Origin of the sequence: Rhizobium sp. BK181, from assembly GCF_014193305.1 — a bacterium.
Classification (GTDB): domain Bacteria; phylum Pseudomonadota; class Alphaproteobacteria; order Rhizobiales; family Rhizobiaceae; genus Rhizobium.
Window position 1 is genome coordinate 1,066,157 of the sequence record NZ_JACHZA010000001.1, and the last position, 55,913, is coordinate 1,122,069.

A 55,913-nucleotide genomic window follows, 5' to 3' on the forward strand; every position below is an offset into this window, starting at 1 on the left:
TGTCGTTTCCTGCTTTGAATTGGGAGAGTTACCACGCCCCGAAAAATCATTCCATTTTACCCCTGCATGGGATAGAGCAGATCGCATCCCGCCAATCACAATTCCGGAGGCTTCGGTCTCCACGATAGAGATCGAAGTTTAAGGAATTCCCATGAGCGCCAGCGACCTTTCTTCCCTTGAAAAGACAATCGAAGCTGCCTTCGATAACCGTGACAACGTCAATACGTCCACGAAGGGCGAAGTTCGCGACGCCGTCGAGGCAGCGCTCGAACTGCTCGATGGCGGCAAGGCGCGTGTTGCCGAGCGCGGCAGCGACGGCGCCTGGAAGGTCAATCAGTGGCTGAAGAAGGCCGTGCTTCTCTCCTTCCGCTTGAACGATATGGAAGTCGTCAAGGGCGGCTCGGGCAACTCGACCTGGTGGGACAAGGTGCCTTCCAAGTTCGAAGGCTGGGGTGAAAACCAGTATCGCGCCGCCGGCTTCCGCGCCGTGCCGAACTGCGTCGTGCGTCGCTCGGCCTATATCGCCAAGAACGTCGTGTTGATGCCGTCCTTCGTCAATCTCGGCGCCTTCGTCGATGAAGGCACGATGGTCGATACCTGGGCGACAGTCGGTTCCTGCGCGCAGATCGGCAAGCATGTGCATCTCTCTGGCGGCGTCGGCATTGGCGGCGTTCTTGAGCCGATGCAGGCCGGCCCGACGATCATCGAGGACAACTGCTTCATCGGCGCGCGTTCGGAAGTCGTCGAAGGCTGCATCATCCGCGAGGGCTCGGTCCTCGGCATGGGCGTCTATATCGGCAAGTCGACCAAGATCGTCGATCGCGCCACGGGCGAAGTGATGTACGGCGAAGTGCCGCCCTACTCCGTCGTCGTTGCAGGCTCCATGCCTTCGGGCAACGCCACCATGGCGAACGGCTTGCCGGCACCACACCTTTACTGCGCCGTCATCGTCAAGCGCGTCGACGAAAAGACCCGCTCGAAGACGGGCATCAACGAACTGCTGCGCGACTGATCAAGTCTTGGCGTTCCGGCGGTCCGCATCTGGAAAGACGCGCGCCGCCCGAACGCTGACGGTCGGACTTGATCCGGCAAAATGAACGGCACAATTCAACAAGGCGGCATCGCCGGCTTGCCTTTTCTTTGCCATTACAGCTGGATAGTTCCACTCCCATGACCGCTACCGATCCCGTCGCCAATCTTCAGACCCTGATTCGCTGCCCGTCCGTCACGCCTGCCGAGGGCGGTGCGCTTTCGGCACTCGAAGCAATGCTGTCACCGATCGGCTTCAAGGTCGACAAGGTGACGGCGACGGAACCGGGAACGCCCGACATCGAGAACCTCTATGCGCGGCTCGGCACCGAGGGCCCGCACCTGATGTTTGCCGGGCATACGGATGTGGTGCCGGTTGGCGACGAAGCCGCCTGGACGCATCCGCCCTTTGCCGCCGAGATCGCCGACGGCGAACTCTTTGGCCGTGGCGCGGTCGACATGAAGGGCGGCGTTGCCTGCTTCGTTGCGGCCATTGCCCGCCATGTCGAAAAGCATGGAGCGCCGAAGGGCTCGGTCTCGTTCCTGATCACCGGCGACGAAGAGGGCCCGGCGGTTAACGGCACGATCAAGCTGCTCAAGTGGGCGGCCGAGCGCGGCGAGCGATGGGATGCCTGCCTTGTTGGCGAACCGACCAATCCGGACCAGCTCGGCGACATGATCAAGATCGGTCGTCGCGGTTCGCTGTCCGGCAAGATCACCGTGCACGGCGTCCAAGGCCATGCCGCCTATCCGCATCTGGCCGACAACGCGGTGCGCGGCATCCTGCAACTGACGCAGGCCCTGATGCACCCGCCATTCGATGCCGGCACCGACAACTTCCAGCCGTCGAACCTCGAAGTGACGACCATCGACGTCGGCAATCCGGCGACGAACGTCGTGCCGGCCAAGGCGACAGCGAGCTTCAACATCCGCTTCAACGACACGTGGACAGCGGAAAGCCTGCAACAGGAGATCCTGCGCCGGCTCGATGCCGCCGCCGCGGACGGTGCGCTGCGCCCCGGCCGTCCGCCGCTCAAATACGACATCATGTGGGCTGAGCGTCCGAGCCACGTCTTCCTGACGCGCAACAATGCGCTGATCGCCTCGCTGTCCTCCGCCGTCGAGAGCGTAACCGCCCAGTCGCCGAAGCTTTCCACCACGGGCGGCACGTCCGACGCCCGCTTCATCAAGGATTATTGCCCGGTCGTCGAGTTCGGCCTCGTTGGTCAGACAATGCATATGGTCGATGAGCGCGTTGCCGTTTCCGACCTCGAGCGACTCACGGTAATCTATGAAACCTTCATCGAGCGCTGGTTCGCGAATGCCGGGCTTTAGGGAAGTTCAATATTATCTTGCCGGAATCTGGCTGCTGATCCGCATGGACCCGCGCGGCTTCCGTTTTCTCGACATGTCGGAGCGCGGCGTCAACCGCTCGTTCTGGGCGATCTTCTGGTGCCTGCCGCCGATGGGCATCTCGTGGCTGTGGTGGCGCCAGGCCTTCCTGCAAACTATGCCGCCGCACACCAATGTCGGCGCGCTCTTCTATTTCCGCCTCGGACTCGTCGAAGCCGCCAACTGGTTCGTGCCGCTGGTTTTTGCGGGCTTGCTGCTACTCGCCTTCAAGAAGGGCGAGCGTTTCGCGCCCGTCATCGTCAGTGTCAATTGGCTGGGTGTGCCGCTTTCCTATATCAACGGGCTGCTGCTGGCGCTGGTCTTCTTCCTGCCGCAACTGATGGGCTTCGTGTCTCTGCTGCTTTTGGCCTTCATGCTGGCGCAGGTCTTCGCCATCGCCCGCATTCTCAGGATGATCTTCCACGGCCAAGGGCTGATGGTTGGCGCGATGACGCTGGTGCTGCTGGTCCCGTCGCTGATGCTGTCGGAATACCTGCAACGCTTTCTCGGCATCTATCCCGTCTAGCAGCTATTTGCCGCGAACGACTTCGCCGTCTTCCTTCGTGAAGGTCCCGATGGAGGCATTCGGCAGGATATCCAACACCGTCTCCGAGGGGCGGCAGAGCCGCACACCCTTTTCCGTGACGACTATCGGGCGATTGATCAGGATCGGATGCGCGATCATCGCGTCGAGCAACTGGTCGTCGCTCAGCGAGGGATCCTCCAATCCAAGCTCGTCATAGGGCGTGCCCTTTTGACGTAGCAGCGCGCGGATTGGAATACCCATCGCAACGATCAGTTCCACCAATCGCTCGCGGGTCGGCGGCGTTTTCAGATAGTCGATCACTACCGGCTCCTCGCCGGATTGTCGGATCATCGCAAGCGTGTTGCGCGAGGTGCCACAAGCGGGATTATGATAGATCGTCGTCGTCATCGTGTGCCTCCTTTTCCCGGCGGCGATCGCTGATCACCTCGGGATAATCGACCTGCATGAAATAAAGTCCGTCGGGCGGCGCCACCGGGCCGCAAGCCTTGCGGTCGCGGGCATCCAAAGCGGCGCGCACATCGTCCGGCGTCCACTTGCTTTCTCCCGCAAGCTTCAACGTTCCCGCGAAGGAGCGGATCTGGTTGTGCAGGAAGCTCTGTGCGGTCGCGCGGATTTCGATTAGCTCGCCGCTTCTTGTGACGTCCAGCCGATCCAGCGTACGGACAGGACTATTCGCCTGGCAATGGGCGGAACGGAAGGTGGAGAAATCGTGCTTGCCGACAAGGGTCTGCGCGGCCGCGTGCATAGCATCGTGATCGAGAGGTTTCGGCACCCACCAGGCCTTGCCAGCCTCGAGTGCCAGCGGCGCCCGGCGGCTGATGATGCGGTAGAGATAATGGCGCCGCAGCGCCGAGAAGCGGGCATCGAAAAACTCGCTGGCCGCTTCCACGTTGATGATCGCGACCCGTTCGCCTGCCATCTTGAGGTGGGCGTTCAGCGCATTCTGCAGCTTGAAGGGAGACCATTCCCTGGCAAGATCGGCATGGATGACCTGGCCTGTCGCATGGACGCCGGAATCGGTGCGGCCGGCCCCGCGGATCGACACCGTTTCGCCGCTTGCCGAAAGAATCGCCTTCTCAATCGCGCCCTGGACGGAAGGTCCGTTGTCCTGCCGCTGCCAGCCGACATAAGGACCACCGTCATATTCGACGATCATGCGGTAGCGATGCATCAGGTGAGCCTCGTACCTGATGCAAGCGGCGTTCCGCGAAGGAAATCGGCAGCCTGTAGCGGCTTGCCGCCAGCCTTCTGCAATTTAGTGAGACGCACGGCGTCGGTTCCGCAGGCGACAACCAGATCGTCGGTCAGCAGGTCACCCGCAACCCCTTGACCTTGTGCTAGCTCGGACGCCAGCACCTTCACACGTTCCGGCTTGCCGCCGATCGCAACCTCGAACCATGCGCCGGGAAACGGCGCCAGGCCGCGAATGTGATTGTGGACGTCGGTAGCGTTCTTCGAAAAGTCGATCCGCGTCTCGCCTTTGTCGATCTTGGCGGCGTAGAGCACACCCTCCGACGGCTGGGGCGTCAGGGGCAGCTCGCCCATCTCGAGCTTGACCATCGCCTCCGCCATCGCCTTGGCCCCGACATGCATCAATTTGTCGTGCAACTCGCCGGCCGTGGTGTTCGCGCCGATCTCCACTTCGCTGGTGAGGGCCACCGGGCCGGTATCCAGCCCCTTGTCCATCTTCATCACCATCATGCCGCTCTTTTCGTCGCCGGCCATGATCGCTCGCTGGATCGGGGCGGCACCGCGCCAGCGCGGCAAGAGCGAGGCGTGACCATTGTAGCAGCCAAGGCGGGTACCGTTCAGGATCGCCTCCGGCAGCAGCAGGCCATAGGCCACGACAACGGCAACGTCGCCGTCGTGCGCCTTGAAGCGCTCCCGTTCTTCCGGATCCTTGAAATTCACTGGCGTAAAGACGGGAATGCCAAGCAGTTCAGCGGCTTGATGCACCGGCGACTTCTGCAGATCGAGACCGCGCCGCCCACCCGGCCGCGGAGGCTGCGTGTAGACACCGATGATTTCATGCCCGCCATCGACCAGCGCGCGCAAGGTCGGAACAGAGAATTCGGGCGTACCCATGAAGATGATGCGAAGCGACATTGTATCTCGCCATGTTGCAGATCGTCACCCGTCTTCAAACGGGCTTACGAGCCTAAGATCAAGTCCATTGGCTTGTCCGGCGACATTGCCGCCGGAGTTCCAGGTGCTTGGGGTCGTCGTCGGATCGTAATCGACTCCCGGCAAACCCGGCTTAAAGCGCCTTCGCCGACTTCGCTGCCTTCGTGAACTTCTTGATCACCATGTCGCGCTTCAGGCGCGAGATGTGGTCGATGAAAAGCACGCCGTTCAGGTGGTCGATCTCGTGCTGCAAGCAGGTCGCGAGCAAGCCGTCGGCCTGCACCGTCTGCTCCTTGCCGTCGCGGTCGAGATAGTTGACGGTGACGGTCGCCGGCCGTTCGACTTCGGCGTAGTAGTCAGGGATGGATAGGCAGCCCTCTTCGTACACCGAGCGCTCGTCTGAGGATGCGACGATCTCCGGGTTGACGAATACCAGCGGCTGCTTCTCTTCGCCCTCGCGGGAAACGTCAATCACCAGCATGCGGCGCGGCACGCCGATCTGGATGGCAGCAAGGCCGATGCCTGGCGCGTCATACATGGTTTCAAGCATGTCGTCGGCGAGACGCTGAAAATCGGCATCGACGCGCTCGATCGGCTTGGAAACCTGACGAAGCAGCGGATCGGGGAGAATGATGAGTGGCTTGATGGTCATGGCGTTCCCATAACGCATCTTTTTCCAGGATGGAATTATCCGGCACGCGGGCGGGACGCTTTTTTACGTCCCAGCCCGGATTTTCGCCGCATTCCTTTAAGCGGCGCGGCGTGGCGCGGCCATCGAGCGATGCTCACCGCCGGTACGGAACCGCTGCAGCAGCGCCACAAGATTGTCGACCTCGCCGCGCAGATGCCGGGTTTCGGCAGAAGTGTTCTCGACCATGCCCGAGTTTTGCTGGGTAATCGAATCCATGTTGCGGATAGCGATGCTGACCTCATTGACGCCGGTTGCCTGATCGCGCGCGGCGGCGGCGATATCGGCAACAAAGCGGTTGATGATGTCGATGCGGTTGATCATGTCGTTGAGCGCCTCACCGGTGCTGCTGACGATGTCGACGCCTTCGTTGACCTGAGTCGAGCTCTCCGAAATCAGGTTCTTGATTTCCTTGGCGGCATCAGCCGTGCGTTGAGCAAGCTGGCGGACTTCCTGCGCGACGACCGCAAAACCCTTGCCCGCATCGCCGGCACGCGCCGCTTCGACGCCGGCGTTCAGTGCCAAAAGGTTTGTCTGAAAGGCGATCTCATCGATCACGCCGATGATCTTGGAGATCTCCGTGGAAGATTTTTCGATGCCGGCCATGGCGGAAACTGCGCTGGTCACAAGCTCGCCGGAGCTCTTCGCCTTCTGCTGCGTTTCGCGAACGGCGCCAGATGCCTTTTCGGCATTTGCCGCCGTCTGGCCGACGCTGACCGAGAGCTGCTGCAGCGCCGCCGAACTTTCTTCGACGCCGGCCGCCTGCTGAGCGGTGCGCAGAGCAAGGTCATCGGACGCCTTGGCGATTACATCCGTACCCCGGAGAATCTCACCCGAGGTTGCCCGCACAGAGGCGAAGGAGGTGCGAAGTGCGGCAACGGCACGATTGTAGTCGTCAGCCATGGCTTTGAAGTTGCCCGGAAGATCGGGTGGCAGCGTCGCCTCGAGATCGCCGTTGGAGAGTGCCTCAAGCCCGCGGCGAAGATGATCGAGTGCGATCGCCTGATCCTGTTCGGCCTTTGCGCGTTCCGCTTCGAGCGTCCGCCGCTTTTCTTCAAGAGTTTCCAGGTAGACCGAGATCGAGTAATCCATGTCGAGCATCGCGGCCTTGATGACAGCTGCCAGTTTCTCGGCCAGGACCTTGCCCTGCTGCCTGCCAAACATAGAAGGCCACTGCTTGGCCATGAGGCCCTTCACGAGTTCGCTCATCAGCAAGGCATAGCCGCCGATGTACCAGCGTGGCTCGAGCCCGATGCGGGCGTGCGTCTTGCCGACCGCAACCACCCCCTTCACATAGGACTCGTCGAAGTTGCCGCCCGCTAGGTTCGCCCAGTGGTCTTCCTGGCGCTTTTTGGCATGGCCCATGTGCGCCTTGTCGGCGAAGAAGCTTGCGACATCAGAGGTCTTCGCCAGTTTCGCATAGAACTTGTCCAGTGCGCCACCGAGCAGCTCGGAGATCGCCGGGCGCATCTCCCGCAGGGCCGTGCGCGATGCATCATCCAGCTCAATGAAATCGAGGCGGTGCTTGAGCGCGCTGTCGGACTGCTGGCTGGTCATGATGTCTCTGCTTTGTGATTGATACGGAAGGGAAAAATTGAGCAGAGCTTTTGCGCAATATGGTTGAGTAATGGTTAAATGAGCTTGTCATTTATCAGTACTCGTTTCTTCCGGCATTGCGAGCGTTTCGAAGTGACTGTGAGTTGTTCACGTTTTGATCTAGTCATCTCATCCCGATTTGCTATGGTTGCGCCATGAACACCAGCTCTGAGTCGCTCCTCCTCGCCCTGTCGCAAATTAGCCCCGCAATGCTGGCGCTCGCCGGCGGCGGAATTGCCGCAATGATCTTGCTCCTGGTCGTCCTCCTTATCCGCAGTGGGCAGGTGCGGCGCGAGCAGGCAGAGGTTGCGAGCCTGCGCGCGGCAGAGGCGGATGCCCGCATGGCGGAACTTCTGAAGATCCAGTCCGAGATGCACGGGCGGATGTCGACGATGGCGGAAGTGTTCGGCTCGAGACAATCCGAATTGAACCAGGCGATCAACCAGCGGCTGGACGGAATGTCGCAGCGCGTCAGTACGACGATCAGCGAACAGACGAAGTCGACACACGAAAACCTGCAGCGGTTGCAGGAACGTCTCGCCGTCATAGATGCCGCACAGAACAATATCCAAACTTTGGCAAAGGACGTCGTCGGCCTGCAGGCGATCCTCTCCAACAAGCAGACGCGCGGAGCCTTCGGCCAATCGCGCATGGAGACGATTGTCGCGGATGGCTTGCCGATGGGCGCCTATGCCTTCCAGCAGACGCTGTCGAATGGCTCGCGCCCGGACTGCACGATCCGCATGCCGAACGGCGCGCCGCCGCTGGTGATCGATGCCAAGTTTCCGCTTGAGGCGTGGAACGCGATACGCGATGCCGGCGGACCTGACGGAGCCAAGGTCGCCTCGCAGCAGTTTCGCCGCGACATGGAGACGCATATACGCGATATCTCCGACAAATATCTGATCCAGGGGGAGACGCAGGACACCGCCTTCATGTTCGTGCCGTCGGAATCGATCTTCGCGGAGATCCACGAGAATTTCGAAGCGATCGTCCAGAAGGCGCATCGGTCGCGCATTGTCATCGTGTCGCCGTCACTGCTGATGCTCTCCATCCAGGTCATCCAGGCGGTGCTGAAGGATCAGCGCATGCGGGCCCAAGCGCATGTAATCCAGGGCGAGGTGGCGAACCTGATGGATGACCTCGGCCGGCTCGACGAGCGCGTCCGCAAGCTGCAGAGCCATTTTTCCATGGCTCAGAGGGACGTCGACCAGATTCTCACCTCCACCGATAAGCTCACCAAGCGCGGCGCAAAGATCGAGGCCCTGGAGTTCGAGGGCAGCGACAATGGCAAGGCCGCGTCGCGCGACAACGACTCCTCGCCGAAATCCGTCGATAGCCGCAGCGGGCTTCTGAAGCTCAGAGTGGTTGACGACGAGTAAGCCCTTCGGGCAGTGTCGCGCCCAAGAAAAGCACGGGACGGGACACTCATGATCACAGTTTTCGGCTCCATCAACATGGACCTCATCGCCACCACCGCGCGGTTGCCGAAGCCCGGCGAGACCGTCGCCGGCAACGGCTTCTCGACGGCTGCTGGCGGCAAGGGCGCCAACCAGGCGCTTGCTGCGCGACGGGCGGGACGAACCGTTCACATGGCAGGTGCAGTCGGGCGAGATGGCTTTGCCGAGCCAGCGCTCGCGCTGTTGAAGGAAGCCGGCACCGAGCTTCAGGCGGTCAAACGGGTCGACGAGCCGACTGGCACCGCGTTGATCCTCGTCGGCGGTGACGGCGAGAACATGATTGCCGTGGTGCCAGGGGCAAACGGCACGATAACGCCAACCGATGCCGACGCTGCGGTCCGTGCCATGAGCAGGGGCGACATCCTGATGCTGCAACTCGAAGTTCCGGTCCCGGCGGTCGAGCAGGCCCTGGCCAACGCCCGCGCCAAGGGCGTGACGACCGTGCTCAACCTTGCGCCACTGATCGAAGACGCCGCCCGCCTCGGCCGCCTCGCGGACATCGTGATTGCGAACGAGACGGAATTCGAGCGGCTTGCCGGCCAGGAGAACATGGGCGCAGGCGACCGCGAGGCCGCATTGAAGCGCCTCAATGCGGAGACCGGGCAGACCCTGATCGTGACGCTTGGCGCGGACGGCGTCATTGCCATTCGCGACGGTGTCGTTTCTCGGGCCAAGGGACTGAAGATCGAGCCCGTCGATACGGTCGGCGCCGGCGACACTTTCTGTGGCTACTTCGCCGCGAGCCTCGATGAGGGACTGGATTTCGAAGCATCCTTGCGCCGCGCGGCGGTGGCCGGCTCGCTCGCTTGCCTCAAGCAGGGGGCCCAGCCATCGATCCCATCGAGCTCGGACGTCGCAAACGCGCTATAAGACAGCCTCACCCGCGACACATTGAACCGTTCGCTGCAGATCCAGTCGATTTTTATAGGATTTCATTCAAATTTAAGAGGTTTTCGGTGATGTTCCAGCCATCACCGGGCCTCCCTAGGGGGCCGGTTTCTGTAACGGCTGCTCCATGAGGGGGCGACGCCTCCGTCCCCTGTGCCGATGAATGCCCCGTCCGGCACATCCTTGCTCCCCGAGGACTCCATGTTCATCTTTCGCATGAAATCGCTTGCAGCCAAGCTTATCCTCATTACCGGCATCGCCATCGCATTCGTCCTCCTCGTCTCCAATTTCTTCCTCATCGGCGAGACGCGCGACCGCGTCCAGACGCTGACGATGGATCAAGCCAATCTCGAAGCGAAGGCGATCGCCAACGAGGTTGCTTCCTCCGTTGGAGAGTTGGCGGGCGCGGCCCGCTCGATGGCCGGCACGATCGGCCGTGGTCAGGAAGGCAAATATCTCGACCGCAAGGCCGTTCTCGACATGTTGAAGGCAAACGTCGAACGCAACCAGTTCGCCTTCGGAAGCTGGTTCGCCGAAGAGCCGAACGCCTTTGACGGCCAGTCGCCGACGATGGCAGGCAAGGTCGAATTCGGCGCCGGCAAGGATGGCACGTTCAACCCCTACTGGACGAAGAGCAAGGATGGTGGCTTCACCTTCTCGACCTTTGATTCCGACTACAAGGCTGCCTGGTACGCGCTCGCTGCGGAGAGCAAGAAGGGCGCACTGTCGCCGCCTTACGCGGAAACGACCACCGGTGAAAACACCGCGATGACCTCGATTGCCTATCCGGTCATGTCTGGTGGCAAGCTGATCGGTGTCAGCGGCGTCGACATCTCGCTTAAGTCGCTCCGCGACAAGCTCTCGACGCTGCATCCCTTCGGTTCCGGCCGCGTCACGCTGCTCTCGCAGACCGGCAAATGGATTGTCTCGCCGATCCCCGAACTCGCCATGAAGGACTACGACGGCGAAGGCACCGACGCCGTAAAGAGCGCGCTCTCGACACTGCAGCCCGCCGTTGTCAAGAACCTCGCCTATGACGGTTACGAACCCTTCGATCGCGTCGTTTACCCCTTCGCCTTACCCGACGTGAACACGACTTGGGTCGTCCTCGTCGACGTCCCGCACACCGCCATCAACGCGCCTGTTCAAGATCAGACCTTCATGATGGTCGCAGCCGGCATTCTCGTGCTCGCCGCGGTCATGATTGCCCTCTACCTAGCCGTCCGTTCCCTCGTCCAGCGCCCGATCGGCGGCCTCGTCGCCAGCGTCAAGGCACTTAGTGACGGCAAGTACGAGCAGCCGGTTGCCGGTCAGGAGCGGGCCGACGAGATCGGTTCGGTCGCGAAGGCGCTGGAAGGCTTCCGCTTTGCGCTTGCCGACACGCAGCGCCTTGAAGCTGAAGCGAACAACCAGAGAGACGCAGCCGAGGCCGAGCGCGGCCGGTCGGAGGCCGAGCGGCAGCAGTCCGTCACGCTGCAGCGTCACATCGTCTCGATCGTCGGTTCCGGCCTGTCCGAATTGTCTCAGGGCAATCTCGGTCACCGCATCACCGAGGAGTTCCCGGGCGAATATGCCAAGCTGAAGCAGGATTTCAACGCGGCGCTCGAAAGCCTCGAGGAAACCATCAAGACGATGAACCTCAGCGTCGTGAACATCGGTTCCGGCACGAGCGAAATCAGTGGCAGTGCCTCTGACCTCGCCAAGCGCACCGAACAGCAGGCAGCAAGCCTCGAAGAGACGGCGGCGGCACTGAACGAGCTTACCGCCCAGGTCAACTCGAGCGCCGAGAATGCCCGCACCGCCGCTGATAACGTCAACCTCGCCTGCGAGGATGCCGAAAAGTCAGGTGAAGTCGTGCGCAAGGCGATCGCTTCGATGCAGGGCATCGAGCAGTCCTCGACAGAGGTCTCGCGTATCATCAGCGTCATCGACGAGATCGCGTTCCAGACCAACCTGCTGGCACTGAACGCCGGCGTCGAAGCCGCCCGCGCTGGGGAAGCCGGCAAGGGCTTCGCTGTCGTCGCGCAGGAAGTCCGCGAGCTAGCTCAGCGTTCGGCAAATGCCGCCAAGGAGATCAAGACGCTCATCAACACCTCGGCCGTACAGGTCAAGGAAGGCGTCGATCTCGTCGGTCGCGCGGGCGACACGCTCCACAAGATCTCCGAGCAGGTCATGGGTATCAACGGTCTCATCCGCCAGATCTCGGCATCGGCCAGCGAACAGGCGATCGGCCTAAAAGAGATCAACCAGGCCATGAACCAGATGGACCAGGTGACCCAGCAGAACGCCGCCATGGTCGAGGAGACGACGGCCGCCAGCGTCACGCTCAACGATGAGGCGCAAACGCTGAAGCAGCTCGTCACGCGCTTCCGCGTATCCGGCATGAGCCACGCTTCGGCGCTGCGCTCGACGGCTCAGCAGATGCGTGCGCCGACCGCCGCCGCGACCTATCGCCAGGCCGCAGCTCCGGCACCGCGCCGGGCCGTCCCGCAGACACACGGTTCGGCAGCACTGGCCCAGGACAATTGGGAAGAATTCTAAGCCGAGCCCAGTCGCTCAAAACAAGAAAGGCGCCTGAGCAATCAGGCGCCTTTTCTAATGGAATGTCTAATGCTCAGGCAGCGTTCGAGGTCTGCTCTTCATTGAGGAATGCATAGATCGCCGACGCGGAGTCGGTCGCGCGCAGCTTGGCGACAAGATCGTGGTCACGCAGCACGCGGGCGATGCGAGACAGGGCCTTGAGGTGATCCGCACCGGCGCCTTCGGGCGCGAGAAGCAGGAACACAAGGTCAACAGGCTGATCGTCCAGAGCCTCGAAATCGACCGGCTGCTCAAGGCGCGCGAAGATGCCGACGATGGAGTGGACGCTTGCGAGCTTCCCGTGCGGTATGGCGATGCCGTTGCCGACGCCGGTGGAGCCGAGGCGCTCGCGCTGCAGGACAACATCGAAAACTTCCCGCTCCGAAAGTCCTGTGACTTTCGACGCCTTTGCAGCCAATTCCTGGAGGAGCTGTTTCTTGGAATTTACCCTGAGGGCGGGAATTATCGCATTTTGCTGCAGCAAATCTGCCAATGCCATTTTATTTTCCTTCTGCGCCGAGAGAGCGATGGCGGCAGCCTAACTGCCGCCCTTCGCCTTAACCTCAGCTTTTGATGCTGGCTGCATCGATCCAGCCAATGTTACCGTCATGCCGACGATAAACGATGTTCAATTGTTCCTTGCCGGGGCTGCGAAACAGCAGCAGCGGCTCATCCGTCATGTCGAGCGCCATCACGGCGGTCGCGACCGACATTGTTTTCAGTTGCTTGGTGCTTTCGGCGACGATCGCCGGCGCGAAATCATCCGGGATCTCGTCTTCGTTATCCGACATGCCATCCATGACGGTATAGGCAACTTCCGCTGAACCATTCTGGTGATTTCCAGAGTAGTGATCCTTCAGCTTGCGCTTGTAGCGGCGAAGACGTTTTTCGATCCGCTCGGAAGCGGCATCGAACGCCAACTGCGGATCCATCGCCTCTCCGGCGGCATGCAATACAACTCCGCTATCGAGATGAAGCTTGCAGTCCGCGGAAAACCGGGCGTTGGCCTTATGTACGATCACTTGACCGGAATACCCTCCGTCGAAGTATTTCGTGACGGCTACACCGATTTGGTCCTCGATCCGCTGACGAAACGAGTCACCAATTTCCATATGTTTACCGGATACACGCACACTCATGGAGTTTCCCTTCTTATGGTAGTTTGCGAGTACCAGTTTACGCCAAGGCTCCCGCTCATCCAAGCACTTCGCACGATCCCAAGCAAGATCGGCCGAAGTTGCCGGCTTCAGGCGCCCTGAGGATGATGGGGATAACTTCCTAGCGCTGTCCACAGCGCCAATTGCGGCGGGCTTCTAGCCAGAAGTTACCAAAATGTCAACAGACTTTTATTAGCACCTTGAAATACACGCACTGATGGCTGCGAAATCGCTCTTAAAAGCCCGCGACCTTGGCCAGGGCCTTCTTTTCCCGCCTGCGCTGGACGGAGGAAGCAATGCTCATTGCTTCACGGTATTTTGCCACTGTGCGACGAGCGAGATCGACGCCGCCCTTCTTGAGGATATCCGCTATATCGTCATCCGAAAGCACGGCCTCCGGGGTTTCCTGCATGATCAGCGTCCGGATCTTGTGGCGTACGGCCTCGGCCGAATGGCTATCGCCGCCTTCAACGGCACTGATCGAAACGCTGAAGAAATACTTGAGCTCGAAGAGGCCGCGTGGTGTCAGCATGTACTTGTTTGACGTCACGCGGCTGACCGTGGATTCATGCATCTTGATGGCATCCGCCACCGTCTTAAGGTTGAGCGGTCGCAGGTGATCGACGCCATGCATCAGGAAGGCATCCTGCTGCCGGACGATCTCGCTTGCCACCTTCATGATCGTCTTAGCCCGCTGATCGAGGCTCCGGGTCAACCAGTTGGCAGTCTGCAGACATTCCGACAGAAAGGCGTAGTCATCGCCACTTTTCGTAACTTTTGAAAAATACGCCTGATTGACCAGAACGCGCGGCAGCGTGTCCGGATTGAGCTCGATCAGCCAGCCACCATCGGCGCTTGCGCGCACGACGACGTCGGGCATGATCGCCTCGGACATCCCTGCTTCGAAGCCGGTGCCAGGCTTCGGGTTGAGCTGGCGGATCTCGCTCAGCATGTCGAGCAGATCTTCCTCGTCAACGCCGCAAAGCCGTTTCAGTGTCGCGAAGTCACGCCGCGCCAGAAGCTCGAGATTGCCAACCAACGCTTGCATAGCAGGATCAAAGCGATCCTTCTGGCGAAGCTGGATCGCCAGGCACTCCGCCAGATTGCGGGCGAAAACACCGGGCGGATCGAGGGTCTGCAGGGCTGCGATCACCCGCTCGACATCGTCGGGGTCGGCGCCCAGGCGATCGGCCGCCTCGGTCGCATCGCCGTGAAGGTAGCCGGCCTCGTCGAGTTGGTCGACGAGATGCTGGGCAATCATCCGGTCGGCCATGTCGGGCAGAACAAAGGGCAGTTGCTGGGCCAGGTGGTCGCGCAGCGAGGTCTGGCCGGCAACGAAATCATCGAGATCGTAACTCTCTGCCCCATCGCCACCGCCGGGCATCGATTTCCACTGGCTGATCAGCTCCGGCGCATCGGCGCGCTGCGGGGCACCGTCATCGGGAAAGACATTGGCGTAGTTGGCGTCGAGTTCATCGCTGAGGCGGTTTGCGCCCCCGGCGTTGCCACTCTCGTACCAGTCGCCCGACAAAACTTCAGTCCGGCTGTCGTAGCCGTCTTCGAAGGTCTCGTCCGGCTGCGATGCGTAAGCCTCGTCTTCCGCGCCGCCGCGCTCGGGAGCTGCGTCTGCCTCAGCCGACGGAATCTCGAGCAGTGGATTTTTCTCAACTTCCTGGGCAATGAACTGGGTCAGCTCAAAATGCGTCATCTGCAGCAACTGGATGGACTGCATCAGCTGCGGTGTCATCACCAGCGACTGGTTCTGGCGCAGAAAAAGGTTGGCCGACAATGCCATAGCGGACGCGAAACTCCCGTTCGTCTCCTCTGGGAAACCGCGTCCTGCCACGGGCTCAGGCCACGGATATCCAAGTTGGCCCAAAAATTGCTTTTTTATTCTATTTGGTCAAGCGGAACTGTCACGGAAGGTGAATTTCCGGGCTGGCCTGCACGCGTCAGAGGCTGAAATTGTCGCCGAGATACAGGCGGCGCACTTCCGGATTGTTGACGATGTCGTTGGCGCGACCATGCGTCAGCACTTCGCCTGCATGGATGATGTAGGCGCGGTCGATCAGGCCGAGCGTCTCGCGCACATTGTGGTCGGTGATCAGCACACCGATACCGCGCCCTGTCAGGTGATGCACGAGGTGCTGGATGTCGGCGACGGAAATCGGATCGACGCCGGCGAACGGCTCGTCCAACAGCATGAAGGTCGGATCGGTTGCCAGCGCGCGGGCAATTTCCAGACGCCGCCTCTCGCCACCGGAGAGCGACACCGCGGCGCTCTTGCGCAGCTTGCGAATATGGAATTCGTCGAGCAGTTCGTCGAGTTTCTTCTCGCGTGCAGCCTTGTCGTTGATGTGCACTTCAAGAACCGCGCGAATATTTTCTTCGACGGTCAACCCACGGAAGATCGACGCTTCCTGCGGCAGGTAGCCGACACCTAGCCTCGAGCGACGGTACATCGGCATCGTCGTGACGTCGTTGCCGTCGATCTCGATCGTACCCTCGTCAACGGGTACGAGCCCGGTGATCATGTAGAAGCAGGTAGTCTTGCCGGCACCGTTCGGGCCGAGCAGCCCGACGGCTTCGCCACGTCGAACGACCAGCGACACGCCGTTCACCACGCGCCGCGTGCTGTAGGTCTTTGTCAGACCGCGCGCGATTAGCGTGCCCTGATAGCGGCTCTTGTCACCGGCGGGGGTCTCAGCAGCTTGCTGCCCGGACCTGCCGAACATGGTCGATAGCGAGAATAACTTCACGTGGTAAGGCCGGGGTCAGTTCTGTTTCTGTGACTTCGGATCAAGCTGGATCTGGACGCGCCCCCCGCAGCTGTCCAACTGTGCCTGACCTGTTTCCATGTGGACCGTCAACTGGCAGCCCGTAAAGACGTTCGGTCCATCGGTCAAGACAACCTTGTCCCCCTTGAGGATGAACAGCTGCTTGGCCATATCGAACGAACCGTTGTCGGCGGTCGCTGTCTGAGTGCCGGAGGTCAGGTACACCTTATCCGTGACCACGATGTGATCGATATCCGTGTTTCCCGATGAAATCGACGCCGAGGTGTTCTGGGCGGGTGCAGCCTTCTTGGCGCCAGCGGCCGGCGCCGCGTTGGGATCGGCCTTCGGCTTGTAATAGACCGTCATGTGGCCGGCCTGCAGCGTTGTCTTGCCTTGTACGACCTTCACATTGCCCGTGAAATCGGCCGTGTGCTCCTGATCGTGGATCTCCAGCTTGTCGCTCTCGATCTGAATCGGTTCGTCCCTGTTCAGCTTCAGGCCGTCCATTTGGCTGGTCGTTGCCTGCGCCAGGGCGCCTCCGGCCAACAGCAGCAGCGCGACCGCGCCATTGAAAAATACTGCTCCCGCCTTGCGGGTAGAAATGCGACAATCGTTTGTCATGGTGACCCGGCTGTTAAGTGCCCTGTTTGTGAATAGCGGACGGATCGACATTCATGCGTACATTCCCCTCGAATGTGATCGTCTGCCCCTTATCCGTCATCTTGATCGACTGCGCAACAATAGAGGCGCCATCTTTCTGAATACTTACGGGATCCTCGCTCGTGAGTTTCCCCCCTTTGATATCCACCTTGGCGGTCTGGAACTTGGCCGTAAGGCCGTTGCTCAACAGAATGGCAAAGGGGGATCGAACATCGAGATTGTCGGTCGCGCGATCGTAGTCCGCAGACGTCGCTTCGACGCGAGCGATCAGGTCGTCCTTCATCGGCACCGCAGCCTTGATCTTCTCAAGCGTCATCAGGTTCGGATTCTTGATATCCTGGAGCGCCCGTTCCGCCAGCATCGAATAGTTGATCCCGTCCGAATTGCGGCCCGAGATGGCGGGCTTTTCCATTACGACCTTGCCGTTCTCGATCTTGGCGCCCTCGATCTTTATATTTTCCGGCAGATAGGTGCGGATAACAGACACACCAACAAAGATCAGCGACACCACGACGGCCGCCACCGGCAGAATGACCTTCAGGCGGCGTACACGTGTGGAATGGAAGCGCGCATCGACATAGGCGCCTCGCTTCGGCGCCGCATAGTCGGCCTTTCCGCTGGTGTTCAATGTATTGAGCATAACCTGGTCCATGTCCGTGATCGGGCAGCTTATATAGGCGTTGCCGCGCCCGATCACAGTTCGTTTCGCATTATTACACTGACTTGCCAATATGGATTTTTTTCTGCAACAAGCAACAAAGGCGCCGGAACGTGTAAAATCAACGTGTCCGAACGGCGCAATAGCCCTAAGGTTAGGGGTCGTGCGTGCTCGCCACCCGCTGGAGGAATTAATGGACAGTTCGATGATCGCCGATCGCCGCAGGCTTCGCCGCAAGGTCGGCTTCTGGCGCGTCGTCGCGGTGTTGCTGCTCGTGGCACTGGGCTTTGCCGCCTACAGCGCCTTCATCGGCGACGTCCCACGCAGCCGGCCACACGTCGCTCACGTGACCATTTCCGGACTGATCACCGATGATGACGAGTTGCTGGAGCGACTGAAGAAGATCGAAAAGAGCGATGCGGTAAAGGCCGTCGTCGTCTCCATTTCCTCGCCCGGCGGCACGACCTATGGCGGTGAAAGGGTCTTCAAGGCTATCCGCGCCATCGCCGCCAAGAAACCCGTCGTCTCCGACGTGCGGACGCTAGCCGCTTCCGCCGGCTATATGATCGCGACTGCCGGCGACATGATTATTGCCGGCGACAGCTCGATCACCGGCTCGATCGGCGTGATCTTCCAATATCCGCAGGTCAAGCCGCTGCTGGACAAGATCGGCGTGTCGCTTGAAGAAATCAAATCCTCGCCCCTGAAGGCCGAACCCTCGCCATTCCATCCGGCGAGCGAGGAGGCCAAGGCGATGATCAACAGTATGATCGTCGACAGCTATGGGTGGTTCGTCGATCTCGTCGCCGAGCGGCGCAAGCTGCCGCGTGATGAGGTGCTAAAACTGGCGGATGGCACGATTTTCACCGGGCGTCAGGCCTTGAAAGCCAAGTTGATCGATCAGATCGGCGGAGATGACGAGATCCGCGTCTACCTGGAGACGCGCAAGGTCAGCAAGAGCCTACCGGAGGTCGATTGGGACAAGCGAAGCAGCACCCCCTTCCTGCTCGCGGACAGCGCATCTCAAATCCTGACACTGCTCGGCTACGACAATCTTGCCAAGGCGCGGGACCTTGGTGGAATTCTGCCCCAAAAGTTGCTCCTTGACGGGCTCCTTTCAGTTTGGCAGGTTGGCAATGACCAATAAGAAATCAATAATTTAAGGGGGCAAAAGTGATCAAGTCCGAACTGGTGCAGATTGTTGCAGCTCGCAACCCGCATCTTTACCATCGCGATGTCGAAAATATCGTCAACGCGGTGCTCGACGAGATCACCGATGCGCTCGCGGCGGGTAACCGCGTCGAGCTGCGCGGTTTCGGTGCCTTCTCGGTCAAAAATCGCCCTTCCCGTTCCGGCCGCAATCCGCGCACCGGCGATACCGTTTTCGTCGAGGAGAAGTGGGTTCCCTTCTTCAAGACCGGCAAGGAGCTGCGCGAGCGTCTCAACCCGGGACAGGCCGACGAAGAGGATTGATCCTCGCGATCACGACTGCCTGCGGCAAGCCTGCACTTGAACTTGGCTCTCGGCCCACTATCCTGCTGACCAGATCAAAGCGCTACGCCAAAGGCGCTGGGCGTTGAAATACGGAGGCCGAGCATGGCGAAAAAGATCACCAACCTATTGATTTTGCTGCCACTCGGAATCATCCTCATCGTCTTCTGCGTCGCCAACAGGCAGGTGGTTACGCTCGCATTCAATCCCTTCCTGCCGGAAGACCGCGTGCTCTCGCTGTCGGCGCCATTCTTTGTATTCATCTTTATCGCGCTGATCATCGGCATGGTCGTCGGTTCGGCTGCCACCTGGTTCAACCAGAGCAAATATCGCAAGCGCGCTCGCACCGAGGCTAAGGAAGCGGTTCGCTGGCAGGCAGAGGCGGATCGGCACAAAAACCGCGCCGAGGAAATTGCCGGACAGCTGCCGTCGCGGTGACAGCTCGCCCGAAGCGAGGCTGAAATTCGGCGGGGCAAGCACTTGCAGCCATCGCCCCAGCTTCATAGCTATACAAAGTAGACCCGCTGCACATCTGCTAGGCACAGTCGTTCTACGACACACGCGCGGCGCCTTGCGAGGATGAGACCATGAATATCGACGAAATCCTGCGGTCAGTCGTGGCCGTCCGCTCATCAATTCCCGAAGACGCCTTTACAGCAGGCACACTTGGCACACGCCGCGAGGGCAGCGGCGTCGTGATCAACTCATCCGGGCTGGTCCTCACCATTGGCTACCTGATCACCGAAGCCGAGGAAGTCTGGCTGACGACGCTTGACGGGCGGGTGATCGCAGCCCATCCGCTCGCGTACGATCAGGAGACCGGGTTCGGCCTGCTGCAGGCTCTCGGCGACCTCGGCCTGCCGGCCTTGGAATTCGGAAGCGGGACCGGAGCCGGCCTCGGTGATCCCGTCGTATTGGCGGATGGCATCGGCCAATTCGTGGAGGCGAGGATCGTTGCAAAGCAGGAATTCGCCGGCTACTGGGAATATCTTCTGGATGAGGCAATCTTCACCACGCCTGCGCACCCGTCCTGGGGCGGCGCCGCCCTGATTGATGCCGAGGGCAAGCTGCTTGGGATCGGTTCGCTGCGTTTGCAGATGAGCCAGAACGGCGAGGTCGCCGACATCAACATGATCGTGCCGATCAACCTGCTTCCACCAATTCTGGACGACCTGATGACGCGCGGGCGCGTCAACAAACCGCCGCGGCCGTGGCTTGGAGCCTTCTCGGCGGAAAGCAACGGCGACGTAATCGTGATGAGCGTCGCTGAGGGCAGCCCGGCGGATACTGCCGGCCTGCGACGCGGTGACATCATTTCCGAAATCCGCGATGGCGAAGTCGATGGACTTGCCGATTTCTATCGCAAGGTCTGGAGCAGCGGCCCGGCGGGCGCGGAAATCCCAATGCGGGTGCTGCGTGATGGCCGCGAGGCGTGGCTGCGCATCAGGTCTGCCGACCGCAATCAGTTCCTGAAAAAGCCGCAGTTGCAATAGGGTCGGAGACGCCTAGCGCTACGCGTCCGGATAGAAACTCATCTCCTCGTAGTCGCCTTCCGCCGATGTGCCTGATCCCGTGACGACGAACCCCTTGGAACAATAGAAGGCCTTGGCGCGGCTGTTCTTCACCAGGCATTTCAAGCGATACTTGTTGTGCGGCCAATCGGGGAGCACCGCGAGCAGCGCGGCACCGGCGCCCTGCCCTTGCCAGGATTTGCTGACATAGAGCATGTGAATGAAATCATCCGGCGGCCACAGGGTCATGAAGCCGGCGATTTCGCCGTTTGGCGCCTCAGCGAGCCACAAATGTTCGCCCTGTGTGTGGGCCTTGAAATCATCGTGGCGGAAGCTGGCGGGATCGACCCACGCAAAGGTCTCACGGCGCACGGCGAGATAAATGTCTGCCAGAGTTTCCAGGTCCGATTCCCGTGGCGATCTGATCGTCCACTTGACGGATTGCGGCTGCGTCTGAACGGAGAGATCTGTCAATTCCGACCCTTATTCTGCGGCTTTGGCACTGACGGCGGCGTTGAAACTCGAGAAGAACTGCTGCGCCAGCTTCGTGGAGGTCGAGTCGATCAGTCGTGCGCCGAGCTGCGCGATCTTTCCACCGACCTGGGCTTTTGCTTCGTACTGCAGGACCGTTTCGTTGCCCTCGTCCTTCAGCACCACATCAGCGCCACCCTTGGCAAAGCCGGCGATACCACCTTTGCCTTCGCCTGAGATCGTGTAGCTTTCCGGCGCGTTGATATTGGAAAGCGTGACCTCTCCGTTGAAGGTTGCCGAAACCGGACCGATCTTGATCTTGATCATAGCCGTCAGTTCGGTTGGGGACTTCATTTCCAGGCTCTGACAGCCCGGAATGCACTGCTTCAATATCTCTGGGTCATTGAGCGCTGCCCATACGACATCGCGAGGCGCGGTAATCCGTTCTTCGCCGGTCAAGTCCATCCGAAATCCTCCCATTTCGACCTGCCTCAATTTATCACAGCCCGAAAGCGCTTTGCCAAGGTGAAACAGGATGCTATTTGCACGAGTTCTATCGAATTGAAGCACGCGGAAAATCACGTGAGACAGAAAGAACGCCGGCCTGGCCAGAAATCCGCCGCCGGCCCATCCGGCGGACGCCGCCCTGACGATCGCGGCCAGCGGCCGACAAAGCCGGCAGCGAAGCCGGCGCCAGCGCGTGAGAAGATGCGCGAACCGGCTTCCGTGCCGACGGCAATCGACCGGCCGCTGATGGTGCGCACTGGCGAACGTCCGGCTGAACGCGTGCCCGTTATCCTCGAGTCCCTCGGCGCAGGCGACTTCCATCTGATCGACAGCGGCAATGGCGAGAAACTGGAGCAATACGGCCCCTACCGGATCGTGCGCCCGGAGGGCCAGGCATTGTGGCAGCCGTCCTTGCCGAAACAGGCCTGGGAGAAAGTCGATGCCGTCTTCACCGGCGACACCGACGAGGAAGGCACCGGGCGCTGGCGCTTTCCCAAGGAAGCGCTCGGCGAGACTTGGCCGCTTAATCTGCTCGGCGTCGATTTTCTCGGCCGCTTCACCTCTTTCCGCCACGTCGGCGTCTTTCCCGAGCAGATCGCCCACTGGACCTGGATGAAGCAACAGGTCGAGACCGCCAAGCGGCCATTGAAGGTTCTGAACCTGTTCGGCTACACCGGTGTCGCCTCGCTCGTCGCCGCCGCCGCGGGCGCCGAGGTTACGCATGTCGACGCTTCCAAGAAAGCCATCGGCTGGGCGCGCGAAAACCAGGCGATGAGCGGGCTGGAGAAGGCGCCGATCCGCTGGATCTGCGAAGACGCGATGAAGTTCATCCTGCGGGAAGAACGGCGCGGCAATACCTACGACATCATCCTCACGGATCCGCCGAGCTTCGGGCGTGGCCCGAACGGCGAGGTTTGGCATCTTTTCGCCCACCTGCCGCTGATGCTCGACATCTGCCGTGAAATCCTGTCTCCGAAGGCGGTCGGGCTTGTGCTGACTGCCTATTCGATCCGCGCCAGCTTCTATTCGATCCACGAACTGATGCGCGAGACCATGCGCGGGGCCGGCGGTGTCGTCGAATCCGGCGAGCTTGTCATTCGCGAGGCCGGGCTGGACGGCAATACGCCGGGCCGCGCGCTTTCCACCTCTCTCTTCTCCCGTTGGTACCCAAATGAGCCATGAACACAGGGGCCACGGCCCGCATAAGGTCGGGCACGTGAAAGGGGTCACCTCGCTCGCCAATCCCATCATCAAGGACATCAAGGCGCTAAGCGACAAGAAGAACCGCGAGCAGAGCGGCACCTTCATGGCCGAAGGCCTGAAGCTTGTCATCGATGCGATCGAACTCGGCTGGACAATCCGCACCCTGGTTTACGCCAAGGCAGCCAAGGGCAAGCCGCTGGTCGAGCAGATGGCGGCAAAGACCGTCGCCTCGGGTGGATTGGTGCTCGAGGTCAGCGAGAAAGTGCTTTCCTCGATCACCCGCCGCGACAACCCGCAGATGGTCGTCGGCATCTTCGAGGCCCGCTGGAAGCCGTTACGCGAGATCCACCCGAAGCAGGGCGAAACCTGGATTGCCCTCGACCGCGTGCGCGACCCCGGCAATCTCGGCACCATCATCCGCACCGCGGATGCCGCTGGCGCCTCCGGCGTCATCCTGGTAGGCGAGACGACCGACCCCTTTTCGCTCGAGACGGTGCGCGCCACCATGGGTTCGGTATTTGCCGTTCCCGTCGCCCGCGCGACACCCGAGGAATTTATCGCCTGGAAGAAGCACGCCGGCGTTTCCGTCGTCGCAACGCATCTGGCGGGCTCGGTCGACTACCGCACGATCGACTACAGGAAGAAGCCGGTGGTGATCCTGATGGGCAACGAGCAGTCTGGGCTGCCCGAGCATCTTGCAAAGGAAGCCGATGCGCTTGCCCGTATTCCGCAGCAGGGCCGCGCCGACTCCCTCAATCTTGCCGTCGCCAGCGCCGTCATGCTGTTCGAGGCACGGCGTCACCTTCTCTCACTCGACGAGGCCAAATGACCGAACAGACGCTAGAGCGCCCGACGCTGTTTGCCAGGCCGCTGCCGATCCTGATCTTCATCGTCGTTGCCGTCGTGCTTGACCAGATCGTCAAGATCGTCGTCGACCATACGCTGCCACTTCAGGAGCCGGTGCATATAATCCCGATGCTGGCGCTCTACCGGACGTACAATCTCGGCGTCGCCTTCTCGATGCTCTCTGGCATGGACGGGTGGTTCATCGTCGGCATGCGCCTTGTTATCGTCGCTTTCGTCATCTGGCTCTGGCACCGCACTGGCAAGCAGCGCACCTTTGCTCATCTTGGCTATGCGCTGATCATCGCCGGCGCGCTCGGCAACCTGATCGACCGGTTCCTCTACGGGCATGTGATCGATTACATCCTGTTTCATACCGAGACATGGTCGTTCGCCGTCTTCAACCTAGCCGACAGTTTTATCACGATCGGCGCGGGATGCGTGATTCTTGACGAGCTGATACAACCTAAAAACGCAGACCATTAAAATCCTAGCGATTTGCTGAAGGCATTTGGAACCGCCGTTGTGCTATCCCGCGACCATGCAAAGTCTCGGTCAATTGCACGAAAGACTTGCCGCCGCATTTGGGCGGCGTACCGCTCGCCGCCATGGCGCGCGGATTTTGGATGCTGTTGACCAAACCGGGCTCGTTTCGCCACAACCCCATCGTGGCCGTATGGGCCGCAAGCTTCTGTCATGGTGGTTGGGCGGACTTGGGCTTGTTGCCGGTGTGATCCTCATTGCCATATCCAAAGCCGGTATTTCCCCGGTGCTTTCGATAGGGCTTGGCGTTGCCGCCCTATCCGCCATGGCCCTTCTTGCAGTCTTTTCGACCACCAAACGGAGAAGCACGCGGAGCCCCTCGACTGGCGTTTCTCCCGCGTGGAGCCAAGGCGCGGTTCTCTTCGCCCATATCCATGACGCGCTTGGCGACATTACCGTCACGCGCAGCATGGACCGGCGCATCGTCGGCGCCAACGAGATGTTCCGTCGGCTGACCGGTCGCCTCAATCCGGAAGGCCTGACCTGTGAGGAGATCGGGATCGCCTTTCGTCCGGGTCCCGCACCGCACCGCTTCGAGGTGGAGATCTCGACGCCTGAGGGCCAGCGCATCTACTTCTGGCGCGACGTCGTGACCCGCGATCCCGGCGACGGACGGCTGTTGCTGCAGAGCATCGCCCGCGATGTCACCGAAGAACGGCTAACGGCGCAGTCCCGCGAGGAGGCCCGGCAGAAAGCCGAATATAACAGTGCCGCGAAATCGCGGCTGCTTGCGACCGTCAGCCACGAAATCCGCACGCCACTTTCGGGCATCCTCGGCATGACGCACCTGCTGAGCGAGACCCGTCTGACCCAGGAACAGCAGAACTACCTCACCGGCATTCGCCAATCCGGCTATGCGCTGACGCAACTGGTCGAGGACCTGCTCGATTTCTCAACGATTGAGGTCGGTCGTTTTCAGCTCCGTCCCCGGGCAGAATCTCTGCGCAAGCTGCTCGAGAGCGTGGTCGAGATGCTCGCCCACCGCGCCCACGAAAAGGGCATCGAGATCGGCGCAACCGTTTCCTCCGACCTGCCGGAACTGATGAGCTTCGATCCGGCACGCCTGCGTCAGGTCCTGTTCAACGTCATCGGCAATGCCGTTAAATTCACGCAGGCGGGTGGCGTATTCGTGCGGGCATCCCGGCAGGGCAATGGTGTGCTGATCAGCGTCAACGACACCGGCCCCGGCATGACCGAGGAAGAACAGAACCGCATCTTCGGTGAATTCGAGCAGGGCGGAAGCCAGGTCGAAAAGAGCGCCGGGACGGGACTTGGTCTTTCGATCTCGGCCCGCATCATGCGCGAGTTCGGCGGCTCGCTCGCGGTCTCGAGCGAAAGAGGCACCGGCAGCGAGTTCAGCATCCGCTTTCCGATCGACATTCCGGAGGAAAACCGCGCGCGCCGGAATACGGTGCTTGCCGGCAGCGTCGTTCTGCTGCTGGCGCCACCCGGCGCGGCGTGCATGGCGATTTCTGAGACGATCACGACGCTCGGCGGCGATTGCCACCTGGTCACTGACGGCGAGAGCGCTCATGCGATGCTGCTTGCCATGACGGCGCGCGGATGCCGGCCTACGGACATTATCGTCGACCACCGCATGTCGGGAGAATTTGCCGACCACCTCGCCGATCGCGCGGAAATCGCTGCACTGGGGCTGCGCAAGATCTTCCTGGTCAACCCCGAGGAGCGCAACGCCCATGCGCTCGACCTCTTCGACGCATGGCTGATACGGCCACTGCGAGAGCAGTCGCTGATCGACGTATTGCGCGGCAGGATGCGCGGCATGGAGAAGCGTGACGCTCTGAACGACAACCAGCCTGGATTCAGCGTCGTCATCCCGGAGGCGGGCATCCAGAGCGGGCTGCGAATCCTGTTGGCCGAAGACGACCCGATCAACGCGATGCTCATTCGCGCTATGTTGGAGAAAGCCGGCCATACCGTCCAGCATGTCGACCACTTCGAAACGCTTCTCGACTGCGCGCTGTCGGAAGGAAGCGCACGCCCCGATATCGTCATCAGCGATCTTTCCATGCCGGGCGGCGACGGCATCGACATGCTTGGCCGGCTACGCGGACATGAACGCCGGCTTGATGTTCCCCCGGTCCCGATCATCGTGCTGACCGCCGACAAGCGCGACGAATCCCGTAGACAGGTCTTGCTGAATGGCGCAAACCGCGTCATGGTAAAGCCAGTTGACCCGATAAGGTTGCTGACGGAAGTCCAAGCCGTTGCTGCGCTTTCGGCCCGCCGCGCGGAAGCACGGTAACCACCGAGAGACCGGCACACTGCTTAAGTGTGACGGCGACATGATGTCACTTTCCTGTCGTACATAAGTGTTTTATGGCGTGTCAAAAGCCGGCAACGGGAGAATCGCCATGTCCGCAGACGCTTTCAATTGTGCCGCCGTCGCCGAGGTTCATCGGCCGTCGAGCACGCTCGCGCCAAAGGAAGGCGACATTCTCGGCCGCATCGGAAATCTCGAGACCCGCCTCGCCCGTAGTTCCAGCGAGATCGACGCCGCACAGGCCGTTCGCTTCCGTGTCTTCGTCGAAGAAATGGGTGCCGAGCTTTCACAGGAAGCCATGCGCCGCAAACGCGATTTCGATTCCTACGATGCGTTCTGCGACCATTTGCTCGTGCTCGACCGCTCGATCGAGGGCGACAGCGAGGACCAGATCGTCGGCACCTATCGCCTGCTCCGGCAGGAAGTTGCCATGGCAAACGGCGGCTTTTACTCGGCTTCGGAATTCGCCATCGACGAGCTGCTGGCCCGCCACCCGGATAAGCGGTTCATGGAACTCGGCCGCTCTTGCGTGCTGCCTGACTACCGAACGAAGCGTACGGTCGAGCTTCTGTGGCAGGGCAACTGGGCCTATGCGCTGAAGCATGGCATGAGCGCCATGTTCGGCTGCGCGTCCTTCCCGGGCATCCACCCGGAAAGCCATGCGCTGGCACTTTCCTTCCTGCATCACAACGTCGCCGCCAAGGACGAGTGGGCGGTCAGCGCCCTTCCGCATCTGGCTCGCGATATGGATCTGATGCCGGCCGAAGCCGTCAACCCGAAGCGGGCCCTGATGGCACTGCCGCCGCTGATCAAGGGTTATCTGCGCCTTGGCGCCATGGTCGGTTCGACCGCCGTGGTCGACAAGGCCTTCAACACGACGGATGTTCTGATCGTCCTGCCGATATCAAGCATCTCCGATCGCTACCTGAACTATTACGGCGCCGACGCCGGACGGTTCGCGAGCTGATTTCAAACGGATGAAAAGACGGAGCGGGAGGATGCCTCCCGCTCCGTCTTTATTTCACGATCCGGCCGTGTAGGCCGCGATCGCCGCCATGTTGACGATATCGGAATCCTTCGCGCCCATCGAGGTGATCTGAACCGCCTTGTCGAGACCGACGAGGATCGGGCCGATGACGGTCGAACCGCCGAGTTCCTGCAGCATCTTCGTTGAGATCGCTGCCGAATGGAAAGCCGGCATGACCAGCACATTGGCCGGCCCTGACAGACGGCAGAACGGATACTGCTCCATCACCTTGCGGTTCAGTGCCACGTCAGCCGCCATCTCGCCGTCATATTCGAAATCGAGACGGCGCTTGTCGAGGATCTTTACCGCCTCGCGCACGCGCTCCGAGCGCTCGCCCGATGGATGGCCGAAGGTCGAGTAGGCCAGCATGGCGACACGCGGCTGATAGCCCATACGGCGCGCGAAGCCCGCAGCTTCAACGGCGATATCGGCCAGCTCCTCGGCGTTCGGCATGTCGTGGACCGCCGTGTCGGCAACGAACACCGTCCGGCCGCGGCAGAGCGCGATCGATACACCGATGACCCGGTGTCCGGGTTTCATGTCGATGCAGCGGCGGACATCCTCGAGCGCGGTCGAATAGTTGCGGGTGATGCCGGTGACCATCCCGTCGGCGTCGCCAAGCGCCACCATGCAGGCGGCGAAGTGGTTGCGATCCTGATGGATCAGGCGCTGGGCATCGCGATGCAGGTAGCCCTTGCGCTGCAAGCGCGCGTAGAGATAGTCGACATAGGTTTCGACGCGAGTGGAAATGCGCGCGTTGACGATTTCCAGCCCCGGCCGATTGAGATCGATACCGGCGCGTTCCGCGGTCGCTTGAATCAGGTCTTCGCGGCCAAGCAGGATTGCCGTCCCGAGTTCCTGGTTGGCATAGGACATTGCTGCGCGCATGACCTGCTCTTCTTCCGCTTCCGCAAAAACAACCCGCTTCGGGCGGCGGCGTACGCGCTCGTAAAGGCTCGCCAGGGTCGAGGCGATGGGATCGCGACGGGCGGAGAGCTCGCGGGCATACACAGCCATGTCGGCGATCGGCTTGCGGGCGACGCCGCTATCCATTGCTGCCTGTGCCACGGCAACTGGGATCGCCGAGATCAGCCGCGGATCGAACGGCACCGGAATGATGTACTGCGCGCCGAAGCGCGGGCGGTTGCCCTGGTAGGCGGCAACGACATCGTCAGGCACGTCCTCGCGGGCGAGGTTTGCCAGCGCCTCGACGGCCGCAATTTTCATGGCGTCGTTGATCGTGGTCGCACGAACATCGAGCGCACCGCGGAAGATATAGGGAAAGCCGAGAACGTTGTTGACCTGGTTCGGATAGTCTGAGCGACCGGTTGCCATGATGGCATCGTCGCGGACGCGCGCGACCTCTTCCGGGGTAATTTCCGGATCGGGGTTGGCCATGGCAAAAATGATCGGACGATCGGCCATGGAGCGGATCATCGTCTCCGAGAAGGCTCCCTTCTGCGAGAGGCCGAAGACGACATCCGCGCCCTTCATGGCCTCCTCGAGCGTGCGTGCCTTGGTCTTGACCGCATGCGCCGATTTCCATTGGTTCATGCCCTCGGTGCGGCCCTGATAGATCACACCCTTGGTATCGCAAAGAACGATATTCTCGGGGGCGAAGCCCATCGCCTTGATCAGTTCGACGCAGGCGATGGCGGCGGCACCGGCACCATTGCAGACGAGCTTCGTCGTCTTCAGGTCGCGACCGGTCAATTCCAGCGCGTTGATGAGGCCGGCAGCCGCGATGATCGCCGTCCCGTGCTGGTCGTCATGAAAAACAGGAATGTCCATCAGCTCGCGCAGGCGCTGCTCGATGATGAAGCAGTCGGGCGCCTTGATGTCTTCGAGATTGATACCGCCGAAGGAAGGCCCGAGGAAACGCACGCAATTGATGAATTCGTCGACATTCTCGGTGTCGACTTCGAGGTCGATGGAATCGACATCGGCAAAGCGCTTGAAGAGCACCGACTTGCCCTCCATCACTGGCTTCGAGGCCAGTGCGCCGAGATTGCCGAGGCCGAGGATCGCCGTACCGTTGGAGATGACCGCAACCATGTTGCCGCGCGTGGTGTAATCATAGGCGGTAGCCGGATCGGCGGCGATTGCCTTCACCGGAACGGCCACACCAGGCGAATAGGCAAGCGACAGATCGCGCTGCGTCGCCATCGGCTTCGTGGCGTTGATCTCCAGCTTTCCGGGCCGCCCCATGGCGTGGAACTCAAGAGCCTCGTTGTCGGTCACAGATGTAACCGGCCGCTGCTTCTTCTCGGTATCGGGCATTTTTCCTCCAACGTCTTGTGGGTGACGCCTTGCTCTTCCTCAATCGCAGTTGTCATCTATAGCGGCGGGCAGCTAGGGTTGGCACCTCTTTTTTGGAAAAAATGCATCTCCGTGAACGAACGAATAGACACTGGAATAGAAGCCTTTTCGGCTGCCGAGCTGGCCACGGAAGAAAGCCGTGCCTCGGCAACGCCGATGATGGAGCAATTCATCGAGATCAAGGCGAACAACCCTGACTCGCTGCTGTTCTATCGCATGGGCGATTTCTACGAATTGTTCTTCGAGGATGCGCTGGATGCCTCCCGCGCGCTCGGCATCACGCTCACCAAGCGCGGCCAGCACATGGGGCAGGATATTCCGATGTGCGGCGTGCCGGTGCATGCCGCCGACGACTATCTGCAGAAACTCATTGGACTCGGCTTCCGGGTTGCCGTCTGCGAGCAGGTTGAAGACCCGGCCGAGGCCAAGAAACGTGGCTCGAAATCGGTGGTGAAGCGCGACGTGGTCCGCCTGGTGACGCCGGGCACGATCACCGAGGAAAAGCTGCTTTCACCATCGGAATCGAACTATCTGATGGCACTTACCCGGATTCGCGCCGGCGCCGAGCCTGTGCTGGCGCTTGCGTGGATCGACATTTCGACCGGGATTTTCCGGCTGGCCGAGACTGAAGGCTCGCGGCTGCTTGCCGATATCCTGCGTATCGACCCGCGCGAACTGATCGTGCCCGATACTATCTTTCACGATCCCGAACTGAAGCCTGTTTTCGACGTGCTGGGTCGCACCGCCGTTCCGCAGCCGGCTGTGCTCTTCGACAGTGCCACGGCCGAAGGGCGGATCGCACGCTACTTCAATGTCTCGACACTCGACGGCTTCGGCACCTTTTCGCGTGCCGAGCTTGCTGCCGCTGCTGCGGCCGTCGCCTATGTCGAGAAGACGCAGATCGCCGAACGGCCACCGCTCGGACGGCCGGAGCGCGAGAGCGGCGCGTCCACGCTGTTCATCGATCCGGCGACCCGCGCCAACCTCGAACTTGCCCGCACGCTGTCAGGCGATCGCAACGGCTCCCTGCTGAAGGCGATCGACCGCACCGTCACCGGTGGCGGAGCACGCTTGCTGGCCGAACGGCTGATGTCGCCGCTGACCGATCCCGTCCGCATCAATGAGCGTCTGGATTCCATCGGCTTCCTGATGGAGGAGCCGTCGCTTTGTGGCGACCTGCGCCACCATCTCAAGCATGTTCCGGACATGCCGCGCGCGCTCTCGCGCCTGGCGCTCGACCGTGGCGGGCCCCGCGACCTTGCCGCCATCCGCCAAGGTCTGAATGCTGCGGGCGATGTCGCTCGGCTGTTGTCCGACGCGCTGCTGCCGGAAGAACTGCAGCTTGCGCTTTCCAGCCTTCAGGCCCTTCCCTGCAATCTCATAGCGCTGCTTTCCGAGACGCTCGGCGATGAGTTGCCGCTGCTGAAGCGCGACGGCGGCTTCCTTCGCGACGGCGCGAATGCCGAACTCGACGAGGTCAGGGCGCTTCGCGACCAGTCGCGCCGCGTGATTGCCGGCCTGCAGCTGCAATACGCCGAGGAAACCGGCATCAAGTCGCTGAAGATCAAGCACAACAACATCCTCGGCTACTTCATCGAAGTCACCGCCGGCAATGCCGGGCCGATGACCGATACGCCCGAGGCGAAGGGGCGCTTCATCCACCGCCAGACGATGGCGAACGCGATGCGGTTCACCACGACCGAGCTTGCCGATCTGGAAAGCCGGATCGCCAACGCCGCCGACAAAGCGCTTGCGATCGAACTGGCGGCCTTCGACCATATGACATCAGCCGTCGTTGCAGAGGCCGAGGCGATCAAGGCAGGCGCTCGCGCGCTCGCCGTCATCGACGTTGCCGCCGGCCTTGCGCTGCTTGCAGACGAGCAGGCCTATTGCCGGCCGCTGGTCGATGGCTCGAAGATGTTTGCGATCGAAGGCGGACGTCATCCAGTCGTCGAGCAGGCACTCAGGCGGCAATCGTCAGGCCCGTTCGTCGCCAACAACTGCGATCTCTCGCCCGTTTCCGACGGAAAGGATGGCGCGATCTGGCTGCTGACCGGCCCGAACATGGGCGGTAAATCGACCTTCCTGCGCCAGAACGCGCTGATCGCGATCCTCGCGCAGATGGGGTCCTTCGTGCCGGCGACGTCCGCCCATATCGGCATCGTCGACCGGCTGTTCTCGCGTGTCGGCGCCTCCGACGATCTGGCGCGCGGCCGCTCGACCTTCATGGTCGAGATGGTCGAAACGGCGGCGATCCTCAACCAGGCAACCGACCGTTCGCTGGTCATTCTCGATGAAATCGGCCGTGGCACCGCGACCTTCGACGGTCTCTCCATCGCCTGGGCCGCCGTCGAGCACCTGCACGAGGCAAACTGCTGCCGCGGCCTCTTTGCCACCCACTTCCACGAACTGACGGTGCTTTCGGAAAAGCTTGCGCGGCTATCAAATGCGACGATGCGCGTGAAGGAGTGGGACGGCGACGTGATCTTCCTGCATGAAGTCGGTCCCGGTGCCGCCGATCGCTCCTACGGCATCCAGGTCGCCCGGCTTGCCGGCTTGCCGGCTTCCGTAGTGACCCGTGCCCGCGACGTGCTGACGCGTCTCGAAGACGCCGACCGCAAGAACCCGGCAAGCCAGCTCATCGACGACCTGCCGCTCTTCCAGGTGGCGGTGCGCCGCGAGGATTCCAATCGCGGCCCCTCGAAGGTCGAGGAAGCGCTGAAGGGCATGAGCCTCGACGACATGACGCCGCGTGAGGCGATGGATGCGCTCTACGAACTCAAGAAAAAGCTGAAGCAGGGCTGATCGATGTTCATGGACCGGCTGTTCAACGAGACCCAAAGGCTTGCGGCGATCTTCAGCACGCTTGAAGCGCTGCGGCTTGCCGACGAGCGCGGCGTGCCGCGCGGCTGGGCCTCGCCATTTGGCCTGCTGCACATTATCCGCTGCTGCGCCAGAATTCTGGAGCTTGCCTCGTCCGTCGCCAAGGCGGGCTACCGCGAGTGCGACCAAGAGACGCTGGAGGCGATCACCAGCGAAACGCGGCAGGTGCTCTATTCCGTGCGGGCGCAGATCGCCGCCTGATGGGTTGAAGCTGCAGGTTTCAGGCGCGGCAACACCTTTTCGCCAAAATTAAACGTTCTGCAGTAGGAAAGCCCGTGTCATCGGTGGGCAAAGAGGCTATAGCGCATGCAGACGAAACGAGAGGTGCAGCACGAAGCGGCTGCCCCGCGCGAAGAGGAAGCCGCCCCGCGTATGGCGACGACGAACGACATCGATTTCTCCGATATCCTCGACACCGACTATCTCCGGAAGATGTGCGACGCGGTCGCCGAGGCCAACAAGACTCGGCCCGACGTCATGCGGTCGGATCTGCTGGCGATCCTCAAGAAGGCGAGCAGCGAGGGTCGGCAGAAGGCGCGCGAGCTGCTTTCGGTCGATGGCAGCGGCATCAATTGCGCCCGCCGGATTTCCTGGCTGCAGGACCAGATCATCACGGTTCTCTACGAATTTGTCTGCGCGCACGTCTTCCCGAAGCAGAAGGACAAGTTCGCCGTCACCGCCGTCGGCGGCTATGGCCGCGACACGCTGGCGCCGGGCTCCGACATCGACCTCCTGTTCCTGTTCCAGCCGAAGCCGGCGGAGGAAACGCACAAGGCGGTCGAATTCATGCTCTATGTCCTCTGGGACATGGGCTTCAAGGTCGGCCATGCCACGCGCACCTTGGAAGAGTGCATCGCACTGTCGAAGTCCGACATGACGATCCGTACAGCGATCCTCGAGATGCGCTACATCTGCGGCCTGCGCGCGCTGGAAACGCAGCTTGAGACGCGTTTCGACAAGGAAATCGTCACCGGCACCGGCCCCGAATTCATCGCCGCCAAGCTTGCCGAGCGTGACGAGCGCCACCGCAAGGCCGGCGACACGCGCTATCTGGTCGAGCCGAACGTCAAGGAAGGCAAGGGCGGCCTGCGCGACCTGCACACGCTCTTCTGGATCTCGAAATACTATTATCACGTCCGCGACACGGCTGAGCTCGTGCCGCTCGGCGTCCTCTCCAAGCACGAGTATCACCTGTTCCAGAAGGCGGACGACTTCCTCTGGGCGGTGCGCTGCCACATGCATTTCCTGACCGGCAAGGCCGAGGAGCGGCTGTCCTTCGACATCCAGCGCGAGATCGCCGAAGCGCTCGGCTATCATTCGCGCCCCGGCCTTTCGGCCGTCGAGCGCTTCATGAAGCACTATTTCCTTGTCGCCAAGGACGTCGGCGACCTGACGCGCATTCTCTGCGCGGCGCTCGAGGATCAGCAGGCGAAGTCGACGCCGGGGCTATCAGGCGTCATCAGCCGCTTCGCACACCGCAGCCGCAAGATCGCCGGCAGCACCGAGTTCGTCGAGGATCGTGGGCGCATCGCGCTTGCAAGCCCCGATGTCTTCAAGCGGGATCCGATCAGCATCATTCGACTGTTCCATGTCGCCGATATCAACGGGCTGGAATTCCATCCGGACGCACTGAAGCGAGTCACCCGCTCGCTCAGCCTCATCGACAACAATCTGCGCGAGAACGACGAGGCAAACCGCCTCTTCATGTCGATCCTGACCTCGAAGCGCGACCCGGCGCTGATCCTGCGCCGCATGAACGAAGCCGGCGTGCTCGGCCGCTTCATCCCGGAGTTCGGGAAAATCGTCGCGATGATGCAGTTCAACATGTACCACCACTATACGGTGGACGAGCATCTGATCCGCACAGTCGACGTGCTCTCGGAAATCGACAAGGGCAAGGCAGACGATCTGCATCCGCTTGCCAACAAGCTGATGCCCGGCATCGAAGACCGCGAGGCGCTTTATGTCGCGGTGCTGCTGCACGATATTGCCAAGGGCCGCCAGGAGGACCATTCGATTGCCGGCGCCCGCGTCGCCCGCAAGCTGTGCACTCGCTTTGGTCTGTCGCAGAAGCAGACGGAGATGGTCGTCTGGCTGATCCAGGAGCATCTGGCGATGTCGATGGTCGCGCAGACCCGCGACCTGACCGACCGCAAGACAATCACCGACTTTGCCGATGTGGTGCAGTCGCTTGACCGGCTGAAGATGCTGCTGATCCTGACGATCTGCGATATCCGCGCCGTCGGCCCCGGCGTCTGGAATGGCTGGAAGGGCCAGCTGCTGCGCACACTCTACTACGAAACCGAACTGCTGCTCGCCGGCGGCTTCTCGGAAGTGTCGCGCAAGGAGCGCGCCAACTTCGCGGCCGAAGCGCTTTACAATGCGCTCTCCGACTGGAGCCAGAAGGACCGCAAGATCTACAGCAAGCTGCATTATCAGCCCTACCTGCTCTCGGTTCCGCTGGAAGACCAGGTGCGGCACGCCGGCTTCATCCGCCAGGCGGACAAAGCGGGCCAGGCACTGGCGACGATGGTGCGCACCGACAGTTTCCACGCGATCACCGAGATCACCGTGCTCTCGCCGGACCATCCGCGCCTTCTTGCCGTCATCGCCGGTGCGTGCGCGGCGGCAGGGGCCAACATCGTCGATGCGCAGATCTTCACGACCTCGGACGGCCGCGCGCTCGATACCATCCATGTCAGCCGCGAGTTCAAGGACGACGCCGACGAGCTGCGTCGTGCCGGCACGATCGGGCGTATGATCGAAGACGTGCTTTCCGGCCGCAAGCGGCTGCCCGAGGTGATTGCGACGCGGACCAAGAACCGCAAGAAGAGCAAGGCCTTCGTCATCCCGCCGTCGGTAAACATCTCCAACAGTCTGTCGAACAAGTTCACCGTCATCGAGGTCGAATGCCTTGACCGGCCGGGCCTGCTGTCGGAAATCACCGCGGTTCTCTCGGACCTTTCGCTCGACATTCAATCGGCGCGGATCACCACCTTCGGCGAGAAGGTGATCGACACCTTCTACGTGACCGACCTCGTCGGCCAGAAGATCTCGGGCGACAGCAAGCGCGCCAACATCACCGCACGCCTCAAGGCCGTCATGGCCGAGGAACAGGACGAACTGCGCGAACGCATGCCTTCCGGCATCATCGCGCAACCGACTCCTGTCCGGGCCGCGACGCAGACAGACAAGAAGGCGGATTCGCCCGCATGAGCCCAATCGCATGAGCCTCGTCAGAAAATTCGCCACCGTCGGCGGCGCCACCCTCGGCAGCCGCATCTTCGGCTTTGCCCGGGAAACGCTGATGGCCGCGGCCCTCGGCACCGGCCCGATGGCCGACGTCTTCTATGCAGCTTTCCGGTTTCCGAACCTTTTCCGACGGCTCTTTGCCGAAGGTGCGTTCAACGCCGCCTTCGTGCCGCTGTTTGCCAAGGAAATCGAAGCGAACGGCACTGACGGAGCCAAGCGCTTCTCCGAGGAAGTCTTCGGCGTGCTGTTTTCGGTGCTGCTGCTCATCACCATCGTGATGGAGCTCTGCATGCCGCTGCTGGTGCGCTTCGTCATCGCGCCGGGCTTTGCCGACGATGCGGAAAAATTCTCGATTACCGTCCGCATGGCGGCGGTGATGTTCCCCTATCTCATGTGCATGTCTCTGACGGCGATGATGAGCGGGATGCTGAACTCGCTGCATCACTTCTTCGCCGCGGCCATCGCCCCGGTTTTCCTCAACGTGGTGATGATTGGGGCGCTGTTTTACGCGCTCTACACCGGCGCTGAACCGCTGCAGACAGCCTGGTATCTCTCCTGGGGCGTGCTCGTCGCGGGCATCCTGCAGCTCGTCGTCGTCTATCTCGGTGTCCTGCATGCCGGCATGAGCATCGGGTTACGCTTTCCCCGCATTACGCCGAACGTCAAGCGGTTGCTGATCCTCGCGGTGCCTGCCGCCGTCACCGGTGGCATCACCCAGATCAACCAGATGATCGGCCAGGCGATTGCCTCCAGCAAGGAGGGTGCGATCGCCGCGCTTCAATATGCGGACCGCATCTACCAGCTGCCGCTCGGCGTCGTCGGCGTTGCCGTCGGCGTGGTGCTGCTGCCGGAATTGGCGCGCGCGCTCAAGGGCGGCAATCTGCGCGAGGCGGCGAACTTGCAGAACCGGTCGATGGAATTCGTTCTGTTCCTGACAATCCCAGCCGCCTTTGCGCTCTGGATCCTCTCCGACGAGATCATCCGCGTCCTTTATGAACGTGGCGCCTTCCATCAGGAAAACACGGCGATCGTGGGCTCCATCCTCGCGGTTTATGGCGTCGGTCTCCCTGCCTTCGTACTGATCAAGGCGCTGCAGCCGGGTTTCTATGCGCGCGAGGACACCAGGACGCCGATGCGTTTTTCCGCCGTTGCCGTTGGCGTCAACTGTGCGACGGCTTTGACGCTGTTCCCGTTCATCGGCGCTCCCGGCATTGCGGTTGCGGAAGCAACGGCAGGCTGGATCAGCACCGTGCTTCTGTTCACGACGTTGCTGCGCCGCGGTCACCTCACCTGGGAATGGGCGCTGGCGCGGCGTGCGGCGCTGCTGGTCGTCTCCGCGGCCGTCATGGGCGGCGTCATCATGTACCTTCAGCACCGCTGGGAGCCGTGGCTTGCCTCGAGCGCGCATTTGGCGACGAAGGTCGGCACGCTCGGCCTTCTGATCGTCATCGCCATGGCTGTCTACTTCGCGACAGCCTTCCTGATCGGCGGCGCGAACCTCGGCATGATCCGTCGCAACCTGAACCGCAAGCCGACCGCAAAGGTGGACGGCTAAGCGGTCCGGCATGCTTCAGCAATAGGTCCATCGTCGGCTGGGGCCGATGTCGACATGCACTATCCCGTTGCAGTAGCGGCCTATCCCGCCGATGCCGGGAGCCGAAGCGGCAATCGCGATGATCGTTCGTTCGGATACCCCGGGAATTCGAATGTCCGCGGCAGCGCAACTGCGATGCTGGGAATGCGATCGACCACGCGAGCGAAACCCGGAGGTTACGATCGGGCGGCGACCGGTCTTAGCGGCTATGTAGGTGAGAATGCCGCGCAGCTGCGGCGGGAAGCAGTTCGCCTGAACGCTGACGGTCTGCAGCGAGTAGGCGAGCGTTTCTTTGTGTTTGAGCGACGGGATTGTCACTCTTCTGACATTCTGCGCGTCGGCGCTGTCGAAACACGACAGACAGAACAGGCCGGCGAGTGCGATGGAAAATGCGGATTGCATGGTTCCCCTCCCCTCGAAATACGCCGCGGTGGCGCAATTTTTGGCGAATGGAAAGCTCTCCCTAAAAATGGCCTTTTTGTGAAATTGTTTACCTATCGTTACGGAACATCGCCATAATTTACTGCTAATTGATAGGTTAGAAATACCTCAAAAGAGGTACGAATTTTCTGATCGCAGAAATTTGTGAGATATATTCACAAAAAAAGAATCTCGGCAAATTTTCCCCGACATCTGGACCGATCCTAGAATTCGTCCGTCCTGTCGCGGATACACCGCAAGGCGTTGCGGCGAGGCGGGACCGGCGCGGGGTGTGAGGGTAGGACGCAAAACCTCATGCACCGGGTCCGCAGAAAATGGTCTCCCTCCGGGGACGGCGGCGATCGCGCGAATGCGGCGTCGAGTTGAGCCCCGGACGTGCCTGTGTGGCACACATGGCCCCCAGGGGAAGCGAAGCTTCCTCGGGCAAGGCGGCAGAGGGACCGGAGTTGCGGGCATAAACCGCCGAACGGGGCGCTGGGAAGCGCCATATTGTTTTTACTCCAGCGAGGCAATTTCCAGCGCCCCGTCCGAGTGAAGTGCAGGATCAAGCCACGGGCCGCAAGGACCGCGTGAGGGAAGCGCCGTGCACCGAACGCCGGCACCCGACCGCCCTTGACCGGCCACGCATCCTTGGCGACAACACCACACCACAAATCGGAGCCTGCAATGTTCCAATCGCTTTTCCTGGTGACCCTCGTCGTCGACGATTACGATCGTGCCAAAGATTTCTACTGCGGCGCGGTTGGCTTCGATTGCCTCCAGGACGACATTCAGCCCGACGGCAAGCGATGGGTGGTCGTCAAGCCGAAGGGCGGGGACGGTGCCGCCTTTCTGCTCGCGCGAGCTGCCAACGACCGGCAAATGGCGGCGATGGGCAACCAGGCGGGCGGGCGCGTCGGCTTCTTCATCAAGACCGACGATTTTGCCCGCGACCACGCGTCGATGCTGGCCAAGGGCGTGCAGTTTCTCGAGGCGCCGCGGCACGAGGTTTACGGCACAGTCGCTGTCTTTGCGGATCCTTATGGCAACACCTTCGATCTGATCGAACACGCCGCAGGCTGAACCCCTTGATTGCGCTGGCGTCCGCGTGCATAAGCGCGCCCGTTAGCAACATGGGCCATTGGCCCTGGGGCCCTCCACCAGCCTAATCGAGGACATGATGAACGAATTCAAGAAAGTGGTTTTCTCCGGCGTCCAGCCGACAGGAAATCTCCATCTCGGCAACTATCTCGGCGCGATCCGCAAGTTCGTGGCCCTGCAGGAAGGCAACGACTGCATCTACTGCGTCGTCGACATGCATGCGCTGACGGCACAGCTCGTCCATGAGGACATGCCGAACCAGATCCGTTCGATCGCCGCCGCCTTCATTGCGTCCGGCATCGATCCGGAAAAGCATATCGTTTTCAACCAGTCGGCCGTGCCGCAGCATGCCGAGCTTGCCTGGATCTTCAATTGCGTTGCGCGCATCGGTTGGATGAACCGCATGACGCAGTTCAAGGACAAGGCCGGCAAGGACCGAGAGCAGGCCTCGCTCGGTCTCTACGCCTATCCGAGCCTGATGGCTGCCGACATCCTCGTCTATCGCGGCACGCATGTCCCGGTCGGCGACGACCAGAAGCAGCACCTTGAACTCGCCCGCGACATCGCCATGAAGTTCAACCTCGACTATGCGGAGCATATCCGCAAGACGGACTACGGCATTGACATCACGGTCGGCAACGAACCGGTGCATGCCTATTTCCCGATGGTCGAGCCGCTGATCGATGGCCCGGCGCCACGCGTCATGTCGCTTCGCGACGGCACCAAGAAAATGTCGAAGTCGGACCCATCGGATCTGTCGCGCATCAACCTGATGGACGACGAGGACGCGATCTCGAAGAAGATCCGCAAGGCCAAGACCGATCCGGAAGGTTTGCCTGGTGAAGTCGACGGCCTCAAGGGCCGCCCGGAAGCCGACAACCTCGTCGGCATCTATGCGGCGCTCGCCGACAGGTCGAAGGCTGATGTGCTTGCCGAATTTGGTGGCCAGCAGTTCTCGGTGTTCAAGCCGGCGCTTGTTGATTTGGCCATCAACGTGCTCTCGCCGATCACCGCTGAAATGCGTCGCCTGATGTCGGACACCAGCCACATCGACGCGATCCTGCGCAATGGTTCCGAACGGGCGCGGGCGCGGGCCGAAGTGACGATGAAAGAAGTGCGCGACATCGTCGGCTTCCTGTACTGAAATATGACCTTGGCCCGGGGCGGACCTCACCGCCCCGGGCTTGTCGAAGCCAGACCTGCGGCGTAGTCTTATCGAAACGGACCGTCAGGAGGCTTCGATGCGAGATCGCAACCTCATCCAGATCGGCACCATGGAGATCCGGCTTCTGATCGACGAGGATCAGAGCGCCGAAAGCCTCGTGATGTTCGAATTCACGGTCCCGCCCCAGGCACGTGTCCCCGCCCCTCATTATCACCGCGACGTCGACGAAGTGATCTACGGCTTGTCCGGCACGATGACGACGACGCTGGACGGGCGCAAGCACGAGATCGGGCCGGGGGCCACCCTGTTCATTCCGCGCGGCTATGTCCACACCCACGAGAACCTGCACGGTGAAGCCGCCAAGGCCTTGATCACTATGACGCCCGGGTTGATCGGCAGGCGCTATTTCGAGGAAATGGCTTTGGCCATCAACGTTCATGGGAAACCCGACATCGAGCATGTGAAGGCGATCATGCGCCTTTACGGACTGGTTCCCGCCTGACACAGACTGGCCCGGCAGACCGTTCGAGGGTCAAAAACGAGGGCTTGCAAATTTTCAGGTTCAGGTGTCAGAGTCCGGCCCATGGTATCGAAACGACTCTCCCGGCTCGAAGGTCATCGCCGCAAATTCATTGCGGTCATCGACGATACGCCCGAATGCTCCCGCGCCGTCCACTACGCCGGTCGGCGCGCCAAGAACTCGAACGGCGGCCTAGTGCTGATGTACGTGATTCCGGAGGGGGACTTCCAACAATGGTTGGGGGTTGAAGAGATTATGCGGGCCGAGGCGCGCGAGGAAGCCGAAGCGGTGGTCGCGAAAGCGGCGCACGTGGTTCGCGAAACGATCGGCATCGACCCGGAGATCGTCATCCGCGAGGGAAGTGCCACCGAGCAGATCAACGCCGTCATCGAAGAAGATCGCGATATCGCGATCCTGGTGCTGGCCGCAAGCTCTGCCAAGGAGGGACCGGGGCCGCTGGTGTCGTCGATCGCCGGACGTGGCGCGACATTTCCGATCCCCGTCACGGTCCTGCCTGATACATTGACGGACGAGGAACTGGATGCGCTCGCATAAAGCCATTTCTTGAGTACCAGTCTCTTGAATAGAATTGCCAATCGGCTTATTTTCTTTTTTGAAGAATTCTAAAGACGGCCTGGGCCGCTGCCCGCCGCACGGAGAGCGAGATGTTTATTCAGACCGAAGCCACGCCGAATCCCGCCACGCAGAAGTTCCTGCCGGGTCGGGTCGTCATGGAAAACGGAACCGCCGAATTCCGCAGCGCGGACGAGGCTCAGGCATCGCCGCTCGCGGCTCGTCTGTTCGAGATTCCCGGCGTGACCGGCGTCTACTTCGGCTACGATTTTATCTCGGTGTCCAAGGACAATGCCGAGTGGCAGCACCTGAAGCCGGCGATCCTCGGCTCGATCATGGAACACTTCATGTCCGGCAAGCCCGTGATGGGCGACGCTTCTGTCCTTTCCGAAGATCTTGATGCCGGCGGCGAATTCTTCGATGAAGCCGATGAATCGATCGTGCTCACCATCAAGGAATTGCTGGATACCCGTGTCCGTCCCGCCGTTGCACAGGATGGCGGCGACATCACCTTCCGTGGCTTCAAAGACGGCAAGGTCTATCTCAACATGAAAGGCTCCTGCTCCGGCTGCCCGTCTTCGACGGCGACGCTGAAGCATGGCGTGCAGAACCTGCTCCGCCATTTCGTTCCGGAAGTCGAGGAAGTCGTCGCCGCCTGACGACGACGCCCTGTCCCGGCATTTGTCCTGGCGCAGCATTTGCAAGCGCGGCAGGGTGAATGTATGGACGCTGAGGAACGCTTTATTCGGAAATTGATGCCATGATCATACTGGCGCTCGACACCGCAGGTGTGGATTGCGCTGCCGCTCTCTATGACAGCGGCAGGGATACGATGCTGGGGGAGGCATCGGACATGATCGGCAAGGGGCATGCTGAACATCTGATGGGAATCGTCGACCGCGTGCTGGAGCAGGCCGGTGTCGCGCTTTCGGCTGTCGATCGCATCGCCGTTACCATCGGCCCAGGCTCCTTTACCGGCATTCGCGTCGGCGTCGCCGCCGCCCGTGGCTTTGCGCTGTCGCTCGGCGTTCCGGCCGTCGGCGTCACCACGCTTGCGGTCATGGCCGAGGCGCAGCGGTTGAAGACGCCAGGGCGCAGCGTTCTTACCGCCATGGATGCCAAGCGAAACGAGATCTACCTGCAGACCTTCGATGCCGATGGCGATCCGCTCGATGAGGCCAGCGCTGTCGCCGTCGAGGAAGCACAGGCAATCGCCGCGACGTTCGATGGCGAAATCACCGGTTCGGCTACGCCGATCCTGAAACCCGGCACGATCGGCGATTGCGCCAACCATTTCCCGATTTCCATCGTGGCGCGTCTCGGCGCTGCCGCCGACCCGTCTTCCGGAAAGCCGAAGCCCCTCTATCTGCGCGGACCCGATGCGAAGCCGCAGGCCGGGTTTGCGATTGCGCGAGTATGACCATGTTGGAATCCTATCTGACGCTGAAGCCGGAATTCGAGATTGTCCCGATGGACGCCGATGACTGCCGCGCCGTGGCGGCGTTACACGGCGAACGCTTCGCACGACCATGGGGCGATGGCGAATTCTATAGCTTGCTCAGCCAGGACACCGTCTTCGGCTTCGTCGCTCGGCAGACCAACGCATTTCTGAAGAAGCCGCTGCCGGGTTTTGTGCTCGCGCGTCAGGTCGCTGGAGAGGCGGAGATCCTGACAGTCGCCGTGCAGACGAAGGTCGCTCGCGCCGGCCTTGGCTGGCGGCTGATGCAAGCTGCGATGCGTGAAGCGAAGCTGCGCGGTGGCGAGAGCATCTTCCTGGAGGTCGATGACGGCAATGCGGCAGCGCTCGGGCTCTACCGCAAGCTTGGATTCGAGAAAGTCGGTGAACGCAAGGGTTACTACAAGGATACCCAGGGGGCGGTTTCCACGGCGCTTGTCATGAAGCGCGTTCTTCGCTAGTCCGTTGCTCAAACGTTGACTATCGGAAGGCAGCCCATGACTGACGTCGCCAAGACCCTTGAGGAGCTTTGCACCGAACGCGGCATGCGCATGACCGAGCAGCGCCGGGTGATTGCCCGCATCCTCGAGGAGTCGGCCGACCACCCTGACGTCGAGGAACTCTACCGCCGCTCCGTCAAGGTCGACGCCAAGATCTCCATCTCCACCGTCTATCGCACCGTGAAATTGTTCGAGGACGCCGGCATTATCGAACGCCACGACTTCCGAGACGGCCGCTCGCGCTACGAGACGGTGCCGGAAGAGCATCACGACCATCTCATCGACCTGAAGTCGGGCGTTGTCATCGAGTTTCACTCGCCGGAGATCGAGGCCCTGCAGGAACGCATTGCCCGCGAGCATGGCTTCAAGCTCGTCGATCATCGACTGGAGCTCTATGGCATCCCACTCAAAAAGGACGAGCGCTGAGGCCATGAGCGCAGCCGCGGAGTCTTCGTTTTGATCGCCTGGCTGCGTCTCGCCCTCGCCGGTATCGTCATTTTCTTCGCCAGCATAGTGCTTATGCCCTGGCAGCTTCTTGCGTTGCGCTTCGACTGGAAGCTGCGACGCTGGCTGCCGCGCATCTGGCATCGCATCGTTTGTTTCTGTCTTGGTATCCGCATTCGCGTCCATGGCAAGATGGAGACCCACAGGCCGTTGATGCTTTGCGCCAACCATTCGTCGTGGATGGACATCATGGTGTTGTCCGCGGTCGCCGACGTCGCCTTCATCGCCAAGATCGAAGTGCGCGACTGGCCGATCTTCGGCAATTTGGCGAAGCTGCAGAAGAGCGTGTTCGTAGTGCGCGAAGAGAAGCGCAAGACCGGCCACCAAGCGAACGAGATTGCCACCCGCATGGCGGATGGCGAGATCGTCGTTCTGTTCCCGGAGGGCACGACCTCGGACGGGAATCGGCTTCTCGAGGTCAAATCCTCGCTGTTTGGCGCAGCCGCCCTGGCGGTGCCGGCGTCGCCAACAGGAGCCGTCGTGGTTCAACCGGTCGCGGTTGCCTATACGGGTGTCTACGGCTTGCCGATGGGCCGTTATCACAGGCCCCTCGCCTCCTGGCCAGGCGATGTCGAGATGTTCCCGCACCTGAAGGACATGCTGCGATGCGGTGCCTTCGAGGTTGACGTCTGTTTCGGCGAGGCGGTGGAGTATCGTGCCGACAGTAACCGCAAGGAAGTCAGCGCGACGATTGCCCGACGCATCCGCACGATGCTTGGCGCCGCTTTGCGCGGCCACAAGACGGCCTAAGGCACAAGATTTCCTTTTCTCGCGAATGAAAAACCACTAAATAGCCGGCCATGACCCAGGACAGCGCCCTTCTTCAGGCCCCGGAGACCGATCTCCGCGATGGCAGCAACAGCCGCAAGGTATTCATCAAGACCTACGGCTGCCAAATGAACGTCTACGACTCGACGCGCATGAGCGATGCACTCGCCCGTGACGGATATGAGCCGACGGAAGTTATGGAAGAGGCTGACCTTGTCCTGCTCAACACCTGCCATATCCGCGAAAAGGCTGCTGAAAAGGTCTATTCGGCGCTTGGTCGTCTGCGCGACATGAAGAAGGAACGCAGCAAGCAAGGCCGGGAGTTCATGATCGGCGTTGCCGGCTGTGTCGCACAGGCCGAGGGCGAGGAAATCCTGCGCCGGGCGCCAGCCGTCGACGTCGTCATCGGACCGCAGACCTATCACCGCCTGCCGGAAGCGCTGCGCAAGGCGAAGGAAGGCCAGCGCATCGTCGACACCGAATATGCGCTGGAAGACAAGTTCGAGCATCTGCCGATCGCCGAAGCCAAGAAAATCCGCTCGCGTGGCGTCACCTCCTTCCTTACCGTTCAGGAAGGATGCGACAAGTTCTGCACTTTCTGTGTCGTGCCTTACACCCGCGGTTCGGAAGTGTCGCGGCCGGTCGGCCAGATCGTCGAGGAAGCGCAAAAGCTCGTCGAGGGCGGCGTACGCGAGATCACCCTGCTCGGCCAAAACGTCAACGCCTGGCATGGTGTCGGCTCCAACGGTCAGGAATGGACCCTTGGCGACCTGCTTTACCGGTTGGCGGAAATTCCCGGGCTTGCGCGCCTGCGCTACACCACCAGCCATCCGCGCGACATGGACGACCGCCTGATCGAAGCGCATCGGGATCTCCGAGCGCTCATGCCATACCTGCATCTGCCGGTGCAGGCCGGCTCCGACCGCATCCTGAAAGCGATGAATCGGCGCCATACGGCTGCCGAGTATCTCACGCTGATCGAGCGGATTCGCGCCGCCCGTCCGGACATCGCTCTCTCCGGCGACTTTATCGTCGGTTTTCCGGGGGAGACAGACCAGGATTTTGAAGATACACTCCGCCTGGTGGAGGAGGTCCGCTATGCACAGGCCTTCTCCTTCAAGTACTCGACACGGCCGGGCACGCCCGGTGCGGAACTGAAGGACCAGGTGCCGGAAGAGATCAAGGCAGAACGGCTTGAACGCCTGCAGGCGCTTCTCCTGAAGCAACAGCAGGAATTTGCCGAATCCTGTGTCGGGAAAACGATCGAACTGTTGCTTGAAAAGCCCGGTCGTATGCCAGGACAGCTTATAGGCCGTTCTCCCTGGCTTCAGTCCGTGAATGTTGATGCAAAAGCATTGCAAATCGGTGACATTATTAATGTGCGAATCACCGGAACCGGAACCAACAGCCTGTTTGCCGAGATAGCAGAGGCTGAGGTTTAAACCCTAGGAGCTCGACCGCTTGAACGGACAAGAATTGGTTTCTTCTTCACCGCGCCACCCACGCATTGCGAGCGACGCCAATCACTTTATTCTGACGTTCGAGAACAATCGGTTCGCCAGCGAATTGTTCGGTCAATTTGACCAGAACCTCAAGCTGCTTGAAGAACGTCTGCACATCGACGCTCGAGCGCGGGGCAATTCCGTCGTTATATCAGGGGACATCGTCGCTACCAACCAGGCGCGGCGTACGCTTGATTACCTCTATGAGAAACTCCAGAAAGGCGGCAGCGTGGAGCGATCCGACGTTGAAGGCGCGATCCGCATGGCGGTCGCGGCGGACGATCAGCTGAGCCTGCCAACCATGGAGCGCAAGGCCAAGCTGACCATGGCACAGGTTTCCACGCGCAAGAAGACCATCATTGCCCGGACTCCGACCCAGGACGCCTATCTCAGGGCACTGGAGCGAGCCGAACTGGTTTTCGGATGTGGACCCGCAGGTACCGGCAAGACCTATCTCGCCGTCGCCCATGCCGCCCAGCTTCTTGAACGTGGCATGGTCGAGAAGATCATCCTTTCCCGCCCGGCCGTGGAAGCCGGCGAGCGCCTCGGCTTCTTGCCCGGCGATATGAAGGAAAAGGTCGATCCCTACCTTCGCCCGCTCTATGACGCGCTTTACGACATGATGCCGGCCGACAAGGTCGATCGTGCGATCACCGCAGGCGTTATCGAAATCGCGCCGCTCGCCTTCATGCGCGGGCGGACGCTCGCGAACGCCGCCGTCATCCTCGACGAGGCGCAGAACACGACCTCGATGCAGATGAAGATGTTCCTGACGCGTCTTGGTGAGAACTCACGCATGATCGTCACCGGCGACCCGAGCCAGATCGACCTGCCGCGCGGTGTCAAGTCGGGACTGGTGGAGGCTCTTCAACTGCTGAACGGCGTCGAGGGCATCTCGATTGTCCGCTTCAAGGATACCGACGTGGTGCGCCATCCGCTTGTCGGGCGCATAGTCAGAGCCTACGATTCCACCTATGCAACGGAAACCGAAGAGGTTAGCCGGCAGGACTGATGGCGGAACTCGATATCCAGATCAGCGTCGAGGAGGGCCATTGGCCCTCCGAAGATGCGTTGCATGCATTGGCGGACCGGGTGCTTGAAACGGCCGCCAGTTATCTGCGCGAGAGGGTCAAACAGCCATTTCCGAAAATGGTGCCCGAGGTTTCGCTGGTCTTCACGGACGACGCCTCGATCCAGGACATCAATGCCGAGTGGCGCGGCAAGGACAAGCCGACCAACGTGCTTTCCTTTCCCGCCTTTCCCGTCACGCCGGGCAAGGTGCCAGGTCCGATGCTGGGCGACATCATCATCGCAAGAGAAACCGTGGAGCGGGAAGCAATCGAGCTCGAGAAGAGCTTTGACGACCATCTGACGCATCTGATCGTGCATGGATTCTTGCATCTCTTCGGCTACGACCATAATAATGACGCTGAAGCCGAAATAATGGAGGGGCTGGAGACTCGCATTTTGGCGGTACTCGGCCTATCTGACCCATACGAGGGTCAAGACCTTAAAATGGAACCATGAGCGACTTTACGACGAGACCGGCCGCCGAGGCCAAGGACGCCGATCAATCATCCTCTTCCGACGAGGGTGGCAGTAGTAGGCAGTCCGGACGATCCCAATCCTTCTGGTCGCGTGCGGCGCGTATCTTAAGACCGCAGCAAAACTCACGCCTTCGCGAAGATATTGCGGATGCTTTGATGACAGACGCTGCGGTCGGAGACGTCTTTTCGCCCGATGAGCGGGCGATGCTGCATAACATTCTGCGCTTCCGCGAAGTGCGCGTTGCCGATGTTATGGTCCCCCGTGCCGATATCGAAGCCGTCGATCAGAACATCACCATCGGCGAGTTGATGATCCTGTTCGAGGAATCCGGTCGTTCGCGTATGCCCGTCTATGCCGATACGCTCGACGACCCGCGCGGCATGGTGCATATCCGTGATCTCCTCTCCTACGTCGCCAAGCAGGCGCGGAACAAGCGCCGCGGTAGCGCCAGGGCCATCAAGCCGGCGACGCCTCTCGTGGACGTTTCCCCCGAACATCTGCAGAAGCCGACCCGCTCCGTGAAGGCGAATTTCGATCTCAGCCGCGTCGACCTGCAGAAGACCCTGTCGGAGGCCGGGATCATCCGCAAGATCCTTTTCGTCCCGCCATCCATGCTGGCGTCGGATCTGCTTCGCCGCATGCAGGTGAACCGCACGCAGATGGCGCTCGTCATCGACGAATATGGCGGCACTGACGGCTTGGCGTCGCACGAGGACATCGTCGAGATGGTCGTCGGCGACATCGATGACGAACACGACGACGAAGAGGTGATGTTCAAGCGGGTGTCGGAAGACGTCTTCGTCGCGGATGCGCGTGTCGAGCTGGAGGAGATCGCCGAAGCGATCGGACCGGACTTCGACATCACCGAGCAGGTCGACGAAGTCGACACGCTGGGCGGCCTAATCTTCTCCGAGCTTGGACGCATTCCGGTGCGTGGCGAGGTGGTGCAGGCCCTGCCCGGTTTCGAGTTCCACATCCTCGATGCCGATCCACGTCGCATCAAGCGCGTGAGGATTACCCGCAAGCGCCAGGCCATTCGTCGCCGCGCCAAGCTCGACGGCGACGGCACAGCCGGCTCGGACCAGGGCGAAGAGCGGCAGACGGACGTCCCCACGACAAACTGATTGCCGCAAAGCACGACAAACGGCGGCTTTTTTGAAACACTGCGGTCGGGTTGATTCGCGGCTTGACGGGAGTGCGCATGGAGCGGCTTGCAGACAGGGTTATCCTGGCCTGGGGGTTCAAAAGGGTTGCAGTGGCAATCCTTGCAGGCGCCGTCGGTGTTTTGGCCCTCCCGCCATTTGGCTTCTTTGCCGCGATGTTCGTGTCGTTCACGCTCCTTGTCTGGCTGATCGACGGTTCGGCGGCTGCTCCTGAAAGCGGGTGGATAGGCCGTCTATGGCCTTCCTTCGCTGTCGGCTGGCTCTTCGGGTTCGGCTATTTCATTGCCGGCCTCTGGTGGCTTGGCCACGCCCTGATGATCGACGCGGAGGCTTTTGCATGGGCGCTGCCGCTGGCGATCTTCGGCCTGCCTGCGGTGCTCGCCATCTATTACGGAATTGCCGCCGCGCTGGCACGGACCCTGTGGTCCGATGGCATGGGGCGGATTGCGGCACTTGCTGCGAGCTTCGGATTGCTCGAATGGCTGAGGAGCGTGCTTTTCACCGGCTTTCCCTGGAACGCGGTCGGCTACGGCATGACGCCCGTGCCGCTCATGATGCAATCGGCGCATGTCATCGGCATCATGGGTATCACAACACTGTCGGTCTTCATCTTCGCCGCGCCCGCACTGCTCGGCACCCGCCAGGGCGCCAAGCTCGGCCTCTCCCTGGCGGCTCTGCTGTTCGCTGCGCATATCGGCTACGGCGCCTATATCCTTTATGGCCCGCAGCCGGCACCAGCGGCGGACGCCAAAAGCCCTATCATCCGCCTCGTTCAGCCGATGATCGAGCAGACCGCGAAGATGGACACCGACGGCGACCGCGCCGCCATCTTCGAGAAACACCTGAAGCTCTCGGCAGAGCCCCCGAAGGATGGCGGCCGGAAGCCCGACATCATCGTTTGGCCGGAGACGGCCATTCCCTTCATACTCACGGACAATCAGGATGCACTCAGCCGGATCGCCGATACGCTCGACGACAACCAGATCCTGATCGCGGGCGCCGTTCGGGTGGAGGAGACCGGTCCCGGCAATCCGCCGCGCTACTACAATTCGATCTACGTCATCGACGGCAGGGGACAGATCGCGGGCGCCGCCGACAAGGTGCATCTTGTGCCGTTCGGCGAATACGTGCCGTTCGAGAGCGTCCTCGACGATTTCGGTATCCAGAACGTGGTCGAGATGCCGGGTGGCTTTTCGCCCGCCGCCAGCCGCCAGCTGCTGGCCTTGCCGACCGGGATCAAATTCTATCCGCTCGTCTGCTACGAGATCATTTTCCCTGACGAGATGACGGGCGACCTTGGTGCCGCCAATGCCATCCTCAACGTCACGAACGATGCCTGGTTCGGCGCTACACCTGGACCCTACCAGCACTTCCAGCAGGCCAGGCTGCGTGCCGTGGAGACCGGGCTGCCGCTGATTCGTAATGGTAACAGCGGCATTTCGGCCCTCGTGAACGCTCGCGGCGAAGTCATTGCTGGTCTTGATCTCAATGAAACGGGCTTCGTCGACGCAACTATCACGAGCTTCGACGCGCATCGTCCTGCGGGCTATCCACGCCAAACTTACTTCTGGTTGCTGGAAATACTTCTGTTTGTAATTGCTATCGTTTCTCGCTTTGGTTTTGTTTTCAAGCAGAATTGACCGAAAACCCCTAAAATTGCATAGTGGTTGGGATCGGCGTTCTTAGCGTATGTTTCAAGGTGGTTAAGCAAGACTTTGCAACGTGGCGTTTTGGGGTGGGTTTGGGCATGCCGGTTTAAACAAGGTTGAAAATTATTGTTAGGGCAGGACCATGATTGAGAACAAGAAGCGGCCGAACCCCATCGACGTCCATGTAGGTAGTCGCATTCGCCTTCGCAGAACGATGCTCGGAATGAGCCAGGAAAAGCTCGGGGAGAGCCTCGGCATCACCTTTCAGCAAATCCAGAAATACGAAAAGGGCACCAACCGCGTCGGTGCCAGCCGTCTCCAAAACATCTCCAGCATTCTGAACGTCCCGGTCTCCTTCTTCTTTGAAGATGCCCCCGGCGAACAGTCCTCCGGCCTGTCCGGCATGGCGGAAGCCTCCAGCTCCAACTATGTGGTCGACTTTCTTTCGTCGTCCGAAGGACTGCAGCTCAACCGCGCCTTTGTGAAGATCACCGACCCCAAGGTTCGCCGCAAGGTCGTGGAATTGGTCAAGGCGCTCGCGGCCGAAGCAGACAGCGAATAATAGCCACTGAAAATTTGGAGCAGGAGTGAAAGCGGCCGCAACGGCCGCTTTTTGGCGTTTTTTGGGCACAATTTGCCACTTAGTCGCAGATATAAAGATATATTTATGTCCTTCTACGCTTGTTTTTCGCGCGCGAACTGAGTACCTACTACGCAGCTTTTGTTCTTTGAGGGGAATCCCGGAATGCGCGCCAATTACCTTTTCACCAGCGAGTCAGTCGCCGAAGGTCACCCGGACAAGGTGTGTGACCGGATCTCCGACGAGATCGTGGATCTGGTCTACCGCGAAGCCGCCAAGACCGGCGTCAACCCTTGGGGCGTGCGCATTGCCTGCGAGACGCTGGCAACCACCAACCGCGTCGTGATCGCCGGTGAAGTGCGCCTGCCGCCGAGCCTGATGAAGAAGGACAAGGACGGCAACGACGTCATCAACCCTTCGAAGTTCAAGGCTGCTGCCCGCCGCGCCATCAAGGACATCGGGTACGAGCAGGACGGCTTCCACTGGAAGACGGCTAAGATCGACGTGCTTCTGCACTCGCAGTCCGCCGACATTGCCCAGGGCGTCGACAGTGCTGCCGACCAGCAGGGCGACGAAGGTGCCGGCGACCAGGGCATCATGTTCGGCTACGCCTGCAAGGAAACGCCTGACCTCATGCCGGCGCCGATCTATTACTCCCACAAGATCCTGCAGCTCCTTGCTACCGCCCGCAAGAAGGGCGACGGCGACGTCGCGAAGCTCGGCCCTGACGCCAAGAGCCAGGTGACCGTGCGTTACGTCAACGGCAAGCCCACCGAAGTCACGTCGATCGTCCTTTCCACCCAGCATCTCGACGAAAGCTGGGACTCGAAGAAGGTTCGCGCGGTTGTCGAACCCTACATCCGTGAAGCTCTCGGCGACCTGCCGATCGCCGACGATTGCAAGTGGTACATCAATCCGACCGGCAAGTTCGTCATCGGCGGCCCGGACGGCGATGCCGGCCTGACCGGCCGCAAGATCATTGTCGACACCTACGGCGGCGCTGCTCCGCACGGCGGCGGCGCGTTCTCCGGTAAGGACACGACCAAGGTCGACCGTTCGGCTGCCTACGCTGCTCGCTACCTCGCGAAAAACGTCGTTGCCGCCGGCCTCTCCGACCGCTGCACGATCCAGCTCTCCTACGCCATCGGCGTTGCGCAGCCGCTGTCGATCTACGTCGACCTGCACGGTACCGGCAAGGGCGTGACGGAAGACATGGTCGAAGCGGCGATCCGCAAGAACATGGACCTGTCGCCGACCGGCATCCGCCGTCACCTCGACCTCAACAAGCCGATCTACGCCAAGACCTCGGCCTATGGCCACTTCGGCCGCAAGGCTGGCCGCGACGGCTCGTTCTCCTGGGAGCGCACTGACCTCGTCAAGGCGCTCAAGGACGCCGTCAAGGTCAAGGAAGCAGCATGACCGACATGGAACGTCGCGGACGCGCGACCGAAGCCTTCTTCGGTCGCCGCAAGGGAAAGGCTCTGCGCGAACATCAGGCAGAGCGACTGAACACCCTGCTTCCGACGTTCCTTATCGACCTTTCAGCGGCTCCGCCCGAGCCGCTGAACACTCTCTTTCCGGCGCCGACCCAAAGGCTGCGCCTGGAAATCGGCTTTGGCGGCGGCGAGCATCTCATTCATCGCGCCGTCGAGATGCCGTCCACTGGCTTCATCGGTGTCGAGCCCTTCATCAATTCCATGCAGAAGCTGTTGACGAGCGTCGACAAGGCCGACGCCAGGAATGTCCGCGTCTACAACGACGATGCGACGCAATTGCTGGATTGGTTGCCGGACGCCTCGATCGACCAGATCGACCTGCTCTACCCGGATCCGTGGCCAAAGCGGAAGCATTGGAAGCGCCGCTTCGTGTCGAAAACCAATCTCGACCGCTTCCACCGCGTGCTAAAGCCGGGCGGGCTGTTCTGCTTCGCCTCGGACATCGATACCTACGTCAACTGGACGCTTCTGAAGTGCCGCGACCATGGCGGCTTCGACTGGCTTGCACAGGATGCAGCAGATTGGCTGACGCCCTACGAGGGCTGGCCGAGCACACGCTACGAGGCCAAGGCACGGCGCGAAGGCAGATCTTCCGCCTATCTCACATTCAAGCGCGTCTGAGCCTGCCTTAGTGCAGGCTCACCGTTTTCAGTTCATCCTCGGCTGCCTTGAAGAAGGTGCTGGAACGGTTATCAGTCAACAGGATCGGCGTGCCATCGGCGCCGAATAGCGCCCAAAGGTCAACGCTCGGATCAATGTCGGGCGCTTCCGGGAAGCATTTTGCAACTTCTTCGTTGCGCATCTTGCGGATATAGGCGACCTCGCCGTTGCCGATACCGGCAAGTTCGGTTTTGGTCAGGTGCGAATTGGCTTCTTTCATCAACATTCCTGTACCTCCAAGAGAAGGGACCAACGGCTCAACATGCGCCGTTGTCCTACTGTGAGACCGAAATGTTAATTTTCTTCACCATACGGCTGGGCTCCGGGCGGATGAGATCCACTGAGAGCAATCCGTTCTTCAGGCAAGCGCCCAAAACCTGCATCCCGTCGGCCAGAACGAAAGTCCGCTGGAACTGCCGTGCGGCGATGCCGCGATACAGGTAATCCCGCTCCCCCTGCTCGACTTGGCGACCGCGAATTGAAAGCTGATTCTCCTCGACCGACACGTCTAATTCTTCTTCGCTGAAGCCGGCGACGGCCAGGGTTATGCGCAACCTCTCCGGATCGCCGGAAGCACGGTCGGCAGCAACTCGCTCGATATTGTAAGGGGGATATCCGTCGCTAGCCTTGGAAAGGCGCTCCAGCGTCTTTTCCATGGCGTCAAAGCCCAGGAGTAGCGGGCTTGCGAAAGGCGTCATGCGGCTCATCGTCTTCAAGTCCTTGATTCAAGCGACCTTGCCGGACCTGAATACAGCATCCGAATGCCTCCAATATGGGAACTGACAGGCGCAGGCGCAAGGCGGATGTCGCGCTCGCACTTGGAAAGCCCCGCAACGGTCCGACCTTGACAAAGCAAGCGCCGCCTCGCATCAAAACGTGCCCGCGCCGGCTGTGCCGATTTGCGACGGAAGCATAAACAAACGGTGCATGCCACGAAGTCGCGCACCATGAGGATGGAACGATCGGAATGGCGGACCCTAGGAAGATCATTATCGACACTGACCCCGGTCAGGACGACGCCGCGGCCATCATGCTGGCATTCGGCAGCCCGGAAGAACTTCAGGTGCTGGGGATCACTACGGTCGCCGGCAACGTTCCGCTGTCCTATACGAGCCGCAACGCGCGCATTGTCTGCGAGCTCTGCGGCCGCACCGATACGAAGGTCTTTGCCGGCGCCGACAAGCCGATCGCGCGCAAGCTTGTCACCGCCGAGCACGTGCACGGCAAGACGGGGCTCGACGGTCCTGTCCTCGATGAGCCGACCATGGCTCTGCAGCCGCAGCATTCCGTGGACTTCATCATCGACACGCTGCGCAGCGAGCCGCAAGGCAGCGTGACGCTCTGTACGCTGGGGCCGCTGACCAACATCGGCTTGGCCTTCCAGAAAGCGCCCGACATCGTCCCGCGTGTCCGTGAACTCGTCATGATGGGCGGCGGCTTCTTTGAAGGCGGCAACATTACGCCGGCCGCCGAGTTCAACATCTACGTGGACCCCGAGGCCGCCGACATCGTCCTTCGCTCCGGCATACCGATCGTGATGATGCCGCTCGACGTCACGCACAAGCTCCTGACCCGCAAGGACCGAGTCAAGCGCATGGCCGATCTCGGCACACGCCCGGCCATCGCCATGGTCGAGATGCTGGAATTCTTCGAGCGCTTCGATGTCGAAAAGTATGGCTCGGACGGCGGCCCGCTGCACGATCCGACCGTAATCGCCTATCTCTTGAAGCCCGAGCTTTTCAAGGGGCGGACCTGCAATGTCGAGATCGAAGTTAAGTCGGAACTGACGGTCGGCATGACCGTTGTCGACTGGTGGCACGTGACCGATCGCAAGCGCAATGTTCAAGTCATGCGCGATGTCGATGCGGACGGCTTCTTCGATCTGCTGATCGAGCGCTTCGCCCGCATCTGATGCCTAGTGCGTTTGAGGGCGCCTGAGAGATCAGGCCCGCGGAAGCGGGCCGATCGGATCAGGCGTCTTTCTGGTCAAAAACCGAATTGGTTTCGGGTTCGACGAGCTTCGGGCCGCCCTTGGCGACACCGACCATGGCCGGACGCAGGACACGCTCGCCAATCGTGTAGCCGGCCTGAACGACCTGAACGACGGTGTTGTTCGGTACTTCGGCATTCGGCACTTCGAACATGGCCTGGTGGAAGTTCGGGTCGAATTTCTGGCCGACCGGCTCCAGCTTGCGGACGCCATGACGCTCGAGCGCCGACAGCATCGAACGCTCGGTCATTTCGACGCCTTCGATCAGCGTTGTCAGGCCAGCATCGGCAGCAGCCTTTGCTTCTTCCGGAACAGCATCGATGGCGCGGCGCAGATTGTCGGAAACAGCCAGCATGTCACGGGCAAAGCCAGCGGCTGCATAGGTCTTCGCGTCCTTGACTTCGCGCTCGGTCCGACGGCGCAGGTTATCCATCTCGGCGGCAAGCCGAAGATAACGGTCGCGCAACTCCGCATTCTCGGTCCTCAGAAGTTCCAGCGGATCGGGCTGTGCGGTGGCTTCGTTCTCGACGTTTGCGGCGGCGTCCGCTGCGGCTTCGGCCGCGGCTGCGTCAGGTCCGTTCTTCGTCGTTTCGTCAGTCATGACGTTCTCCGGTGATTGGTGTCTTTTAGGATGTGCCCGATATCGAGCTTTGGCGGGCAAAAATCAAGTCTGCGTGACCGAAAAGCGCGCGATGTAAGGCAACCGATGCGGGGGATGCGAGAGGGCCAGCTTGACTTGCTCGCGCTAAAGTTCTTTTATTTTAGTGCCGCCTAAACCTTCAGTGCTTCGGCCTCATCCTGGGTCAGGGAGCTGCTACCATGAACGATCAGAAA

The 55,913-nt window shown here is 61.1% G+C and carries 56 protein-coding genes (1 of these 56 cut by a window edge); 38 read left to right on the top strand and 18 right to left on the bottom strand.

All coding sequences use genetic code 11. From position 1 onward, the window contains the following. Positions 1–151: 151 nt before the first annotated feature. The 3 genes from dapD (at position 152) to FHT77_RS05405 (ending at position 2,947) form a co-directional block, all read left to right on the top strand. The gene (dapD, locus tag FHT77_RS05395) at positions 152–1,012 is read left to right on the top strand and encodes a 2,3,4,5-tetrahydropyridine-2,6-dicarboxylate N-succinyltransferase (protein WP_183753170.1); all 861 of its coding nucleotides are present in this window, start codon (positions 152–154) and stop codon (positions 1,010–1,012) included. A 158-nt stretch (positions 1,013–1,170) separates the two neighbouring features. Continuing rightward, positions 1,171–2,364 carry a succinyl-diaminopimelate desuccinylase gene (dapE, locus tag FHT77_RS05400; RefSeq protein WP_183753177.1) on the top strand — a complete coding sequence of 398 codons (1,194 nt, stop codon included), beginning with the start codon at positions 1,171–1,173 and terminating at the stop codon, positions 2,362–2,364. After that, positions 2,351–2,947, top strand: a complete 597-nt coding sequence (locus FHT77_RS05405) for a hypothetical protein (protein WP_183753179.1) — start codon at positions 2,351–2,353, stop codon at positions 2,945–2,947. The genes dapE and FHT77_RS05405 overlap by 14 nt, the downstream gene beginning before the upstream one ends. Positions 2,948–2,950: 3 nt before the next feature. On the opposite strand, the gene arsC is transcribed toward FHT77_RS05405, so the two are convergent. The 5 genes from arsC to FHT77_RS05430 form a co-directional block, all read right to left on the bottom strand. Beyond that, a complete protein-coding gene (gene arsC / locus FHT77_RS05410; RefSeq protein ID WP_183753181.1) occupies positions 2,951–3,355 on the bottom strand; it encodes an arsenate reductase (glutaredoxin) in 405 nt (134 codons plus the stop codon). Further along, entirely contained in the window at positions 3,333–4,139 is an 807-nt protein-coding gene (gene truA / locus FHT77_RS05415) for a tRNA pseudouridine(38-40) synthase TruA (protein ID WP_183753183.1), read from the bottom strand. The genes arsC and truA overlap by 23 nt, the downstream gene beginning before the upstream one ends. Then, positions 4,139–5,074 carry a methionyl-tRNA formyltransferase gene (gene fmt / locus FHT77_RS05420; protein WP_183753185.1) on the bottom strand — a complete coding sequence of 312 codons (936 nt, stop codon included), beginning with the start codon at positions 5,072–5,074 and terminating at the stop codon, positions 4,139–4,141. Before fmt ends, truA begins: the two co-directional genes overlap by 1 nt. 151 nt (positions 5,075–5,225) lie before the next feature. After that, complete coding sequence (def, locus tag FHT77_RS05425) at positions 5,226–5,744, bottom strand: peptide deformylase (protein ID WP_114712448.1); 519 nt, start codon at positions 5,742–5,744, stop codon at positions 5,226–5,228. A gap of 96 nt (positions 5,745–5,840) precedes the next feature. Then, entirely contained in the window at positions 5,841–7,337 is a 1,497-nt protein-coding gene (locus tag FHT77_RS05430) for a globin-coupled sensor protein (protein WP_183753187.1), read from the bottom strand. Between the two features lie 194 nt (positions 7,338–7,531). Here FHT77_RS05430 and FHT77_RS05435 point away from each other — a divergent pair, with 194 nt between their 5' ends. The 3 genes from FHT77_RS05435 to FHT77_RS05445 all read left to right on the top strand — a co-directional run bounded on the left by FHT77_RS05435 (position 7,532) and on the right by FHT77_RS05445 (position 12,265). After that, positions 7,532–8,758 (top strand): DNA recombination protein RmuC, encoded by a 1,227-nt coding sequence (locus FHT77_RS05435; protein ID WP_183753189.1) that lies wholly within the window; start codon positions 7,532–7,534, stop codon positions 8,756–8,758. 48 nt (positions 8,759–8,806) lie between these two features. Continuing rightward, positions 8,807–9,706, top strand: coding sequence for a ribokinase (locus FHT77_RS05440; protein ID WP_183753191.1), 900 nt, complete (start codon positions 8,807–8,809; stop codon positions 9,704–9,706). A gap of 219 nt (positions 9,707–9,925) precedes the next feature. Beyond that, a complete protein-coding gene (locus FHT77_RS05445; protein WP_183753193.1) occupies positions 9,926–12,265 on the top strand; it encodes a methyl-accepting chemotaxis protein in 2,340 nt (779 codons plus the stop codon). A gap of 73 nt (positions 12,266–12,338) precedes the next feature. Here FHT77_RS05445 and ptsN read toward each other — a convergent pair whose 3' ends face one another. From ptsN to lptC, 6 genes are all read right to left on the bottom strand, one after another. Next, entirely contained in the window at positions 12,339–12,803 is a 465-nt protein-coding gene (ptsN, locus tag FHT77_RS05450) for a PTS IIA-like nitrogen regulatory protein PtsN (protein ID WP_183753195.1), read from the bottom strand. Positions 12,804–12,867: 64 nt separating this feature from the next. Further along, complete coding sequence (gene hpf, locus FHT77_RS05455) at positions 12,868–13,443, bottom strand: ribosome hibernation-promoting factor, HPF/YfiA family (RefSeq protein WP_016552530.1); 576 nt, start codon at positions 13,441–13,443, stop codon at positions 12,868–12,870. 253 nt (positions 13,444–13,696) lie between these two features. Beyond that, complete coding sequence (gene rpoN / locus FHT77_RS05460; RefSeq protein ID WP_183753197.1) at positions 13,697–15,256, bottom strand: RNA polymerase factor sigma-54; 1,560 nt, start codon at positions 15,254–15,256, stop codon at positions 13,697–13,699. A gap of 157 nt (positions 15,257–15,413) precedes the next feature. After that, positions 15,414–16,196, bottom strand: a complete 783-nt coding sequence (gene lptB, locus FHT77_RS05465; RefSeq protein WP_016552528.1) for an LPS export ABC transporter ATP-binding protein — start codon at positions 16,194–16,196, stop codon at positions 15,414–15,416. A gap of 39 nt (positions 16,197–16,235) precedes the next feature. Beyond that, positions 16,236–16,859, bottom strand: coding sequence for an LptA/OstA family protein (locus FHT77_RS05470; protein WP_016552527.1), 624 nt, complete (start codon positions 16,857–16,859; stop codon positions 16,236–16,238). A 13-nt stretch (positions 16,860–16,872) separates the two neighbouring features. Continuing rightward, positions 16,873–17,538, bottom strand: coding sequence for an LPS export ABC transporter periplasmic protein LptC (gene lptC, locus FHT77_RS05475; protein WP_183753199.1), 666 nt, complete (start codon positions 17,536–17,538; stop codon positions 16,873–16,875). Between the two features lie 211 nt (positions 17,539–17,749). Between lptC and sppA the strand changes: the two genes are divergently transcribed. The 4 genes from sppA to FHT77_RS05495 all read left to right on the top strand — a co-directional run bounded on the left by sppA (position 17,750) and on the right by FHT77_RS05495 (position 20,540). Continuing rightward, positions 17,750–18,703 carry a signal peptide peptidase SppA gene (sppA, locus tag FHT77_RS05480; protein WP_183753202.1) on the top strand — a complete coding sequence of 318 codons (954 nt, stop codon included), beginning with the start codon at positions 17,750–17,752 and terminating at the stop codon, positions 18,701–18,703. A 26-nt stretch (positions 18,704–18,729) separates the two neighbouring features. Beyond that, positions 18,730–19,029, top strand: a complete 300-nt coding sequence (locus tag FHT77_RS05485; protein WP_003544934.1) for an integration host factor subunit beta — start codon at positions 18,730–18,732, stop codon at positions 19,027–19,029. A 123-nt stretch (positions 19,030–19,152) separates the two neighbouring features. Continuing rightward, positions 19,153–19,485: a lipopolysaccharide assembly protein LapA domain-containing protein gene (locus tag FHT77_RS05490; RefSeq protein ID WP_183753204.1), complete on the top strand. Its 333-nt coding sequence runs from the start codon at positions 19,153–19,155 to the stop codon at positions 19,483–19,485. A gap of 149 nt (positions 19,486–19,634) precedes the next feature. Continuing rightward, positions 19,635–20,540 carry a S1C family serine protease gene (locus tag FHT77_RS05495; RefSeq protein ID WP_183753205.1) on the top strand — a complete coding sequence of 302 codons (906 nt, stop codon included), beginning with the start codon at positions 19,635–19,637 and terminating at the stop codon, positions 20,538–20,540. An 18-nt stretch (positions 20,541–20,558) separates the two neighbouring features. Here the strand turns inward: FHT77_RS05495 and FHT77_RS05500 are convergent, their stop codons facing one another. Continuing rightward, positions 20,559–21,032 (bottom strand): GNAT family N-acetyltransferase, encoded by a 474-nt coding sequence (locus FHT77_RS05500; protein ID WP_183753207.1) that lies wholly within the window; start codon positions 21,030–21,032, stop codon positions 20,559–20,561. Between the two features lie 9 nt (positions 21,033–21,041). Continuing rightward, positions 21,042–21,494 (bottom strand): SRPBCC family protein, encoded by a 453-nt coding sequence (locus tag FHT77_RS05505; protein ID WP_183753209.1) that lies wholly within the window; start codon positions 21,492–21,494, stop codon positions 21,042–21,044. Between the two features lie 117 nt (positions 21,495–21,611). Here FHT77_RS05505 and FHT77_RS05510 point away from each other — a divergent pair, with 117 nt between their 5' ends. The 5 genes from FHT77_RS05510 to FHT77_RS05530 all read left to right on the top strand — a co-directional run bounded on the left by FHT77_RS05510 (position 21,612) and on the right by FHT77_RS05530 (position 27,376). Next, complete coding sequence (locus FHT77_RS05510) at positions 21,612–22,718, top strand: class I SAM-dependent methyltransferase (RefSeq protein WP_183753211.1); 1,107 nt, start codon at positions 21,612–21,614, stop codon at positions 22,716–22,718. Beyond that, entirely contained in the window at positions 22,708–23,568 is an 861-nt protein-coding gene (locus FHT77_RS05515; RefSeq protein WP_183753213.1) for a TrmH family RNA methyltransferase, read from the top strand. The genes FHT77_RS05510 and FHT77_RS05515 overlap by 11 nt, the downstream gene beginning before the upstream one ends. Continuing rightward, positions 23,565–24,068, top strand: coding sequence for a signal peptidase II (gene lspA / locus FHT77_RS05520; protein WP_183753215.1), 504 nt, complete (start codon positions 23,565–23,567; stop codon positions 24,066–24,068). The genes FHT77_RS05515 and lspA overlap by 4 nt, the downstream gene beginning before the upstream one ends. 55 nt (positions 24,069–24,123) lie before the next feature. Then, positions 24,124–26,391, top strand: a complete 2,268-nt coding sequence (locus FHT77_RS05525) for an ATP-binding protein (RefSeq protein ID WP_183753893.1) — start codon at positions 24,124–24,126, stop codon at positions 26,389–26,391. A gap of 109 nt (positions 26,392–26,500) precedes the next feature. After that, on the top strand, positions 26,501–27,376 hold the full coding sequence (locus tag FHT77_RS05530) for a GNAT family N-acetyltransferase (protein WP_183753217.1): 876 nt from the start codon (positions 26,501–26,503) through the stop codon (positions 27,374–27,376). A 54-nt stretch (positions 27,377–27,430) separates the two neighbouring features. On the opposite strand, the gene FHT77_RS05535 is transcribed toward FHT77_RS05530, so the two are convergent. After that, positions 27,431–29,716, bottom strand: coding sequence for an NADP-dependent malic enzyme (locus FHT77_RS05535; RefSeq protein ID WP_183753219.1), 2,286 nt, complete (start codon positions 29,714–29,716; stop codon positions 27,431–27,433). A gap of 111 nt (positions 29,717–29,827) precedes the next feature. Between FHT77_RS05535 and mutS the strand changes: the two genes are divergently transcribed. From mutS to murJ, 4 genes are all read left to right on the top strand, one after another. Beyond that, entirely contained in the window at positions 29,828–32,560 is a 2,733-nt protein-coding gene (mutS, locus tag FHT77_RS05540; RefSeq protein ID WP_183753221.1) for a DNA mismatch repair protein MutS, read from the top strand. Between the two features lie 3 nt (positions 32,561–32,563). After that, a complete protein-coding gene (locus FHT77_RS05545; RefSeq protein ID WP_183753223.1) occupies positions 32,564–32,839 on the top strand; it encodes a hypothetical protein in 276 nt (91 codons plus the stop codon). Positions 32,840–32,944: 105 nt separating this feature from the next. Continuing rightward, positions 32,945–35,854, top strand: a complete 2,910-nt coding sequence (locus FHT77_RS05550) for a [protein-PII] uridylyltransferase (protein ID WP_183753225.1) — start codon at positions 32,945–32,947, stop codon at positions 35,852–35,854. Between the two features lie 10 nt (positions 35,855–35,864). Further along, positions 35,865–37,445, top strand: coding sequence for a murein biosynthesis integral membrane protein MurJ (gene murJ, locus FHT77_RS05555; RefSeq protein ID WP_183753227.1), 1,581 nt, complete (start codon positions 35,865–35,867; stop codon positions 37,443–37,445). 15 nt (positions 37,446–37,460) lie between these two features. On the opposite strand, the gene FHT77_RS05560 is transcribed toward murJ, so the two are convergent. Beyond that, a complete protein-coding gene (locus tag FHT77_RS05560) occupies positions 37,461–37,886 on the bottom strand; it encodes a DUF882 domain-containing protein (RefSeq protein WP_183753229.1) in 426 nt (141 codons plus the stop codon). A 705-nt stretch (positions 37,887–38,591) separates the two neighbouring features. Between FHT77_RS05560 and FHT77_RS05565 the strand changes: the two genes are divergently transcribed. The 17 genes from FHT77_RS05565 (at position 38,592) to FHT77_RS05645 (ending at position 53,050) form a co-directional block, all read left to right on the top strand. After that, a complete protein-coding gene (locus FHT77_RS05565; protein ID WP_016552509.1) occupies positions 38,592–38,987 on the top strand; it encodes a VOC family protein in 396 nt (131 codons plus the stop codon). A gap of 97 nt (positions 38,988–39,084) precedes the next feature. Beyond that, a complete protein-coding gene (gene trpS, locus FHT77_RS05570) occupies positions 39,085–40,149 on the top strand; it encodes a tryptophan--tRNA ligase (protein WP_183753231.1) in 1,065 nt (354 codons plus the stop codon). A gap of 97 nt (positions 40,150–40,246) precedes the next feature. Next, complete coding sequence (locus FHT77_RS05575) at positions 40,247–40,672, top strand: cupin domain-containing protein (protein ID WP_183753233.1); 426 nt, start codon at positions 40,247–40,249, stop codon at positions 40,670–40,672. Between the two features lie 81 nt (positions 40,673–40,753). After that, positions 40,754–41,245 (top strand): universal stress protein, encoded by a 492-nt coding sequence (locus tag FHT77_RS05580; RefSeq protein ID WP_007529542.1) that lies wholly within the window; start codon positions 40,754–40,756, stop codon positions 41,243–41,245. A gap of 110 nt (positions 41,246–41,355) precedes the next feature. Further along, the gene (locus FHT77_RS05585; RefSeq protein ID WP_016552506.1) at positions 41,356–41,922 is read left to right on the top strand and encodes a NifU family protein; all 567 of its coding nucleotides are present in this window, start codon (positions 41,356–41,358) and stop codon (positions 41,920–41,922) included. Between the two features lie 101 nt (positions 41,923–42,023). Continuing rightward, positions 42,024–42,683, top strand: a complete 660-nt coding sequence (gene tsaB, locus FHT77_RS05590; protein ID WP_183753235.1) for a tRNA (adenosine(37)-N6)-threonylcarbamoyltransferase complex dimerization subunit type 1 TsaB — start codon at positions 42,024–42,026, stop codon at positions 42,681–42,683. After that, a complete protein-coding gene (locus FHT77_RS05595) occupies positions 42,680–43,180 on the top strand; it encodes a GNAT family N-acetyltransferase (protein ID WP_405049256.1) in 501 nt (166 codons plus the stop codon). The genes tsaB and FHT77_RS05595 overlap by 4 nt, the downstream gene beginning before the upstream one ends. Positions 43,181–43,216: 36 nt before the next feature. Beyond that, positions 43,217–43,645, top strand: a complete 429-nt coding sequence (locus FHT77_RS05600) for a Fur family transcriptional regulator (protein WP_016552503.1) — start codon at positions 43,217–43,219, stop codon at positions 43,643–43,645. A gap of 30 nt (positions 43,646–43,675) precedes the next feature. Continuing rightward, positions 43,676–44,473 carry a 1-acyl-sn-glycerol-3-phosphate acyltransferase gene (locus FHT77_RS05605; protein WP_183753239.1) on the top strand — a complete coding sequence of 266 codons (798 nt, stop codon included), beginning with the start codon at positions 43,676–43,678 and terminating at the stop codon, positions 44,471–44,473. 50 nt (positions 44,474–44,523) lie between these two features. Continuing rightward, on the top strand, positions 44,524–45,933 hold the full coding sequence (miaB, locus tag FHT77_RS05610; protein ID WP_183753241.1) for a tRNA (N6-isopentenyl adenosine(37)-C2)-methylthiotransferase MiaB: 1,410 nt from the start codon (positions 44,524–44,526) through the stop codon (positions 45,931–45,933). A 19-nt stretch (positions 45,934–45,952) separates the two neighbouring features. Then, on the top strand, positions 45,953–47,005 hold the full coding sequence (locus FHT77_RS05615; protein ID WP_016552500.1) for a PhoH family protein: 1,053 nt from the start codon (positions 45,953–45,955) through the stop codon (positions 47,003–47,005). Beyond that, on the top strand, positions 47,005–47,520 hold the full coding sequence (ybeY, locus tag FHT77_RS05620) for an rRNA maturation RNase YbeY (RefSeq protein ID WP_183753249.1): 516 nt from the start codon (positions 47,005–47,007) through the stop codon (positions 47,518–47,520). Before FHT77_RS05615 ends, ybeY begins: the two co-directional genes overlap by 1 nt. Further along, the gene (locus FHT77_RS05625) at positions 47,517–48,665 is read left to right on the top strand and encodes a hemolysin family protein (protein WP_183753251.1); all 1,149 of its coding nucleotides are present in this window, start codon (positions 47,517–47,519) and stop codon (positions 48,663–48,665) included. Before ybeY ends, FHT77_RS05625 begins: the two co-directional genes overlap by 4 nt. Positions 48,666–48,742: 77 nt before the next feature. Next, complete coding sequence (gene lnt, locus FHT77_RS05630; protein WP_183753253.1) at positions 48,743–50,344, top strand: apolipoprotein N-acyltransferase; 1,602 nt, start codon at positions 48,743–48,745, stop codon at positions 50,342–50,344. Between the two features lie 151 nt (positions 50,345–50,495). Continuing rightward, positions 50,496–50,915 carry a helix-turn-helix domain-containing protein gene (locus FHT77_RS05635; RefSeq protein WP_018855116.1) on the top strand — a complete coding sequence of 140 codons (420 nt, stop codon included), beginning with the start codon at positions 50,496–50,498 and terminating at the stop codon, positions 50,913–50,915. A gap of 183 nt (positions 50,916–51,098) precedes the next feature. Continuing rightward, a complete protein-coding gene (metK, locus tag FHT77_RS05640) occupies positions 51,099–52,352 on the top strand; it encodes a methionine adenosyltransferase (protein WP_114711016.1) in 1,254 nt (417 codons plus the stop codon). After that, positions 52,349–53,050 carry a tRNA (guanine(46)-N(7))-methyltransferase TrmB gene (locus FHT77_RS05645; RefSeq protein ID WP_183753255.1) on the top strand — a complete coding sequence of 234 codons (702 nt, stop codon included), beginning with the start codon at positions 52,349–52,351 and terminating at the stop codon, positions 53,048–53,050. Before metK ends, FHT77_RS05645 begins: the two co-directional genes overlap by 4 nt. Positions 53,051–53,057: 7 nt before the next feature. On the opposite strand, the gene FHT77_RS05650 is transcribed toward FHT77_RS05645, so the two are convergent. Further along, the gene (locus tag FHT77_RS05650) at positions 53,058–53,315 is read right to left on the bottom strand and encodes a DUF1150 family protein (protein ID WP_007799651.1); all 258 of its coding nucleotides are present in this window, start codon (positions 53,313–53,315) and stop codon (positions 53,058–53,060) included. A 49-nt stretch (positions 53,316–53,364) separates the two neighbouring features. Then, entirely contained in the window at positions 53,365–53,796 is a 432-nt protein-coding gene (locus FHT77_RS05655) for an Hsp20 family protein (RefSeq protein WP_016552493.1), read from the bottom strand. 260 nt (positions 53,797–54,056) lie between these two features. Here FHT77_RS05655 and FHT77_RS05660 point away from each other — a divergent pair, with 260 nt between their 5' ends. Beyond that, positions 54,057–55,001 carry a nucleoside hydrolase gene (locus FHT77_RS05660; RefSeq protein WP_183753257.1) on the top strand — a complete coding sequence of 315 codons (945 nt, stop codon included), beginning with the start codon at positions 54,057–54,059 and terminating at the stop codon, positions 54,999–55,001. A gap of 58 nt (positions 55,002–55,059) precedes the next feature. Here FHT77_RS05660 and grpE read toward each other — a convergent pair whose 3' ends face one another. After that, positions 55,060–55,680, bottom strand: coding sequence for a nucleotide exchange factor GrpE (gene grpE / locus FHT77_RS05665; RefSeq protein WP_016552491.1), 621 nt, complete (start codon positions 55,678–55,680; stop codon positions 55,060–55,062). 218 nt (positions 55,681–55,898) lie between these two features. Here grpE and FHT77_RS05670 point away from each other — a divergent pair, with 218 nt between their 5' ends. Further along, positions 55,899–55,913 carry the 5' portion of a GFA family protein gene (locus tag FHT77_RS05670; RefSeq protein WP_016552490.1) on the top strand. 420 nt of this gene lie beyond the right edge of the window, so the window shows 15 of its 435 coding nt (coding positions 1–15); it begins with the start codon at positions 55,899–55,901; the stop codon falls past the right edge of the window.

What these genes read in the sequence shown, in the direction of transcription:
- dapD (WP_183753170.1), top strand. Translation starts at nt 152, where the DNA reads ATGAGCGCCAGCGACCTTTCTTCCCTTGAAAAGACAATCGAAGCTGCC.
- dapE (WP_183753177.1), top strand. Translation starts at nt 1,171, where the DNA reads ATGACCGCTACCGATCCCGTCGCCAATCTTCAGACCCTGATTCGCTGC.
- FHT77_RS05405 (WP_183753179.1), top strand. Translation starts at nt 2,351, where the DNA reads ATGCCGGGCTTTAGGGAAGTTCAATATTATCTTGCCGGAATCTGGCTG.
- arsC (WP_183753181.1), bottom strand. Translation starts at nt 3,355, where the DNA reads ATGACGACGACGATCTATCATAATCCCGCTTGTGGCACCTCGCGCAAC.
- truA (WP_183753183.1), bottom strand. Translation starts at nt 4,139, where the DNA reads ATGCATCGCTACCGCATGATCGTCGAATATGACGGTGGTCCTTATGTC.
- fmt (WP_183753185.1), bottom strand. Translation starts at nt 5,074, where the DNA reads ATGTCGCTTCGCATCATCTTCATGGGTACGCCCGAATTCTCTGTTCCG.
- def (WP_114712448.1), bottom strand. Translation starts at nt 5,744, where the DNA reads ATGACCATCAAGCCACTCATCATTCTCCCCGATCCGCTGCTTCGTCAG.
- FHT77_RS05430 (WP_183753187.1), bottom strand. Translation starts at nt 7,337, where the DNA reads ATGACCAGCCAGCAGTCCGACAGCGCGCTCAAGCACCGCCTCGATTTC.
- FHT77_RS05435 (WP_183753189.1), top strand. Translation starts at nt 7,532, where the DNA reads ATGAACACCAGCTCTGAGTCGCTCCTCCTCGCCCTGTCGCAAATTAGC.
- FHT77_RS05440 (WP_183753191.1), top strand. Translation starts at nt 8,807, where the DNA reads ATGATCACAGTTTTCGGCTCCATCAACATGGACCTCATCGCCACCACC.
- FHT77_RS05445 (WP_183753193.1), top strand. Translation starts at nt 9,926, where the DNA reads ATGTTCATCTTTCGCATGAAATCGCTTGCAGCCAAGCTTATCCTCATT.
- ptsN (WP_183753195.1), bottom strand. Translation starts at nt 12,803, where the DNA reads ATGGCATTGGCAGATTTGCTGCAGCAAAATGCGATAATTCCCGCCCTC.
- hpf (WP_016552530.1), bottom strand. Translation starts at nt 13,443, where the DNA reads ATGAGTGTGCGTGTATCCGGTAAACATATGGAAATTGGTGACTCGTTT.
- rpoN (WP_183753197.1), bottom strand. Translation starts at nt 15,256, where the DNA reads ATGGCATTGTCGGCCAACCTTTTTCTGCGCCAGAACCAGTCGCTGGTG.
- lptB (WP_016552528.1), bottom strand. Translation starts at nt 16,196, where the DNA reads ATGTTCGGCAGGTCCGGGCAGCAAGCTGCTGAGACCCCCGCCGGTGAC.
- FHT77_RS05470 (WP_016552527.1), bottom strand. Translation starts at nt 16,859, where the DNA reads ATGACAAACGATTGTCGCATTTCTACCCGCAAGGCGGGAGCAGTATTT.
- lptC (WP_183753199.1), bottom strand. Translation starts at nt 17,538, where the DNA reads ATGCTCAATACATTGAACACCAGCGGAAAGGCCGACTATGCGGCGCCG.
- sppA (WP_183753202.1), top strand. Translation starts at nt 17,750, where the DNA reads ATGGACAGTTCGATGATCGCCGATCGCCGCAGGCTTCGCCGCAAGGTC.
- FHT77_RS05490 (WP_183753204.1), top strand. Translation starts at nt 19,153, where the DNA reads ATGGCGAAAAAGATCACCAACCTATTGATTTTGCTGCCACTCGGAATC.
- FHT77_RS05495 (WP_183753205.1), top strand. Translation starts at nt 19,635, where the DNA reads ATGAATATCGACGAAATCCTGCGGTCAGTCGTGGCCGTCCGCTCATCA.
- FHT77_RS05505 (WP_183753209.1), bottom strand. Translation starts at nt 21,494, where the DNA reads ATGGACTTGACCGGCGAAGAACGGATTACCGCGCCTCGCGATGTCGTA.
- FHT77_RS05515 (WP_183753213.1), top strand. Translation starts at nt 22,708, where the DNA reads ATGAGCCATGAACACAGGGGCCACGGCCCGCATAAGGTCGGGCACGTG.
- lspA (WP_183753215.1), top strand. Translation starts at nt 23,565, where the DNA reads ATGACCGAACAGACGCTAGAGCGCCCGACGCTGTTTGCCAGGCCGCTG.
- FHT77_RS05525 (WP_183753893.1), top strand. Translation starts at nt 24,124, where the DNA reads ATGCAAAGTCTCGGTCAATTGCACGAAAGACTTGCCGCCGCATTTGGG.
- FHT77_RS05530 (WP_183753217.1), top strand. Translation starts at nt 26,501, where the DNA reads ATGTCCGCAGACGCTTTCAATTGTGCCGCCGTCGCCGAGGTTCATCGG.
- FHT77_RS05535 (WP_183753219.1), bottom strand. Translation starts at nt 29,716, where the DNA reads ATGCCCGATACCGAGAAGAAGCAGCGGCCGGTTACATCTGTGACCGAC.
- FHT77_RS05545 (WP_183753223.1), top strand. Translation starts at nt 32,564, where the DNA reads ATGTTCATGGACCGGCTGTTCAACGAGACCCAAAGGCTTGCGGCGATC.
- FHT77_RS05550 (WP_183753225.1), top strand. Translation starts at nt 32,945, where the DNA reads ATGCAGACGAAACGAGAGGTGCAGCACGAAGCGGCTGCCCCGCGCGAA.
- murJ (WP_183753227.1), top strand. Translation starts at nt 35,865, where the DNA reads ATGAGCCTCGTCAGAAAATTCGCCACCGTCGGCGGCGCCACCCTCGGC.
- FHT77_RS05560 (WP_183753229.1), bottom strand. Translation starts at nt 37,886, where the DNA reads ATGCAATCCGCATTTTCCATCGCACTCGCCGGCCTGTTCTGTCTGTCG.
- FHT77_RS05565 (WP_016552509.1), top strand. Translation starts at nt 38,592, where the DNA reads ATGTTCCAATCGCTTTTCCTGGTGACCCTCGTCGTCGACGATTACGAT.
- trpS (WP_183753231.1), top strand. Translation starts at nt 39,085, where the DNA reads ATGAACGAATTCAAGAAAGTGGTTTTCTCCGGCGTCCAGCCGACAGGA.
- FHT77_RS05575 (WP_183753233.1), top strand. Translation starts at nt 40,247, where the DNA reads ATGCGAGATCGCAACCTCATCCAGATCGGCACCATGGAGATCCGGCTT.
- FHT77_RS05580 (WP_007529542.1), top strand. Translation starts at nt 40,754, where the DNA reads ATGGTATCGAAACGACTCTCCCGGCTCGAAGGTCATCGCCGCAAATTC.
- FHT77_RS05585 (WP_016552506.1), top strand. Translation starts at nt 41,356, where the DNA reads ATGTTTATTCAGACCGAAGCCACGCCGAATCCCGCCACGCAGAAGTTC.
- tsaB (WP_183753235.1), top strand. Translation starts at nt 42,024, where the DNA reads ATGATCATACTGGCGCTCGACACCGCAGGTGTGGATTGCGCTGCCGCT.
- FHT77_RS05595 (WP_405049256.1), top strand. Translation starts at nt 42,680, where the DNA reads ATGACCATGTTGGAATCCTATCTGACGCTGAAGCCGGAATTCGAGATT.
- FHT77_RS05600 (WP_016552503.1), top strand. Translation starts at nt 43,217, where the DNA reads ATGACTGACGTCGCCAAGACCCTTGAGGAGCTTTGCACCGAACGCGGC.
- miaB (WP_183753241.1), top strand. Translation starts at nt 44,524, where the DNA reads ATGACCCAGGACAGCGCCCTTCTTCAGGCCCCGGAGACCGATCTCCGC.
- ybeY (WP_183753249.1), top strand. Translation starts at nt 47,005, where the DNA reads ATGGCGGAACTCGATATCCAGATCAGCGTCGAGGAGGGCCATTGGCCC.
- FHT77_RS05625 (WP_183753251.1), top strand. Translation starts at nt 47,517, where the DNA reads ATGAGCGACTTTACGACGAGACCGGCCGCCGAGGCCAAGGACGCCGAT.
- lnt (WP_183753253.1), top strand. Translation starts at nt 48,743, where the DNA reads ATGGAGCGGCTTGCAGACAGGGTTATCCTGGCCTGGGGGTTCAAAAGG.
- FHT77_RS05635 (WP_018855116.1), top strand. Translation starts at nt 50,496, where the DNA reads ATGATTGAGAACAAGAAGCGGCCGAACCCCATCGACGTCCATGTAGGT.
- metK (WP_114711016.1), top strand. Translation starts at nt 51,099, where the DNA reads ATGCGCGCCAATTACCTTTTCACCAGCGAGTCAGTCGCCGAAGGTCAC.
- FHT77_RS05645 (WP_183753255.1), top strand. Translation starts at nt 52,349, where the DNA reads ATGACCGACATGGAACGTCGCGGACGCGCGACCGAAGCCTTCTTCGGT.
- FHT77_RS05650 (WP_007799651.1), bottom strand. Translation starts at nt 53,315, where the DNA reads ATGTTGATGAAAGAAGCCAATTCGCACCTGACCAAAACCGAACTTGCC.
- FHT77_RS05655 (WP_016552493.1), bottom strand. Translation starts at nt 53,796, where the DNA reads ATGAGCCGCATGACGCCTTTCGCAAGCCCGCTACTCCTGGGCTTTGAC.
- FHT77_RS05660 (WP_183753257.1), top strand. Translation starts at nt 54,057, where the DNA reads ATGGCGGACCCTAGGAAGATCATTATCGACACTGACCCCGGTCAGGAC.
- grpE (WP_016552491.1), bottom strand. Translation starts at nt 55,680, where the DNA reads ATGACTGACGAAACGACGAAGAACGGACCTGACGCAGCCGCGGCCGAA.